This is a genomic window from Enterobacter sp. 168J2 (assembly GCF_034107265.1).
GTDB classification, from domain to species: domain Bacteria; phylum Pseudomonadota; class Gammaproteobacteria; order Enterobacterales; family Enterobacteriaceae; genus Enterobacter; species Enterobacter nematophilus.
Genome location: NZ_JAWNEB010000003.1, coordinates 343,567 through 387,099, shown reverse-complemented (window position 1 = coordinate 387,099; position 43,533 = coordinate 343,567). Strand labels below are relative to the sequence as shown.

Below are 43,533 nucleotides of genomic sequence, written 5' to 3'. Positions count from 1 at the left end.
TTCTATAACAGTAGCTTTTTTTGTATTATCACCAGAACGATAATAAATATCCCCATTATAACTAGAATAATTTGTTAGAAGTGGAACTGTAATAACTATTACACCATATCCATAAAAATCATTATAGTCTATTAAACTCACAACTTGTGACTTTAGAGGTTCGCTTAAAGTCGATTTTTTTAATTCATCACAGAAACGCCTGTAATACTCCTCCATTGATATGCCAAGCCTTGCAGCCTCTCTTTTTACGCCAACAACACTTCGCTCACCAACAACGTGTGCATCGATATCATCAAGCTCTTTTACTCTACTTGTATCACTTGACTTATCTGTCACACCAATCAATAACTTACCAATCACGCCATTTTTATTACCCTTTCCAATATTAGCAATGGCACATATTGTTGAGAATATTTTATCATGAATACTATTATCAAGATCTCGATTCCCACCTAGCATTAACAAACCCTGTTTCAGTTCATAGTTTGCAAGTTCGATTTCAGATCTTCGCAAAATATCTTCTATATCAATAGTATTATGAGAGTTATATATATGACTACTATCAGTATTATCGATAAAATTATCTTTAATTAATCCAATAATAGAATTAATATTCTTCCTCCTTTCATCCCCGCCAGTAGCAGACCTTTTCGTATCCAAACGAGTGACTACGTTATTAAGATTATCCCTAACACCTTTATAGTTATTTATCTTTTTATTTTCTTTAATAAGTAGTTCGTGAAATGCAATAAATAGCACAGCAAATATAGCTGGGAAGGCATTTGTAGTACGTTTTGTAAAAATTAAATCCCTGAGCTTAACTTCTCCATCACTATTACAAACCTTTGTTATTTCTTGAATGCAAAACTTAAACTCCTCTGCGAATTTATCTTCACCATAAACATTAATAGCAGACCCGATACGACCATATTCATTTTCTTCATTATTATAAATTTGATCAAGTGCATCTTTGGAACGGTCAATTAATTTACCACCAACAATACATGCTGCTATATCTGCAATGCACTGCTCATCCATACTGTCACGAAGGTCTGTTGAACGTAAGATTCCATGCTTTACCCAAAAAACATCTTCTGATTGAACTTGATAACCATGTTTTGTTAGCGGTAAATCTATACTAATAGATGGCATTTTCTCTAAAAGCAATATATCGTCAGACACATCACCTCTAAGAGAACACGCTATATCCCTAACCATGTTTGAAAATTTATTTTGTATACCCGCCTGGCGTCTTTCTTGATCGCTAAGCCTATGACCATATGTATTAATTCTATCAAAAACATCGTTAATTTCGTTCTCAGTTGCATTGCGCATAATAGACATAGCTAGCGAATAATCCAATAACTGAGTAACTTCGCGCTGACTTAACATATTATCAGTTTTTACTGCTGTAAATTTACCTTCGTCAGCCCGGTTTTTCGCGGTCGGAAAAGCTTCAAGATTAAAGCGTTTCCCATCGAGTGATTCATATCCTGTCTCGATGAAAGACATTATTGCATGCAACCTTTGTAGACCATCTATTATTTCATATGTGCCAAGGTCATTTTCCCTTTCGGCAAGAAGAACTGCTGGGATTGGGTATTTCTTTTGTATGGACTCAATTAATTTTTGTTTTTCTAATGCAGTCCAAACTAATTTTCTTTGATAACGTCTATTAACAAAAATCTTACCTTCCGTAAACCAAGAATAAATGGTTTGTATAGAAGTCGTTTGAGGTAATAGTTCAGCCATAAAACAAATCCTTCTTCTCAGTGTAAAATTCAATAAAATCAATACATAAAAGTTAAGTTACCATCAAAAACGCTCGTAGCAACAAAATTATATCAATTCTGAGAAAATTCACTCGTGATTAGTATCAGCGCGCGCTCGTAGCCCCGCCACGCCTGCCCGCTTTATGTAGCGGTTTTCATGCGCCTGCATGACATAAGCAAAAGCCCGCCATTCCTGGCGGGCCTCAGCTAAAACGATCCTCAAACGATCATGCGGATTCATGCGGCATAGACATGCACCACAGCGAATTTAATCAAACAGGAAATAATTCGCGTCAAATTCATCACTGCGCTGCTCTACCATGGTGACTTCCATCAAAAACCCCAGGCCGTCATATAGCGAAACGGGAAATTCCAGCTCAAGCCAGAAGCAGTCCTCATAGGTGCGACCTAACCAAAAACCTCCGCCGCACTCCTTTGGACGTTGAAAGAAGACCCAGCCGCCAGGGGTAAACCGTTCCAACACCTGGCCCCGATAGATAATCTGGTGATTACTGTCTTTTTTACCCATGGCTAACGCCTCGCTACTCTCGTTGTTCAACCTTGCTTACGTCAGAATCAAGTTCTTACGTCAGCAACGTTCCTTAGTGCAGCCAGCTGTCGTCTTCCCAAACCTGCTGCATAATTTCCATTACCCGCTTTTTGTCTTCATCAAGCTTTAAGCCACTCAGCTCAACGCCGTTTGCCGACCCTTTACGGATGCGGATAGCTGTCTTTGGATAGATAGGCTGCAGGTTGCGGTAAAGCTCGGACTCCAGAGCGTCTAGGGTTGCTTGGCTAATCTTCTGCTCTTTATCGATCATTATCTCAATTCGCATAGGGACCCCTAACTGGAAATATCCATTGATCGGCTGTATTCATGGCTACGAATTTTCGCCATCAGCTCATCGGTCAACTCAGAAGCCCACTGAAGAGCCAGCTGCTTTTCGGCATCATCACACTCACTAGCCGCTACAAGCTTGATAAAAAAATCAATGCGCTGGAGCTTCAACGACTCCAAAAGGTAATCCTGCATTTTCCCTCCTATCACCACTACTGGATACACATAACTGTATGTATATCCACTGTTTATACATACAGTATACGAGGGGTTTCTATTTGTAAAACCCTTTTTTTAGTTTCAATCAGACAGGTCTGATGGGGGGGGGCAAGAAACACAAACAGTTAAAAAACAAGTTTCCATGCGGCTTGGCCAAGTTGCCACAACCATTTAAAAATTTCCTTGAGCACTGATGAAGCACTTGCTGCAGCGGCTAAAGCTGAGAAGAACGTTGCCCATAACATCCGTTTTTGAATTGAGGTTGTCTCTTGATACTTCGTAGCATCATCTATGTAACGCTTACGAGTCATAAGCGCCCGCCCCTCTGGCATAAAACGAAATTCATCGACTTTCTTTAGTTCACCACTTTCAGCGAATGCATTAAGCCAAAGGCTCATTTCACGTTTCATTCTTTCTTTATCGCCATGAGAAAACCATAACCGGCTATGCACTCTCTCCATGACAGCAATGATATTTACCCCCAGCGGATCACCATTCTGAAGATGCAACTCAATCACTGCATTCAGAACATCCATACTGTCCCTTACAGACTGTTTCTGCTTTCTGTATTGGTATTTTTCACGCGCATTCGCCTTATTATCGCGATCTGCTTTCCACTGAAACTTCCATACTTCCCAGAAATTAAGCTGCCGTAAATTTTTAAATTCAGCCTGATGTGCATGATAAAAATAGATACCTGAAAATGATTCCGCCGTGAGTTCATCTGGATCGAGTTCTACCTTGCCATCAAACTCTCCATTAACATCCATCCGATAGCGGGCATGGACCTTCTGTCCGTCATAGCTTTCAAAAACGCACTCATTACCTGTCGCTGGGTCAACAATATAAACCGCGTACATATCATAGTTAATTGCTGTGTCGTAATTCAGGCTAATCCGCGCGGGGGATTGCTTTTCGTTAAAACGGTTAAGGTAATTCCTTACATTCATGAGTTTATTCCAATAGATCAAATCACCAGGGCCATTTTAGCGGATTAGCTAAGGTTAAGCAGGGATATGTAACACATACTTCAATACCACTGCCGCCATTTATCATCTTCCTGCAGGCGCTGGTTGCGGTAGAAAATACGCAGCCCGGCCCCGGACGGAATGCTGCCGCCACGCAAAAGCAGATCCACCTCTGTTTCACTCGCTTCAAACCCTCTGGACCTCAACTCAGCGTCGAGCTGCTGACGCTGCTGATCGTTAATTTCCTGTTTGTCCCCTTTCCGCCGCTTCGGTTTTACCAGCCTCAGCCTGGCTGTCAGCTCCCGACGTTCCTTCGCACTCAGATCGTGAAGGTCCAATTGTTCCTCTGTCTCTCCGGTTTCAGGTAATCCCCCCCCTGATTGGTTCAAAATTTCAACAGGGGGACAGTTATTGCCACGAGTCCAAGGGGCGCTAGCGCCCTGGTCGGCTGTCGCCTCCTGAAGGTCAACGGCTTTCCGAACCATTTTCCACTTCACTGCATGAGTGCAGATCCGGCCCTCAATGATCGGGGACCAGATGCCATAAATACGAACACCATGATCGCCGTAGGCGCTCGGCTCCTCGTTGAGCTCGTAGGCAGTCCTGACAAGGTGATGTTTACGGGGAACCAGGACGCCGCCCTGCTTCATGATGTAGGTGGCAAAACAGCCAGCATCAGCTGCGGCCAGCACAGCATCCAGACGCGGGTTTTCCAGTACCGGCGCGCCTGCCTTCTTGTCACCCTGCACCCTGGCAGCCTGTCCGGCCAAAAGGCGCAGCTCGCGGTACGCCTGGCGGCCAGGGATACCAAAGAAGCGGAATTGCTGGACACGGTGCAGCGAAGCCCAGGCGTTTACGTTCTCAGCGTTATCGCGCAATGATCTGCCCGTTTCTTTACTGATTTCCTGGGCCAGCCCGCGCCCGTCGATGTTTTTACTGATGTATTTGGCGATATAGCTGGTCGGCGTGCCCTTGCGCGGGTTGATAAGCTCAGACTTGAAGCGCGGCCCGGTATTGGTGCCCAGCTCCTCCCGATCCTCACGAATGGCGAATTTACGCAGCAGCGCGGTGATGGATTTGCGGTCTTTTTTGCGCATGAAGCACAGCAGGTGCCAGTGCACGGTGCCGTCATGGTGTGGTTCAGCAACGCGGACGCCATACCAGCGCAGCCCGGCTTTGTGCATCGCCTTACGGAAGGCGGCGAACATATTCACCAGGTAATCACTGCTCTGCCGGACCGTGGCACTGGTCCATTTCGGGTTTGGCCTGCCATTGTTAAGCGTGGCGTGAAAGCGTGACGGGCAGGTGATGGTATAGAACACGGCGCATTCGCCACGCATTTCCGCGATCAGCTCCAGCCCCTTAACGCAGGCCATCATTTCGTTGCGCCGGTGCGCCGGATTGCTGCTGCTGGCGTTTACCACTTCTTCCATATCCAGCGTGTCACCTTCGGCGTTAACCAGCTCATGCGAGCGGAAAAACTCCAGAGATTTGCGGCGCTGTTCGCGTTTGTGGATCACGGCCTCATAGCTGACATACGGGGAGGCCTTTTTGTTAACCAGGCAGACGGCGCGCAGCTGTTCTTCCCGCCATTCACAGCGCATCTGCCACAGCTTGCGATACCACCAGTCCGCGCAAAGCATACGGGCAAGCGAGCCCGGGATAAGCTCGTATGGGACCGGCTTACGACGATGCTTTTTGCGGCGCAGCTGCTCGAAAGCAGGCGGGATAACATCAAGGCGCATGGCCTCAGCGGCCACCCTTTCCCATGATCGGCGTATCTCTTCCGGCGTAACGTCTTCATCCGTAAACAGCTCTCCGCAGGCAGCCCCCAGACACATGCTCATGTGTGCCGCCACCAGGGTAGATAACCGCTTGACCTGCTCCTGGTTCATTTCTGGCAGGACCAGCAGGCCCTCCAGCCCGTCGTGGCTCGCCATAAAACGGAATGACGCAGAAACCTGGCTGGTACGCACGCGCTCAAGGCGTTCAAGGCACGGCCTGATTGTTTCACGCAGATAGCGGGAATATGCCTTCGGCTTGCCCAGGCCCTCGAAATATTTAATCCGTTCAAGCAGCGGCTTACTGATATGCGCCGGTTGGGCGCTCACGTCAGCAACGATGACCAGATCGGGATTAAATTGCTGCTGTTCGCGGGCCATTTTGGCGCGGCTTATCAGCTGGTCCTGCTCCATTTCCCGCTGAACAGGATCACGGGATTCATTGTAGAAATAGCGTTCCCAGACCTCATTACTCAGGGCCTCGCGGCGCAGCTGCTCCTGCTCGTTATCCGCAGCATAGAGAGTGATCAGGTTTGAAAGCGCAGAAACCGGCGCAACTTCCACCGGGTCCATGTAGGGGTTTAGTGCTTTTTTCGGGCCGTTCCATGGGAAAGCCCCAGCGGCCACGGTCGGGCCGCCTTTGTCTTTTATTAATTCAGACATCAGTGACTGGCTCCGAAGCTCACACCGCGCCTCGGGTGTAATGCTTCCCTTTCAGCTCAACGATTTCCTGACATGTTACGCAGCACTGCACGCCCGGAAGGGCACGGCGGCGCGCTGGAGGGATCGGTGCATCGCACTCGATGCAAAGCACACGGGAAATGCCCGGCGCCCTGTTGCGCGCGGTATGAATGTGGCGCTGCAGCTGTTCTTCAACGCGCTGCTGTACGAGGTCCATAGAGTCAGCCATTAGTGCAGCTCCTGTGATTCGTTTTCGTAGCGGGTTGCTTCGCGGCGCAGCAGTTCAGCCGCTTCAATACCGTTTAACCCTTTGTTGGTTATATGGGTTGCCAGCGCCTCAAGACGGATTGAAACTGCGAGTGCGCGTCCTTTGCGCTCCTCACGTTTGGCAATATCAATCACCGCCATAAGCTGGTCGGTTTCTGGTACAAACATTTTTGGTAATTCGTTCTGCATTGTTCTTTCTCCTGAATTTGGGCAAAAGAATGCCCGGCGGGTTTACGCCATTAATTTCTGTTGTGGGTTAATTCGGCATGGTTAGCCGTTTGGGAAATAAGCTCACCACTGCACGAAAATGATTCATTGCTTTAACCAGTTCCCGCTTTTCGTCAGTAGTCAGATCACTAATATTGACGCCGTGACGTTCTGCCGGAATTTTTGCCATAAAGAATATGGCTGCCAGTGCGCGTTCATTTTGCTTATGGTTTATATCGCGGCGGTCGCGCATATCTTTAATAAACCTTTCAAGCTCTGGCTCGATATTCAGACCAAACACATTTGCCCTTAATTCCGCTATTCGGTTCAGCCCTTCCATACGTTGACCCGGGCTTAATGGAACAGTCGCCGCAGCGCCTTCAATAGCCATGGTTTCCCCCGTTTGGTAGTGGTCAGCCCTGCCAGCAGTTCATCTTGAGAGCGGGACGGGTGCCAGCGCTTGCCATCTTTCCCAATAATCCAGCCATGGCCGCAGTGCATACCCTGGCTTTGTTTAACTAAAAGCGATGCGAATGACGGTTCTTTAGTCAGCATAATCACCTCAGATGATGCCGAACGAAGCGCCAAGGCCCGTTACGGTGTCCACCGCACTTGCCATCGCGGGGTTGGCCTGCAGGCGGGCCTGCATGGAAACGGCAGCCAGTGCCATCAGGCGAGTCACTGAGTTAATGCTGCTGATCACATCTCGGCGTCCGGCAGTGGTTTTCACATCGCCAGTAACAGCACCGGCAGCAACGCGCCCTATCTCAGCGGTGGCGCTCATGACGTAGTGCGGCAGCTTCTCTTTTGCCACTTCGTTCATCGGTACGCATGGCAGGCAGTGAATCTGTGCCAGGAAGCCGTCAACCAGGGTGGAGTCCTCAGTGAGATCGGTAAGCAGCCAGATTTCAGGCGGTGTGAGCTGATGCGGCTGGTCCGGGTTCAGCTTGTTGCGCAGCGTCTGGACATTCATTCCCGCGCGTTCTGCCAGCTTCGCCATGTTGTGACGCAGTGCGAAAGCCCGGCAGGCCTCTTCAAAGTGTGGATGTTTGGAAATCTTATAATCAAACATGTGAGCCTCTTAGAAAGTTCTCATAATTGAACTTACTGACCAACAACAACGCGGAAGTTGGAATGACCAAGGGACTCACGAACCTGATCGGTTTTGTACATCAGGTACCGCAGGCTTACACGACCCTTATTTTTTTCTTTCTTAACCATGTATTTAGCAAGCTGACCATGGTGAATTTTTTGATAAACAGAGCCGCGGGAAATGCCTTCCCATTCGGCGAATTCCGCAGGCGTAGCCATCTCTTTTGGTACACGAATTGAAATATCTGTGCTCATAGTGCAGTATCTCTCAGTTAAGGTTTGGTTTATGTCGTTTTATCTTGTTTTATGTGATTCAATATTTGAACAAACGAGATACTACGATCCAATATTTGATACGTCAATAGGATTAAAAAATGATACAGGTGAAGGCTGGCGAGAATACAGGAGGTAGAGAGGCTATCCATAGGTTGATGGCTGCCTATGATTTCAAGTCCAGACAGCAGCTATGCGATCACCTAGGCGCATCTAAAAGCACCATGGCAAACAGATACTTAAGAGACAGCTTCCCTGCAGAATGGGTGATTCAATGCGCCCTTGAAACAGGAGTTTCTTTACTCTGGCTAACTACAGGACAAGGCGAACCAGGAACAAAAATTGATGATAAAAAAAGTATCAATTTCGTGAACTCCAGCAAGGTAAAACCTCTTTCTGAGCTTGTATCGCCAGAGATCGACAAAGCTAGCCTTATAGGAGGTTCGTTGGTTGAAGCCGGGAAGGCCATCATTGATAGCAGCCTACTTCCCCCTGACTCAAGCGAGCTGCTTCTTGTAAATACTAATGGCGATTCATATTTAGTTGACCGTAACCAGACACCACCAGTGAATGGGATGTGGTTGGTCGATATCGACGGGATAAAAAGCATTGTTAAGCTAACTCGTCTTCCGGGAAACAGATTAGTTGTGCATCAAGATGATTCTTCGTTTGAGTGCAGCCTGGATGATATCGAGGTTGTTGGCCGCGCATTGAAAATCATCAAGAGCCTTTGATATGACCATCAGAAAACAGCCGAACGGAAAATGGTTGTGCGAGTGTTACCCTAACGGGCGTGACGGCAAGCGTGTCCGCAAGCAATTTGCGACAAAGGGCGAGGCTGTAGCATTTGAAAACTTCACCATGGATGAAGTGAACAAAAAGCCGTGGCTGGGAGAAAAGGAAGATCGGCGGCGTTTGTCTGAACTGATTGAGCAATGGCACTCCCTTTACGGCCAGACGCTCGCAGACCCTAAGCGCCTAATGGCTAAACTGAATATTATCTGCAATGGGCTGGGCGATCCCGTCGCTTCCGAACTGACAGCCGGTGACTTTACAAAATATCGTGAAGCACGTTTAAAAGGTGAAGTGCGGAATGAAGATGGCGCGCTTATGTCACCAGTTAAGCCCCGAACGGTAAACCTTGAGCAACGCAACCTGTCATCAGTCTTTGGTACGCTGAAAAAACTAGGCCACTGGTCAGCCCCCAACCCGCTCGCCGGGCTGCCAACTTTTAAAATAGCAGAAGGTGAACTGGCGTTTCTGGCCCTAGAAGAAATCAAACGTCTGCTTGATGCGTGCGCTGACTCTCAAAGTTCCAGCCTGCTGATGATTGCAAAAATCTGCCTGGCAACCGGGGCACGCTGGAGTGAAGCTGAAAACCTGCAGGGACACCAGTTAACTAAATACCGGATTACCTATACCAAGACAAAAGGTAAAAGAAACCGAACTGTCCCCATATCTCAGGAACTGTATAACGAACTTCCCCAAAACAGAGGGAAGTTATTTACTCCATGCAGGAAAGCTTTTGAACGTGCTGTAAAGCGAGCCGGTATTCATTTGCCAGAGGGCCAATGCACCCACGTCCTGCGTCACACATTCGCCAGCCACTTTATGATGAATGGCGGAAATATCCTTGTCCTACGCGATATCTTGGGCCATGCCGATATAAAAATGACCATGATTTACGCGCATTTCGCACCAGAGCATTTGGAGGATGCAGTTACAAAAAACCCATTATCCAACCTGAAATTATGACTAAATAGAAAAAGGAAATATAATGCTTTCAGAACATGATTTAAATATAGAGATACAAAATGGAAGGGTATTCGATCCAGCTTCTGTAGCAAAAAATGCCTACAAAGTTCAATCCTCAAGCATTGATCTTTCGGTCAAAAAAATCCATATACCTGACTGTAAAAACAATAATAAAACCAGAAAAAGTCACCTTCTTCAACCGGGTGAAACTGTAATTCTTGAGTTAAACGAAAATTTTAAACTTGCCAATGACTTAGGTGGTATTGTTTTCCCCAGAAATACCCTTTCTAAGAACGGGATTGTGATGACGAATCCTGGGCATATTGACCCTGGTTATAAAGGTATAATATCAGTTTATTTAGTCAATATGTCTAAAGAACCTTTCCAAATAAGTGAAAATTCTGCAGTAGCAAAAATGCTTCTCTTCAAAACAACTACATTGACTGCGGGGTATCAAGGTAAAATAGTTACAAAATTAGATGATGAGCAGTTGGATAGAATGGGTAAGGACTTTGCAGGATTAGAGTCGAGAATCCCTTCAGAAATTACAAAAATACTTAGAAAGTGGACATTCGGCTTGCTCACAATTGTTGCAGTCATGATTTCAGTGATAAGTATCGCCATCCCTCTTCTTTTTCAAACAATTTCTAATAGCTTCGATAAAACAAAAGACTTACAAGTGATCATTTCGCAACAGGAAAAAGAAATTAATAACCTAAAAACTTTAACATCAAGGTTTAACGATCAAATTTCACGATTACCGGGAGCAAATGATACAATTCATAAAGACCAAAATCAGCAAGGGAATAATAAATGATAAAAATATCTGAATTATCAATTAATTGCCTATCCCATCCATCATTCGAAGATGGGGTGTTTGATGATTTTTTAGCTAAACAAGGTATGCAATGGGTACGCAGAGGACAAGGGAGTAACTCTGAGCATCTTGTTGAAGCGGCCGGTAGACTTTGCTACATGTCGTTTGGAGAGAGTAAACAATCTCCTAGGGACACAAACCAATATATATTTAATTTGATATCCCAAGGGCATGAAAGTGTATTAGAACATCTTAATTGGACATTTTTAATATCAGGTGTTTCGAGAGCATTTACTCATCAGTTAGTTAGGCACAGAGTAGGATTTTCATATAGTCAATTATCACAGCAATATCATGATGAGTCTGAGGCAGAATTCGTTGTTCCGATTGAAGTAAAAAATGATGCAGCTTTATTTCAGTCATGGTGTGAACATATTGAAAGTAGTCTAGAATTTTATAAAAGATCGCTAAAGGCCATAGAAGAAAGCGAACTGTATGATAGTCGAAAAGAGAAAATGCGTGCTCTTAGAAGTGCATCACGCTCAATTTTACCGAATGCAACAGAGACTAAAATAATCGTTACCGCTAATGCTCGGGCACTACGTCATTTCTTTGAAATGCGAGGTGCAATAGAAGGAGATTACGAAATGAGAACTGTATCTGAAAAATTATATAACATTGTTAATAATGACGCTCCAGCACTATTCCAAGATTTTGAAAAAATCGCTGGCGAAACCGATCAAGTAAAAATAATGAAGAAACATAAACTCTGATACTACTATCACGACAGTGACGAGAAAAGATCTCCAACAGAATGGCGGCAAGATGGCGACAGAAAACTAAAAACGCATAAAATGAGATTATACCAAGTAAAAACAACCTGCTGATTTTATTAACAAATCATTGTTTTTTCTATAGTAAAAATGGTATGTAGAAATTTCGGACGCGGGTTCAACTCCCGCCAGCTCCACCAAAATTCTCCATCGGTGATTACCAGAGTCATCCGATGAAGTCCTAAGAGCCCGCACGGCGCAAGCCCTGCGGGCTTTTTTGTGCCTTCGATTTGTCCTGCGAAGTCTGAAGAGAACTAATTAAATCCGAACCTTTTAGGCCCATTGATAGGCCCAACGAAAAGCTCTATTGTTTTCGTTGGGCCTAAACGCATGGAGACTCCCCATGGCAAGAAAAACCAAGCCGTTAACCGATACGGAAATCAAAGCCGCCAAACCTAAAGATGCCGATTACCAGCTGTATGATGGTGACGGGCTTACTCTGTTAATCAAGTCCAGTGGTAGTAAGCTCTGGCAGTTCCGTTATTATCGACCTCTGACAAAGCAGCGAACCAAGCAGAGCTTCGGTGCCTACCCTGCCGTCTCACTTTCTGATGCACGTAAACTCAGAGCCGAATCTCGAGTTTTATTGGCAAAAGATATTGATCCTCAGGAACATCAGAAAGAACAGGTGAGGAATTCTCAAGAGGCCAAAACCAACACCTTCTTGGTAGTTGCCGAGCGTTGGTGGAATGTAAAGAAAGCCAGCATAACAGAGGACTATGCCGACGATATCTGGCGCTCGCTTGAGAGAGATGTTTTCCCGGCAATCGGTGATATCAGTGTCACTGAGATTAAGGCTCATACTCTGGTTAAAGCAGTACAGCCGGTTCAGGCCAGAGGTGCATTAGAGACTGTTCGCCGCCTTTGTCAGCGTATTAACGAAGTCATGATTTATGCGCAGAACACAGGCCTGATTGATGCTGTTCCTAGTGTAAACATCGGAAAAGCTTTTGAGAAACCGCAAAAGAAAAACATGCCAAGCATCCGGCCGGATCAACTTCCGCAGCTAATGCAGACCATGCGTACGGCAAGTATCAGCATGTCCACAAGATGCCTGTTCATGTGGCAACTTCTCACCATCACCCGCCCTGCCGAAGCTGCTGAGGCTCGATGGGATGAGATCGATTTCAATGCTAGCGAATGGAAAATTCCTGCAGCTCGAATGAAGATGAACCGGGACCATACGGTTCCACTTTCCGATGAGGCTCTTTCTATTCTGGAAATGATGAAGTCACTCAGTGGTGGCCGAGAGTTTATCTTTCCCAGTCGCATCAAACCAACCCAGCCAATGAACAGCCAAACAGTTAATGCCGCACTTAAGCGTGCTGGATTAGGAGGCGTACTCGTATCACACGGTTTACGCTCTATCGCTAGTACGGCACTCAATGAGGAAGGATTCCCGCCTGATGTCATTGAAGCAGCACTGGCTCATGTAGACAAAAATGAAGTACGTCGCGCTTACAACCGCAGCGACTATCTTGAGCAACGACGCCCGATGATGCAGTGGTGGGCTGACTTTGTGAAAGTTGCAGATAATGGAAGTATGATTGAAGGTGGGACAAGGGGAATGCGGTTGGTTGGGTGACTTATGTGAACCAAGATAGCCCAAGCATTTGGGCTCCTCTAGATAAAAATCCATATTTCCGTCTAATATGTGACAAGTGAGCATGGCCCTAAAGGGCAGTTGTGATTGAAAAATGAACTCAGCATAGTGATATGATACCTTTTCTATTTCATTTTTTGTTCAATGGCATATGTGATTTTGTATCAACCAACGATAGAAAAAATATTCAGCACATAAACGATGAGATGACACGACAACTTGAACCTCATGAAGCGCGCATTTCCCCGACAGATTCGGTGTACTTTAGAAGCTAGTATCGCCATCTATACAGTGACCTTTATTTATCTTTGGAGCATAAGGACGTGAAGTATTCCATTTTAATTCGCCCCTTTTTGTCAATTTGCAAAGGCATCTGGACCCGAATACAACGTCCGTTAGCAGAGCGGAAGGCTCTGATGCACCCAGAACAAGAAAAACATTCACTCTACAGTGTCATGGAAGTAACACTGGTACATCTTGGCGTAGAACCTTCAGCATTACAGCCGAACTGGAAGCGTTGGGTTTTACTACTGGAGAGTAAGATTGTAGCCACGGAAACATTTGCAATGCCTCACGTTAAGGAGTGGCTTAATGTCGCTGAGGTTCAGGAACACCTCAAAAACCTTGCAGTACAAAAATTAACTGGAAACATAAATCCCTTTGAGAGTGAGCAGGTATTAATTGAAAGCTACGTAGCTAAAACAGGGGAAACTGAAAACAGAGCAAAAGATATTATATATCAAGCTGTCACGGCCATTACGGAAGGCACGCTCAGCGGACTTAAAGATCCGGAGTTGGGCAACTTGATGAGAATGCAATCTCAAACAATGCATGAACGTTTCGAAGAATTAAAACAACGGCTTTTTCCAGAACAAATGTTCTCGGTTCAGCAACTTTGCTCTGTTAATGAACAATGGTTGAAGGAGACACTGTCAAATAAAATCCGCTCAAAAACAAGACTTGGGCAAGTGCTATGTCCGGGTGCCTCAGGGTTCGTACTTACACGCACTGCGCTCATGAAGCAATTTTCCGACGAACTATCAACCTTACCTGAGGGCGGAGTAATCGTCGTAACGGGAGCAGAGGGTAATGGTAAGTCATGGCTGGTAGCACAATACTGGCTGTCCGTTTCTGTAAAGCCACTTACAGCGTTTATTAGGGCCGAAGACATAGAGGAACCTTGTAATGATATCTCTGCTGTCGTCGTTAACGCCCTGTGTCATAGTTGTCAGGGAGATCTATCACTTCACACCAAATTCTGGCAGGAACAATTCAGGACTTGGTCCGATAGCACAAAACGCCCCGCATGTGGATTTATTGTCATACTTGACGGTATAAACCAACGTCCAGCGATCCGCTGGGCACATTTCATCGACAGGCTGAGTGAATTTCTTCAGGGTCTGGGTGGCAAGCTGATCGTGACGTCCAGAAAGCATTATTTTACTCAAAATGTTGAATCCAGACTGGCAACACCCATTATAAAAAGGCCAGTCCCGGAATGGTCGGCAGAAGAACGAGACTCAATACTCGCTTTACGCCATATCAGCATTGCAGGAAGAAAACTTAGTGAGAGCGTAGCAACCAGCCTGCTTAATCCACGCATGCTTGGAATTGCATTAGAACTATTTAGTGCAGAACAATTGCATGATTTAGCAGAGCTAAGTGTATCGTTGATGTTGTTTGAGCACATTAAAGTCAGCCAACGAGAAAGCTATGAACTCTCTGCAGAGCTATTCAGTAATAAGCTGCGCTCGTTCGGACAGGAAGTGCTTGAGCGGATCGAAATCAAAGACAATGAAGATATTGATATTTTCAATGCTGAACTTAACAGTGTTTTTGAGGGAGGGTTGCAGGCGGTTATTGACGGGCGTTTTTTTACCCCCTTGCCTGAAGACACAACGCGCTATCGTATTCATCCTGAAGGACTTAGCCTAGCTCTTGGGATGGCTATCCTTGATATTGTCAATAAAGCAGCCAGAAATCATAAAGATCTTGATGAGGTAATGGCCTCCGTCGTCGAGCCCATCATCGCGCTTGATAAGACGTCGGATACTCTCTTTGCAGCCCTCACCATTGCCAGCCTGGAAAGGCAGTATCCTGTTGCAAGCGGCGTTGCCATACTAGTTAGTTTTGCCGGACTGCAAAATCCCGACGCGCTACTTACCCCTGCATTTATGGCTCTAGCGCGACGTCGGCCTGAAATATTCATCAATGCCTGTGAACATCATGCACTACGTGATATCAATCTCCCACAGCATTATTGGATTGAAGATGCGCTCCTGCACGCCTCCCGACACACCTCATCTGCGGAAAAAATTCTGACAGCAGCTAATAACTGGCTTGTATGGAGTCCAACTCTAATCCCTCGATGGTCAGTGGGGGTCGTTCAGCGTGATGCTGACATACAGGCTGAAAGTGAAAAACGACAAAAAGAAAGTGAGCATAAAATTGTCCTATTGTCAGCTGAAGAAAAAGAAATATTCAGAACATTAGTCTTAAAAGACACAGATAGTTTATCGGCACTGCATTCACTAGCAATGAAGCTTTTTGCAGGAAAGGCTTTAATGCCGCATATTAATGCGTTAGTTAAATGGAATTTTGCTTCTAATATAAATCAGGATTATGGCGCTCCCTGGCAGACATTCCGCGACTTGATCGCGTTTAACTCAATTGACTGGCAAAACGTCCGTTCCCACTTGCGGGAACAATGGACGTTTTTTGTACATAACAAAAGTTCATGTACAGGTAAATGGACAGCTATTAATCTTTTGATGGCGACAGGTAATTCTGACGATGCGCAACTCGCCGAGATGCTTGCACATCAGTTACGTGACAATAGTTCGGACATCAAAGGTTGGCATATCAATGAATCATGGTGTGAAGCTGACCCCTGTAACCCGGCTAATCCAGAATCCAGCAATGTCAGCCAAACGGCAGATAAACACAGCAAATTGGATGTAAGCAAGCTCTTCAATTCCTTCGGCATCGGTTATCAAGAAACATTCTTTACGGGGGCAACCACCTCTCTTGCCCGTTACCAACCTCAGATAGCTATCGATAATCACCTCAAACTTGTTGAAGATATTCTGTGCCGAAGCGGCCTCCCACTACGACAGGGTATTTTTGCCCTCTTACCGCATAGGGCATTAATAACTCCTGATATCGCAAGAAAACTCGTTAGACGAGTGACCAGCAGCACCAGAGACGACCGGTCAGCATGGTCATCTCTAGACGAGGAATCGGAACTGATGCAGCAGTTCCAATTGATTCTGGCTTTTCATCAATTGAGTGCTAATGAACAAATCTCCGTTTTAAGGACACTCCGCTATGGAGATAAACTTATTATGTCGCTCAGTGACAGCTTAAAAACACTGGACTGGCAGGATACTGAAAAGAACGTACTTGCGGCGTTAGCTAATGGCGATACGGATGAGCAGCTAACATCGTTACTGTTTCATCCTAAGACTGGCCCGTTACCTGCGAGCCTAGTAAATGCCCTTCCGCAACTGCTCAGTAGTACATCGCAAAGCGTCCGACATCTTACGCTGAAGATGCTGATAAACGTGAATGACCCGATTGCGTTACGTTGCGGTGCCGAGATCGTGATGTCTGAATCAATCACATCATCACATCAGTACGAGCAGTGGCACTTCTCAGCCTTGCTGCTCAAGGCAATTAATCAAAACATCATCAGTTGGGAAGAAGGGAAAACGCACTTAACCTATTTCCATATTGCTCAATTGGCAGGCATTTATAACGGAGAAATTGCTAGAGATGCTGCGCAGTATTTTGACGTACTCTTGAATAATGCCTTTCAGCAGACAGTTGATGTGGGGACCCTGCAGCTTAAACTGTTTCTGAGGTCGACAGATGATAGGGCTTATACATTTCACCATCTTAGTGAGGTTGCCGTTCCTAAGCGAGAGGATGGTGAGGACATGAGATCACTAATGGCACTTCAGGAGATGGATAACTTCGAAAAGCAACAGCAACGTATTCAACATAATTATCATGACATCAAAGACATACTTACCAAATTAAATCTATCTGATCTGACTAACCATTATTATCCTGACGACATTGCAGCTCTGGTGAGGGCTGAACCTGAGCGTTCACTTGCATGGGCAAACCTATTCCTTGAAAACAAAAATGTGGATGTTCTCCACCAGGTCAGACATATAGGACTAACACTTGCACAGGCCATCTCGGCTCAGCATCCAGAAGTGTCAGTTCGTCTTTTTGAACGCCTTGAGCACGTTGTTCCTTTCTGTCGCGTTGTGTTTACCGAGGCCGAACTTGATCTTTGTGCTGTTGCGGTCTGGTCTTCGTTCGACAGCCCTGAGATTGAGGCATTGCGCTGGCGTCGATTAGCTCTAGCGGAAAATAACAATCGGCTTGCCCATGAAGTTTGGGCAGCCCTGTTCTGTCAGCAGAGTGAAAAATTACTGCAATACACTCGGAAGTGTTGTAAATCATCCTGGCCTGTGCTCAAAGCCAGGGGCATCATGATGGCGGGGTATTTAGGTCAGAATGAACTTTCGGACAACACGCTTAAGGCAAATACGTGTTCGGGTCTTCTCCAAAAATCCTTCAAAAGCGCCAGTGACTCCTATCAGCGTCATTTATGGACGCTTCACTGGTTCAAATTGATGCAGCAGGCGTCCACCGCAGAATCTTTCTGGTGTAATTCAGTTATATTTTTGCAAGTCGTCGACGAAAGATTTTTGACAATCGGGCATGAACATACTGATAGCAGTGATATTTTTCTGCAATACTGGCCTATTGTTTTGTCGAAGCTGAATTCCCGTTTCCAGAAGCCTAGCAATAAACGAATGGAGAATTTGTTTGGAGGAAAAGCACCGTGGCCAGGTTTTCTTACATGCCCAAATTTAAGCCGTCGGCATGATGAGGAGGACACCGTACACGGGCTTTAACATCCATGACAAAAGGTCTGTTTTAATGGCGAATTTTATGTTTTTTTAGGGTGCCGTGCACACTCAGTTCGGGATAAATTCTAGGGGTGTAGTATGCCTTTATACTGAGTATGCCATGATATAGCTATGCTCGGAGTTACCCTTTCAAAGGGGCGAAATAATCGAGTTCGATAAAGCCCCTTTTATACAAACATTGAGCTAGGTTCATTTATTGGCTGGGCCCAGCATAGCGAAAAAACTAAGACAACACTTACTTGCTCTTAAGAGCGATGAACGAACTAATAATTGCCCATAGTTTTTGAACCATGACATAAATTTTCACTAAGGTGAGGCGTGGCAATCTTTGACATAGAAAAAGACGAATTACTTCGACTCTCTGATACTCAGCTAAATAGCGCGCCTAATACCGCTATACTTTTGCCAGCCCATGTTTAGGCTTAATTCTCAGTTGCGTTTAATACTCAAATTGAAATTTTGATGTCAGCAGCAACTTCCTACTAGAAATCGGAAATGTCGTTTGTCCTCAATCCGAGCCACTTTTCGAGATATCTAAGCAGAGTTCTCAGAGCCTCTTCATGCTCAGGGAACTGGGCGGGATTAATCGCATCACACTTAGCCTTCGCCACATCAATGCCAATAAAGTCGTCAATTGTCTCTTTATTGAAACTGTTGTGCTGAGTGGAGACGCGATCACCGTAAGTATGGGTCGTACCTCGGCTCATCAGGCGTGTGACCATAGTTGCAAAGCCTTGGTTGGTTTGAATGGCTTTCCTCACCCACTCTCGAGGTTCGTCCATTGAATCTGTATAGTTTTTCCAGCGATAGAGCAGTGATATGAGATCCGGTTCAGCAATCAGCGCATCGCCGTCTGCTGCGCGGCTCCTTATTAACCGCAACCATTCAGCTTTCATTGCCCCAACGGTGTTGAGATCTAACGCTGGCTCGAAGGCTCTACTCTCGCCCTCATCCCGATCGTTGGGATCGCTAAGATGGATCAGGATTGAAGCAACGGATAGTGCTTCAGTTTTACGGAGTGCTTCAAGAGCCAAACTGCCTCGAACATCTTCAGGAATCCCCTTCAGGTACCAATTTGTCGCTCGCCACGCTGCCATATATGACGAATTGAAAGTGCCAATGTTCGTGCCTGCTAATTTTTCAGCGATTCTGAACATTCCAGGGAGTAGAACAGCTGCGTTCTCGGACGGTAATCGATCGACGGATTCGTCGAGCCTCGCAACGAGCGAATTCAGCAGCCCGTCAGCTTCGACGGCTGCGATTGCAGCAAGGAGCTCGTCCTCTGTCGCTGTTGCATCGAGAAAATCAACGAAACGGCGCTCAGACATTTCTCCAACCGACGTTTGAAGTTCAAAGTAACGTGGGAAGTAGCGCGAAGTACATACTCTTTTCTCCATCAACCACCGGCGATGGAAACCGTCTGCATGGTTCGTCCCCCCATATGCCCATTCAAGGGGAGGAAATAAGTCTTTAAGCGCATCACGAATGATATTACGGCGCTCTTCTGAGACGATCTCAAGAAGTTCCTTAGCTGCTGTTTGGTCCACCTCCCGACGGCCATCACGGAAGAAGCGCCCTTCCTGGAGAACCAATCCTCTCTCACGGAACAGTGCATCGTGGAGGTCTGGTTCGAAGACCCGGAGTGTTTCCAGAAGCAAGAAATCTACAATGTTCACCTCGAATACGTTGCCGACCACATGCAGTGGCATGTGTACAGCAATAGACGAGATGAGACGACGTGCATCACGCATGTTGCGAAGCAGGGGCTGGATGCAGCCAATGCAAGCGTTACCCCAGCGTCTCTGAGAGAACCCGTTGGCCTCAGTCGCGTATGGGCCCGCTATTTCAGAGAGTTCTTCCTCGAACATACGATGCACGAAAGATGTCGGTACGGCTGGTAAATCAAAGTTAGCCTGCACGATCTTTTCAAGGAAGGCTCGACCGTCGTTGTCGGCAACCGGATCTAGCGCTCGCTCTACGATACTGGGCTGGAACAGGAGCACAAAAACAATATTCGGTAGATTAGCATTCGCCTTTACCTGCCGAAGCAGCATCCTAATCTGCTCAGGCTCGAGCCGGTCAATGTCGTCGACGAAGACAACCAGCGGCCGGTCAAGTTCGCGAAGACGAACCTCAAGTGCTCTGCGTACCTTGTCGAGAGACTCGCCGCTATGGTCACGCCCGAGATACGATAGTACGCGTCCGAGAAGAGGTACTCCGACCGAGAGAAAGGCAAGAACAGCCGCAACCTTTGCAACTGTCGGAAGGTCATATCCAATAGCCGACGCGATCGCTATAACCGAAGCATTTGTTAGCACCGTCGAGATTAGAAGGCCTGAACTCCCAGCCTCTTTAAGAGGCTTACTGACCCCGGTAAGGATCGCTCCGTAGCGTCGCAGTGCTTCGGCACGATCGAGTGCAGCCTTCGAATGCTCGCCTCCCAATCGATCTGCTATCTGGCCAAATAGCGCGCGGGCGATTGCATCGCCGTCTCCCCATTGCCATGGGTTAAAGTCGAGCCAGTCCGCTCCACTGCTCTTGGCATCGAGCCGTTCGGTGATAAGGTTTTTCAGTGATGATTTGCCGAAGCCCCATCCCCCACGAATAGCGAACACTCGGCCTTCGCGCAAACTAAGCTCCGAAAGAACATCGGCTATACGAGCCGCGAATCCGGACCTTCTAAGGCGATCTTCGGATGCTGTCCGAATCGGCGCTTCAGCCCCAATCCCTCCGTCCGGCTGTTCGTTCCTTACCATATCAGCATTAGGCTTCGCGCGACGGCGAGCACGCCATGCCGCCAGACGGAACAACAGCTTACTCATCGCACACCATCTCCCAAAATGCATGTATCAATCGACCTATTGTTAGAAGCTTCACTGGTTCACAGACAGAGCAAGTTAAAGCCCGTGCGAGCCTTGTCTGCACAAGTTCAACTTATTACGTTAGCAAACTGAAGGGGACCTGCTGCAAACGCAAACCAGTATAGCGGTTCTGTCTACTCAACATGAAGCCGCAGATAAAAGGTGTACTGATTAGGCAATAGAATTTCACTGACAGTAAAATTCTATTGCCAAATACCGAAAGGAATGCTTTACTTATCACAGGTCAGGCGTTCCGCCTGAGCTGTGTTCTTTAAAATGATTGTTCTCATCGTAACAGCGAAGGTCTAGCGTAATTGCCTGCTTATCAGGCCGCTCCTTCATCCGGTGTTGGAGATTTTGACGGGCAGACTAGCGTCATCGGTCAGTCTGAAGCACGTTCGTCATGATGGTGATTTGTAGCCAGTCGCGATACGCGACTACTAGGCAACTGCACTATCGGAATTAACGGGGCTTCATCGTCGCGAAGACTGGTGTTGGGCTTGCGCATCGGGTTGGCTCCTTTCGGCCATCGCCTTGTTACGGGGCTTCGGCGTTTTGCCGATTCAAAGGAGAGCAACATGAATCACGATACTTTAAAGAACACCATCGCAACGCTTGAAAAGCTGCGCGATGCTCACTGCAGCCAACTCGATGCTGGCGCTCTGGCAGAGCTGGAAGATGTATTGCGTCAGTTACGCATACATCTTGACAGCCCGGTAAGAAGCGGGTTCCGGTTTGACGATATCGTCTTCCGGGCACTGCGTATTATTGACGTTGTAGTTCGTTTGATCACAAACATTGATGATTGGATGAAATAATGCAACAGAGCCAAGACGCAGCAGGCCCAATATTTATTTGCGGAGTTAATTATGAATATCGGACAGGCTATCAAGTTATGCCGAACCAGAAGGGGAATATCACAGACGGATTTAGCTCTGAAGGCAGAATGTTCTGTTTCTTATCTTTCCATGCTCGAAAACAATAAGCGAGATCCGACGCTTTCAACCCTTAACAGCATTGCTTCTGCTCTCAACATTCCTGTCAGCATTATTTTCTTTATTGCAGCAGAGGCCGGTGATCTTAACGGTATTGATAAAGGACTCCAGGGAGAACTTGCGCGTACTGCGTTGGAGCTGCTTAATGATTCACACTCCGTCTGACTCCCCCTTCTATAGCAAACGACGCATCAGCAGTATGACAGCGCTATCAAAAGCGCTGAACATCTCTCATATCGAACTACTTAATCTAGCCAATCGTGCGGACCATATGTACCGTCTCGCCAGCACGATCACTAAGCCTGACGGAAGTACGCGCCAGACTTGGGATGCATATGCACCTCTAAAAAAAGTACAACGCAATATCAGGCGCAATATTCTTGATTACGTTGTTTATCCAGCATATTTGACAGGTAGTCTGAAAGGTTGTGATTATAAAACCAATGCAACTTTACACGCTGGTTCTACGATTGTTATTAATGAAGATATCACGCGTTTTTTCCCGTCAACTTCAGACACAATAGTGCATAACATATGGCAACATTTCTTTGGCTTCGATAATGAAGTAGCTGAATGTTTAACCAAGCTGACGACCCGACAAGGGGAGCTACCTCAGGGTGCCATCACTAGTTCATTTCTGGCTAACTTGGCGTTTTGGAAACATGAACCGGCACTGCAAGCCAGTTTACGAGCAAGAGGAATAATTTATTCCCGATACGTTGATGATATCGCCGTCTCGTCAGTAAACTTTCTTGATAAACCAACTAAAACGAATGTGATAGCCTCGATTTATGGCATGCTTTCCAGGCACGGTTACCAGCCTAAACGAGCTAAACATGAAATCAGAACATCTGGGCAACGGATGGAGGTTACCAAGCTTTCGGTGAATTCAAAACCTGGTCTCTCTTCCGCCAAGCAAAGTCAGATACGATCGGCAGTCCATCATTTGGAGCAAGCCATTCTTAGGGGCGAAATTCTCGAGTTCGATAAGGGCCCTTATGCACAAACATTGGGACTAGTTCATTTATTGGCCAGATTCCATCCTGGCAAAGCAAAAAAACTTAAACAGCGCTTGCTTGCTCTTAAGAGTTCGGGGCGCATGAATATGTATACATAGTGTAAGAACCAGGGCAAAAAATTTTTACTAAGGTGAATGCGTGGCAATCTTTGACATTGAAAAGGATGAATTACTTCGGCTCTCCGATACTCAGCTAGAAGAGCTGATAGCTCGGCTAGCAGAAGCTGAAGTGGCAATACATGGTCATAGCCCTGCATGTGTAAATTGGTCTGGCTCAATTACAGCCCCTGACGGAGGAATTGATATCCATGTTCAGGTTCCAGTTGATCAACTGAAACCAGGCTTTCTTATAAGGCCTAATACGGTCTTTCAGGCAAAGAAACATAAAATGCCAAAGGCTACAATTGAGAAGGAAATGGGCACCGGCAACGCGCTTTCACCCATAATCTCTGAACAAGCCAGAAAGCAAGGTAGCTACATCATTGTCAGCCTGGGTGATGATTGCTCGCCGTCAGGAAAGGCGGATCGTCTCAAAGCGATGAGGGATGCAGTAAAAGATGATCCTAACAAAAGCAATCTTCATCTCGATTTCTACGACCGTTCCAAACTCATTCAATGGCTACGCCAACATTCATCAGTCATGCTGTGGGTAAAAGGGAAGCTTGGGCAAGGGTATTCCGGTTGGCAACCCTATGGAGCCTGGAGCAATCCACCCCAAGGTGTTACAGACACTTTAATCTCAGCCCCAGGTGTAACCATTACTTTACCGTCGGGAAAGGGGCAAAAACTTAAAATTGATGAAGCAATTAGCCCAATGCGAGCCCTTATTCGTTCGACGAATAAGGCAGTTCGTATTACAGGATTGTCTGGTGTCGGGAAAACTCGGATCGTTCAGGCGCTCTTTGATGAAACTGTTGGAACAGATGCGCTTGACCGGACAGTAGCTATTTATGTTGATACTGGCTCTGAGCCAGTACCGTCGGCTACAGCAATGCTTGATAAGCTTATCGCTGAGGACCGACGAGCAATTATGATCCTTGATAATTGTCCATCAGAACTCCATGCTTCGCTTGCCAGCAAGGTATCAGCCACAGGAAAAGAAGTAAGCCTCATCACAATCGAGTACGACATTAGGGATGACAAACCACAGACAACCGAGGTCATCCATATTGAGACAGATGGTCCAGAGGTGGCAGAGCAACTTCTTATCCGTCGCTTTCCTTCTATTGGTCAGAATAATGCCCGTCGTATTGCTGAGTTTGCAGATGGGAATGCAAGAGTTGCTTTGGCTATAGCTGAGAGAGGGGAGGAAGGCGAGAGTTTGGCTCTACTTTCTGATGCGCAGTTATTTAATCGCTTGTTTGAACAGCGTAATCATCCTGATGGTAATTTACGGGAGCAAGCTGAAATATTGTCACTGGTATATTCATTCTCGGTATCTAGTACAGATGCTGCTACCGACGAACTGGAAATATTAGGGGCGCTCTTTGGGTATTCCAGAACCCAGTTATTTAAAGCCGTTACGAAGCTGATGGAACGTCATATCGTTCAGAAAAGATCTCACTGGAGAGCTATCTTACCTCATGCCATTGCTAACAGATTGGCAGCATCCGCACTCGACAGTATTCCCGTCGATCAACTTAGGGCGACTTTTGAAGCTCCGGGTTGTGAGCGTTTATTAATGTCTTTTTCGCATCGCTTGGGGTTGTTGCATGACCATCTTGTTGCGAAAGAAATTGTAGAAGCCTGGCTTCAGCCTGAAGGAATGCTAGGAAGAATAGCCGAGTTAAATGATATTTCGTTACGAATACTTGGGTATATCGGACCGGTTGCACCTGAAGCATTGCTCAACAGAATTGAGGCCGTACTCTCATCATCTGATTTCAAAGGTATGGAACCGGGCTACAATCCGCAGCGACGTAGTATTCTGCGTCTTTTACAAATGATGGCATACGAACCGAACGCCTTTGAACGATGCGCCAGGCTTCTTATTCAAATGGCAGAGGACGAAGCCGATAATAATGACCTGGACTCTGCTCGAAACATGGTCCCAAGGTTTTTCCAGGCGTATCTGTCTGGTACTCATGCATCACTAAGCCAGCGTATTGCTTTAATGAACGAATGCATTGCATCAAACATTATTACGCGTAGATCTTTGGCCTTCAAGATGCTGTCAACCGCCCTGGATGGCCCACCGTGGTCAGGGTTTGGGGTTGGTGAGTTTGGAGCTCGACCAAGAGACTATGGATACGAACCCAACTATGATGAACTTGTCGAATGGCGCAGCGCCTTTATTGACGTAATTATCCATTTAGCGGCATCCGGAGCTCCTGAGCTTGAAAGGCCTGCAAGATCAATCCTGGCTGACAAATTCAGGGGAATTTGGTTTCAAGAAGCAATGCGAGACAAACTCGTCGATGCTGCCCGTACATTAAATGCTTTAAGTCCTTGGGGGGAAGGTTGGAAAGCCGTTCGTTCAACGGTCTATTATGACTATACCAAGCGTAGCGATGGAGATGATGTTGAGCAGTTGCCGGATAGTCTTGCTGCCTTAGAGAAGGAGCTGGAGCCCATTGCGTTAATTCCAACAATAAAGACATACGTGTTGAGTATAAATGATGATTATTGGGCACTGGATGCGGATTTTGATCATAAGGACTCCGATAAATATACCGCAGCCGGAAAACGACTTGAAGCTAAAGCACTTCAATTGGGACAGGACTTTGCCTTATCAAATCATGTTCTTGAGGAGTTAGGAGCAGATCTGTTCTCCATCGGTGGAATGCCTTATCGCGCTGTCTTTGGTCGAGGACTTGCTCGAGGGGCACATGATCTAAGTATTGGCTGGCAGCGACTTGTTGAACAAATTGAAAAACAGCCAGATGCTAACAAAGACTTTGGAGTTATTGGGGGATTCATCGAAGAAGTTGACTCTGTCGATCCATCATTAGCACAGAAGTTTCTCGACCAATGTGCGCAGCATCCTGAACTTCGACAGGTATTGGTTGGCTTGCATCCTTGGGGGAAATTTACAGTAAATGATTTGGATCGCTGCATGAAGCATTTGGAAGATCCAGACATTCGCCCTTTCATGTATGAGTCGATTTTATGGCGAGAACAATACGCCAATTTGCCGAGAATTCGTCTTCTCGAGCTTGCTGAGCAACTCCTGAGTAAAGCAAGCGGAGATAATGTAATTTTGCATGCGCTCTCCATGAGACTGCATGGTAAAGACAAATCGACAGATATGCTTGGCGCAGACTTTCGGTTGATTGGTCTTGCTGCTGCAATCCAGCGGGTTAAAAACAGCGACAGAGGCCAAAGAGGGACAATTGATTTTTACATGGAACGAGTTATCGATGCCGCATTGCGTTTCGATGGTAATGAGGCCAAAAAAATTGAGTGGTTGGACGCAATTTTCAATGTCATTGATGAACACTATGGATATTTTTTGGGATTCGAGAAGACTATAGCAACAACTGTTGCGTTAATGCCTGAATCATTTCTCAATTGCATTTTTGAATGCACCGAGGAACAGCAGCAGAGAAGACAGTTCTTTATTCGACGTGGCGGTTTACGCCGTTCTCCTCTTGCTGATGTAAGTACTAGCGTCTTGATTGAATGGTGCCGTGCCAGAAATGATCCCAACGTTTGGGCTGCCATTGCGGCTGGTGTAACTCTCTGGTCAAAGGATGATGAACAGAATGTACTAACCCTACACGAAGCTGCTATAGAACTGTTAGAGGCCTCTCCTGAGCCATTAACTGTGCTGGAGTCTTTTGCTGAGCGGATCACTCCATCATCCTGGACTGGTAGCTTGGCCAACTTAATGCAAGCTAGAGCAAGCGCCATCGGTGCGCTAAGTAAACATGAACGTCCAGATCTCGCCGAGGCTGTCAAAATAGTTTGTGAAAAAATGAGTCTGTGGGTCGTTCGCCAAAAAGAGCGTGAACAACGGGAAGATAGTGAACGGGAACAACGATTTGAATAAGGGCTGGTTGAAGGCTAATTCAAAAATAATAGTAAGCTATCTCATATATAAATGAAATCAACAATGGAATTATTCAATGACCTTCCTTCACAATATAAATAAAAATAAATATGAAATTATTGCGGTACTACTCATGGTTAGCATCGGACTGATCAATTTAGGATGGTTGAGTTTGAAGAGAATTCCAGAAACGCCGCCAGGATATTATGAAAATATCGTTATTGAACATACCCGATTACTCACAAAGCTGCGAAGTGAATATCAAAATCAGCGAACTGAAATGAGGGATGAATTGATGTCCAAAAAGCATACTTTCTTAGAAGCTGCGCAAATAGCACTAAAGTTGAACATTGCAGAATCTAGATATTTGGATTTTTGGTTAGCAGAAAAACCAATTATCATTGGTATGTTAAAGCCATTTGAATAGAAAAAATATCTTAGTTGGTATTTAAATCTTCCCCCAGAAACTCAAAAGTTAGTTAAGAACATAGCAGATAATTTGCACTCGATTTATCCAAAACTTGCTGAATGTAATCAAAATGCAATTAATGATTACATGGCATTGGTTTCGGGACTTACCGCACCATCTGAGGATAAATTATCTGATGCGCTGGTTGCACAAACCCGGGTAATAATGCGTAATATCTCTCAAAATAAAAATTCTTTATCAGAAGAATGCGATAGTGCGATGGTGTCATACTTCTCTTCGGTACAGTTGCTATCCAGAACATATAGTACGCTTGCGGATACTTATCAAGTTTATTCAGAAAGAAATGAAATAATTCGTAAAATACTTAGCACGGTATTTTCGTTTTTTTTGTTCGTAGTTTGTTATAAGTGCCGGGAAAATTTAATAAAAAAGGCAGCACAGTCATTGGGAGGATGAATTTTCTGCAAAGACCACTTTGGTGACTCCAATTAGGTAAGAGATAGTAAGGGATTTAATCTCAAACTCTTGATATCCAGGCATTCAACAAAGCACTACTGTTGGACAAACTTTCCATAAAGTGCAGCGCCAATGCTTGCTTTGCGCGTTAAGCAAACATTAACGCACTCTTCTGACCAACTAACACCATACCTCTGAGATGAGATAATGAGTTAGACTCCACGGAGACAGATCCTAAGAACATTCTGGCGCAGTAATATCAGAAAGATCATACTAGTATCCTGAACATTCTTACTGCTCTAGATTATCTCCATTTCATGTCTCACTACATAAGAAACATGAAGTTTAGATGTTTCATGGCCTCTTTATTTTTTTCAAAACCGCTTCAGAAAATGCAAACTCCAAAATGCTATCCTTCTTTATCCAGCCTTTTATTGTTCTCTCCAGGTTATTGCAATCCAAATTAGAAGCCTTATTTTGCGGCTCATTCTCAAGGAACAATACTAATTCTCGCCGAATGCCTTCAATCGCTTTTGGCACTGACGCCCATTTATCCAAAGGCATTTTTGAATGTAAAAGTCGTATTATTTCAACTAAAAATACGCCGGTATATTCTGAATCTCGTTCAAGTAATGCCTGATACCAGATATCACATAAATTCTTATCGGTTATTTTCATCGCTAAAAAGTCCTGCAAACGTCTGACGAGTTCGAATCGCATGCATTACATCACTCAGCGTTGACTGCATGGCTGAATGAACAAAATTGCCCATTGAAATGCGGTTTACCCCGGCCCGTTTCAGCCTGTCGAACGACGGAAGTTCGGGCATACACATGACGTTCAGCGGCAGACCCGTTGCCTCTGCAATAAGGCTGATGTCTTTCTCTGACGTCAGACAGGGAACAAAAAGGCCATCAGCACCAGCAGCTTTATAGCGCTGACCCCGTAATATCGTCTCCTGCAATGCGTCTTCATGCCCGAGCAGATAAGTATCAGTCCGAATGTTCAGGAACAGACTACAATTTTCGCTTCTCAGCGCATTGCATATTGTTTTCAGATTACGGGAAAAATCAGAGACATCGTCAAGCTGGCGCCCCCCATTAATGACTCTGCTGTCTTCAAGGTTAACGCCCGATACGCCTGTCTGAGCAAGGCTTCTGAGATGGGCGACTATCTCTTCGGCTGAATCACCATATCCTGCTTCCATGTCAACGCTCAATGGCAGGCTGCTGACAGCCCGGATACGGGTGACCACATAAAATAATTCATTAAACGGCATTCCCTGCCCGTCTTCATATCCCAGCATGGACGCTATTGCTGCGCTGGACGTTCCCAGTGCCTGATAGCCTGCTTCTTGCGCTGCGACAGCGCTGGCGGCGTCCCAAACGTTGGCGATCAGCAGGGGCTCATGCTGATTGTGGAGTTCTGCAAAATTCATATTCATTTCCTCTCGACAGATTGAAAATGAATCTAAGCATTCAGTAAGAACGTCACAACCGAAATTCAGACGACCATTTTTTAGCAAGCGTAGTCTGGATTCGCAGACCGGTCAGATCTGTTGTAAACCAGACGCGCCAACCTGCATTTTGAGCTTATTAATGAACCAGCGTCCGGCCGGACCCGGAGGATGTTCTTCTAAATGCACGGCCTGCATGGCAAAACCCGGTCCGACGTCAGGCTGCATCTGCAAATTCAACGCGACCAGCTTACCCGTCGCAAGGTCCTCCTCAACCACTGGCAGCGGCATATAACCCCAACCAAGCCCTGCGCGCAGGAAGGCGTGCTTAGCGCCCATATCGGCCAAATGCCAGGTTTTTGACGACATCACGCCAAAGCTCCGGCCCACGGTAAGCGACGAACGATCGGCCAGCACCAGCTGAACGTGTTCCGCTAAAAGCGAGCGGAGGATCGGCCCTGGCAGGTTAGCCAGCGGATGTTCAGGTGAGACAACGGCCACGGCCGGCACGCTGAGAAGAAATTCTGAGGTGCATCCAGCCGGAATATGCGGCAGCGAGCCGATAATCGCCACCCGACAGTGGCCGTCCAGCAGAGGCTGGAGCACCGCCCCTAACGCTTCCACATACAAACGCAGCGGCGTGTCGGGAAAGACTTGATGAAACGCCTGCACCGCAGCGGTGAGCTGCGCAACGGGAAACATCACATCGACGGAGACCGCCAGTTCAGGCTCCAGGCCTTCGGCTAAGGTGCGCGCCTTAGCCTTGAAGGCGTCCATTCCGGCAGCGGCAAGGCGCGCCGCTTCCAGCATCGCGACGCCCGCCTCCGTCAGTTTCGGATAGCGTCCGGAGCGATCGAATAATGGGAATCCGACCTGCGCCTCAAGATTGGCCAGCGTCGCGCTGACAACCGACTGCGCGCGCCGCAGTTTACGCCCCGCGGCCGAAAAACTTCCCTCATCAACGGCGGCAATAAATGTGCGCAGTTGATCAACAGACATACCGTCCAGCATGTATCGCTCCGGAAGATGGAATCCATCTAATTATATAGGCTATTCAGATAGGTCGAAGATTACTATTCTCTACGCATGTTCACTACTCTTCCTGAAGGAAATTAAGCATGAAAACAACAACTGTAGGTATTATCGGCGCTGGTGCACTCGGGCAAGCCTTTGCGAAACAGCTGGTAAATGCGGGCATGAACGTTATTCTGAGCAACAGCCGCGGGCCGGAAAGCCTGTCTGACGTGGTTGAAGAGTTGGGCCGCGGGGCTCGCGCCGGCACCGCACAGCAGGCCGCTGAAGCCGACATCGTTTTTGTCAGCACTAACTGGGACAAAACCGAAGCCGCGTTAAGCGGAATTACATGGAATGGACGCATCCTGATTGATGCCACGAACCCGGTACTTTTGCCAGGCTATAAGCTGGCAGAACTGGGCGGAAAAAACTCAAGCCAGTTCGTAACCCAGTGGGCGCCGGGGGCTCGCGTCGTCAAAGCCTTCAATACCCTTCTTGCAGGAGTGCTGGCTCAGGATCCGGCGCAAGCGGGTGGCCGTCGTGTCGTCTTTATCTCCGGAGACGATGCAGATGCGAAGGCGGAAGTGAAAGCGTTAGCCGGGCTGCTGGGCTTCGCAAGCATTGATTTAGGCAGTCTTGAGATCGGCGGGACGCTCCAACAATTCCCCGGAGGGCCTCTTCCGGCGGTAAATCTGGTGCAACTGGCATAACAAAAGGCAACGATAACGATGACTCAGCGAACTTCCGCAGAGACGTTTGAAGAATACCTTCCCGGCAAGCTGCTCCGGGAGCATCGGGCACAATCTTCCCGGGATGTATTCGTTCAAATTCTGGCCCGCAGACAAGTCCAGGAAAACGTCATTATTCCGGCGGTTCCGGAGCCCTTTATCGTCTGGATCCTCTCTGGTCAAGCCGTTGTTGAGGAGCGCTCCCCCGGCGAGGCGTGGTTAGCAAACCGCGTTACCGCAGGCGATTTCTTTCTCACGACGGCGCCCTCTCCCACTGAAATGCGGTGGCAAGCCGAGCCAGATATACCGTTCATCGTCATGCATGTGTATATCGGCGTGGCCATGATGCAGGAGTGTGAACTGCGGGAAGTCTCCGGCGCGCGCGACGAAACGCTATCCGCCCTGCTGGAACAGATACGCCAGGAGCTGTATCTGCAAACGCCCCCAAGCGGCCCCTTTATCCAGGGAATTGCCCAGGCGCTGGCGGTCCACCTGGTTCGCACCTACGGCACGCACACGAAACGACACCGTGGTGGGCTGCAGGCATTTAAACTGCACCGGGTCTTCACAGCAATGCGAGAAGGGTTGGCCCAGCCGTTTGACCTGGCACGGCTGGCTAAGCTGACCGATCTCAGCGAATACCATTTTAGCCGCGCCTTCAAACAGACGACCGGGCTTTCGCCTTCCCACTATTTTATCCGGCTACGCATGGAGGAAGCGCGCCGCATGCTGTCGGAAACCAATGATTCCATTATCAATATTGCCCTGAACGTGGGATACACCAGCCCCAGCCACTTTGCTGCCGTCTTCCTCAGGCATAACGGCGTGACGCCCTCGCACTATCGCAGCGATATCGTTCGCAGCAAAAGTCCGACAGTTTGAGCAAAAGCCCGCGCGAAGCCACCGCCTGAAACATCCATTATTGACCCGTACTTCAGACGTTCTTTCTGAAGCGTTGAAATTAACTCTCACGAGGATCAGTTATGGAACTTAAAGATAAAGTCGCTCTCATCACCGGTGCTTCAAGCGGGATTGGTGCCGCCACGGCAAAAAAATTAGCGAAACAGGGCGTCAGGGTCGGTCTCGCCGCCCGCCGCCTGGATCGCCTGCAGGCGCTGGTCTCTGAAATTGAGGCTGACGGCGGTGAAGCCATGGCGCTGGTTATGGACGTCACTGACCCGGCCTCGGTTAATGAAGGGGTCGCGACACTGCACAAACGCTATGGCCACATTGATATCGCCTTCAATAACGCCGGGCTGATGCCGATCTCGGATATTGCCAGCCTCAAAGTCGATGAATGGCACCAAATGGTAGACGTGAACGTAAAAGGCCTGTTTAACACCGTAGCGGCCGTGCTGCCGATTATGCAGTCGCAGCGGTCTGGTCACATCATCAATACCTCGTCGATCGCCGGGCGCAAAACGTACCCCGGGCTTGGGGTGTACTGTGCAACGAAGCACGCCGTTGCCGCCTTCTCGGATATTTTGCGTATGGAGCTGGCGCCGCAGTTCAACATTCGCGTCACCTCACTCCAGCCGGGAGCCGTAGAAAGTGAATTATTCGAGCATATCAGTGACGACAATTATCGCGCGCAGATGGAACAGCTGAAGGAGAAGATGACGTTCCTGAAAGCCGACGATATCGCCGACTCGATTGTTTACGTGCTGCAGGCACCGGAACATGTGGACGTGGCAGAGCTGTTTATTATGCCGACCGAGCAGCCCTGGTAAGAAAGTAAAGCGGGTCAGGCAATGCCTGACCCGCTAATTTTCATCCGCGACGTTAGTTCGCAGATGCCGTCGGTCTGATCGTGATTTCTGTTGTATCGACACTCTCAGGCGCCTCGATGATGTGGCGCACGGCGCGGGCAATATCAGCAGGTTTGAGGGCAATAGCACGATACGCGTCCATCGCCGCCATGGTTTCCGGGTGCGTAATGGTCGAGGCCAGTTCGCTTTCCACTACCCCAGGGTTAACGCAGGTCACGCGGATGTTCGAACTTTCCTGACGTAAACCATCCGAAATCGCCCGTACGGCGAATTTAGTCGCACAGTAGACGGCAGCCGTGGGCACAACGGACAAGGCACCAATCGAGCCGATATTAATGATTTGTCCCGAGCCCTGGGCTTCCATAATCGGCAGAACGGCGCCTATTCCCCACAGCACGCCCTTGATATTGACGTCAATGGTGCGCTCCCACTCATCCTGCTTGCCTGCCGAAAGCGGAGAAAGGGGCATGATGCCCGCGTTGTTAATCAGCACGTCAATGCGGCCCCATTTTTCACGCGCTGCCTGCACGAAGTCAGCCATCGACTGGCGGCTGGTAACGTCTAAGACTGCGGCCTCTGCTTCCCCCCCTGCACTGCGGATTTCAGCAGCCAGGGCGTTGATGCGATCCAGCCTGCGAGCGCCCAGGAAAACCTTCGCGCCTGCCTTGCCCAGCTCCCTGGCAATACCTTCTCCGATACCGCTTGATGCACCGGTAATTAAAATAACTTTGTTCATGTTTTGCTCCTTCAGTTGAGTTCAACGTGATAATAGATACTCATCATTGTTTCTTGTATCCTGCCTTTACTGGACTCACTGGTTAGCAATGTTAAACAATGAAAATCGATCTCAATCTATTACCCGTTTTTCTGGCGGTCGCCGAGGAGCGCAGCTTCAGCGCTGCCGCCGTGCGGCTGGGCATAACCCGCTCCGCTGTCAGTCAGGGGATTAGGCGCCTTGAAGATGGTTTTCAAACCCTGCTGGTGATGCGCACCACGCGCTCGGTAAGCCTCACTGAAGCAGGTGAACGGCTGCGTAAATCGTTGCAGGGCCCCATCGCCAATATTGAAGCGGCCTTTGAAGACGTGGCGTCGGACATCACACCGCGCGGCCAGCTCAGAATCGCGGTCACCTCAATCGCGGAAGCGTTTCTCTCTGGCCCGCTGCTCGCGTCGTTTGCGGCTGCGCATCCTGCGGTATCGCTTGATATCTTCGTGTCGGATGAGGAGTTCGATATCGTGGCGGCGGGCTATGACGCCGGGGTAAGGCTGGGTGAAGTTATCGAAAAAGACATGATCGCCGTTCCCCTTACGGGCCAGCAGCGTGAGAGGGTGGTGGCTTCGCCGTCCTATCTGGCGGCTCACGGCGTACCTGAGCACCCCCGCGAACTGGTTACTCACCGGTGTATCGGCTGGCGCCCTGCCCCGGACGTTGCCCCCTATCGTTGGGAATTTGTGGAGGCGGGCGTTCCCTTCGATGTGGCGATTGAACCGCAGATCACCACAAACGATCTGCGCCTCATGCTCAGCCTGGCACTGGCCGGCGGCGGCATAACCCTGGCCACGGAGGATACATTCACACCGTATATTGAATCGGGGCAGCTTGTTGCCCTGCTTGATACGTTTCTTCCCTCTTTTCCCGGCTTTTATCTCTATTTCCCCCAGCGTCACAATATGGCACCCAAGCTAAGAGCCCTGATCGAGCACGTCCGCCAGTGGCGACAGCCAGCGGCAGCGCAAACTGTTCAACGCTAACAGGGCGCAGACCCTTTCATGCAGATTTTCCTTACCCTGCCGCCGCCCTTTGATAAACATCAACGACACCGCCCTCCTCCCATGGAAAAGTAAAACGGACACACTTCACTCAGGGGATATGTCGTGCCGGGGATGGCTTAACGATGTATCCCGTACGCTGGACAAGACATCACACAAGGATGGAGCCTTAAAAAATGTACAGACCCATGGTCGTTATTTTCTTTATTCTGCTGACCCTTGCGGCCCTCGTTGAGATGGGGTTTTTATCCTTCGGGTGATCCTCAAGCCAGGGGGCGCTCGCCAGCAGACTTTGATCTCATTACAGTTTTTTCCTAAAGCCACCCCGCTTCGTCTGTGCCATGCTGAATCACGCTCATAACCGATAACGTTAAATGAGGATATTATGAAAAAAACAATTATCGCATTATCTGCCGTTCTGCTGGCTTCCCCAGTATTTGCTGCGACCACACATGCAACTGACGATACCGTCGCTGCGGCGAACGCAAACGCCAACGAAGCGAAGCAAAAACTGCACGAAGAGCAGAACAAAGGCGAAGAGCTGAAGCTGAAACAGCAGCATGCTGCGGAAGGCAAGAGCGAAAGCTTTGGCAGCAAAGTCAGCGAAGATTCCCAGAAAGCCTGGCATAAAACCAAAGAAGGCACCGAGAAAGGGTGGGATGCCACTAAAGAAGGCGCTGAGAAAGGCTGGAACAAAACCAAAGAAGGTGCCAGCGAGCTGGAAAAGAAAGTCACTGAATAACCGACACACTCACCTCAGGGCCGCGCTAGCGGCCCTTTTTATTGCTTCGAACAGAGGGTATTAATGCAAACGTCCGGTTGCCCATCCCCGTGGTCATATTTTTTCGACCTCAGTATCAGGTTAATGAATGAACCGCATTGAAAATAAAGCAGGTTATTATATTTCCGTTCGCAGTAGCAGAATTCCAACGCCCTATAAGAATATATTTTAAATTACCATTAATATAATATATCCTACATCAAAAATGTTACCCTAACTTAAACGACGTTTAAGTAGGTTTAAATAATAACATTTTTAATTACGTCAACAAACGTCACTACCAATTATTGAATTACATCTAAAGCATAAATAAAAAACGTAAATTTAAAACAAAAAAACCCAATAAAACAACAGCATAATAAAAGAAATACATAACCCCCATCAATAAATTAATGCCCTCTTTACGACTTACCCCTTTATTTACGAAAGCTTAATTTGCACATTCACCGTTTTCTGGCTATATCATTTTTATATCCTCAAAACCAAATCCTCTATTAATTACAGGGTTTTATAAGGCACAAAATACGCATAGCAAACATTCTTTTTGATAAGTAATTACATTCGCTCTGATGTTGCCACTCTGAATCCTGGCGGGCATCGTTCGCTCTAAAAAAGACGGTGAGTGCTGTTTAATAAACAGTAACTCCGCCGGGGGCGCCCTTTACCTTCTCCAGAGATGGCTCGTCTTGCTCGTCGTTCACGATAACTCTGCTGGAGTAATACCTAAATGAGCCAAATCTCTGTTATATCAAAACTCACTGGCGTGGAAACGACTACGGAAGGCACACAGGTTACGCTGAGCCATTCCTCTATCGTTGAGCTTCATGTAGAGCGAGCCGATGTCTCCCACTTCGCGCGAAGCGGTAACGATCTGGTGGTGACGCTGCACTCAGGGGAAGTGATCACCCTTAAAAATTTTTACGTCACCGATGCGCAGGGCGTGAGCCAGCTGGTGCTCCAGGAGAGTGACGGTGCGTTATGGTGGATTGAAGATCCAACCGGGGCCGCCACGTACGAGTCCATCGCGTCTACGGACGCGTTGCTGGCCGCATCCGGGAGTGATGCCGGTGGTGCCGCCATCTGGCCATGGGCGCTGGGCGGCATTGTCGCGGCTGGCGCCATCGCTGCGGTAGCGAGCTCCAGTGGCGGCGGCGGTGGGGATGACGACGACGATGGAGATAACAGCAGCCCTCCTCCCGGCACGCCGGTCGATCCGTCCAACCCGGATACAACACCGCCGAATGCACCATCCAGCCTTCAGTTCTCGTCGGACGGTAAAAGCGTCACCGGTACCGCCGAGCCCGGCAGTACCATCACGCTGAAAGACGCGAACGGCAACGTCATTGGCACCGGGAAAACCGGCAGTGACGGCAACTTTACCGTGTCTCTCGGCACTCCGCTGACCAACGGCGAACAGGTGACCGCCACCGCGACGGATGCGGCCGGGAATACCAGCCAGGGCACAACGATTACGGCGCCGGATCTCACCGCACCCGATGCTCCGACGATCGGCAGCGTGACGGACGATGTCGCCCCACTAACGGGGTCGGTCACTAACGGCGGCAGCACCAACGATCCACGCCCGCAGCTCAGCGGCACCGCGGAGGCGGGGTCCACCGTGACCATCTATGACGGCGGAGTCGCGATCGGTACGGCGCTCGTCGCCAGCAACGGCACCTGGACATTCACGCCGTCAGCTGACCTGACTGAAAGCACCCACCAGATTACCGTGCGGGCAACCGACGCCGCCGGTAACCTCGGACCGGCCTCCCCGGTATTTACCCTCACCGTGGATCTGACCCCGCCGACCACGCCAACCGCGATTGTGCTGACCGACGACACGGGTGCGATCAGAGGGACCATAACCGCAGGCACGCCTACCGACGCTTCAAAGCCAATCCTGGCGGGAACGGGCGAGCCAGGTGGCACAATCACTATCTACGATAACGGTGTGGTGGTTGGCACCACGACGGTGCTGCCGAACGGCACCTGGAGCGTCACGCCGAACGGCCCGCTCCCGGACGGGACGCACTCGATAACCGTCGTTGAAACCGATGCCGCCGGAAACCAGAGTGCGGCCTCAGAGCCGTTCATCTTCACCGTGGACACCACGCCGCCGCTGGCCCCCGGCGACCTCGTCGTTTCGAACGATGGCGGCACCATCACCGGCACCGCCGAGCCTGGCAGCACGGTAACCATCCGTGAAGGCGACGCTATCCTGGGCACCCCGGTGGCCGACAGCGAGGGCAACTTTAGCCTGACGCTGACCCCGCCTAAGCTCAACGGCGAAGTCCTGACCGCAGTCGCCACCGACGCGGCGGGCAACACGGGGCCAGCAACCTCCGCGGCGGCGCCGGATGTCACCCCGCCGCAGGCTCCGGTTATCGTGTCGGTGATTGACGACGTGCTGAACACAACCGGTCCCGTGGACCAGAATGGGCTGACCAACGACCGGGCGCCAACCCTGAACGGCACGGGCGAACCCGGTTCGACCATCACGATTTTCAACGGCAGCGATATTATCGGCACGGTGGCCGTCCCCTCATCCGGCCTGTGGAGCTTTACGCCGCCCTCACCGCTGGCCGATGGTACGTACGTGCTGACGGCGACGGCAACGGATGCCGCCGGTAACCCGAGCGGACAATCGAACGCGTGGACCATTATCGTCGACGGGACTGCGCCGGAAGCCCCGGTCATTACGCAGGTCGTTGACGATGTTCCCGGACGTACCGGCTCGCTCGACCTCAATGAGACCACCAATGATTCAACCCCGACGCTCAGCGGCACCGCCGCCGCAAATGCCACGGTGACCATCCGCGTGGACGGCGTTGATATTGGTACGACCGTCGCCGATGGCCTCGGCGCGTGGAGCTTTACTCCGGACACCCCCATCGCCGAGGGCCCGCATACTCTGACCGCCGTCGCGACCGACGCGGCGGGCAACGTTAGCGGCGTCTCCAACAGCTGGGGCATCATCATTGACAGCGTTGCCCCGGATGCGCCGGTTATTACCCAGGTAGTGGATGATGTGCCAGAGCGCCTCGGCGCGCTCAATCCTGGCGACAGCACCAACGACACCACGCCGACGATCAACGGCACCGCTGAGCCGGGCTCAACCGTCACCATCCGCCAGGACGGCGTCGATCTCATCACGGTTCCGGTCGACAGCAACGGCACGTGGACCTTTACCCCCGCCACGCCGCTTGGCAACGGGACCTATACCTTTACCGCCGTCACCACCGACGGAGCGGGTAATACCAGCCAGGCATCAGGCAGCTTTACCCTGACCGTCGATACCACGCCGCCAGCGGCGGCCACTATCGCCACCGTGACCGATGACGTCGGCGGCGTTAACGGGCCGCTCACCAGCGGCGACACCACCGACGACACCCAGCCGCTGCTGCAGGGCACCGCGCCGGCAGATGCGGTGATCACCGTCTATGACGGCACCACCCTGCTCGGCACCGCGACCCTCGACGGCAGCGGCGGCTGGAGCTTTACCCCCGTTATTCCGCTCACCGACGGCCAGCATACGCTGACGGTGCATGCCACGGATGCCGCGGGCAATACCACCATCTCAACGCCGTTTGAACTGACGGTGGATACCGTTCCGCCAGCCACGCCGGATATCCCGGCAATCACCGTCAATCCTGACGGCACAGAAACGGCGCTGAATCCGGGAGAAACCACCCGCGACACCACGCCGACCCTGAGCGGCACCGGCAATCCGGGCGACACCGTGACGATCTACAACGGCGGCGTCAAGCTTGATGATGTGCTCGTGGACGGCACCGGCAACTGGACCTGGACGCCCGCCACCCCGCTGCCTAACGGCACCTATGACATTACCCTGACCGTCACCAACATGGACGGCACGGGCAACGAAAGCGCCCCGTCCCAGCCGGTCACCATCACCATTGATACCGATGCGCCAGTCGCACCAGCAGCACCGGTGATTACCGACAGCGTCAGCCAGATAACCGGCCCCGTTCCCGACGGCGGAACCACCAACGATCCGCGCCCGGTCCTCAGCGGCACCGGTACGGCGAATGACGTTATTACCATTACTGACACCGTCAACGGCACTCCTACCGTCGTGGGCACCGTGACGGTAGACAGCAACGGCAACTGGAGCTGGCGTCCTGAAAGTGATATTGGGGAAGGCAGCCACGTCTATACCGCCACCGCCACCGATGAAGCGGGCAACGTCTCTGACCCGTCACCAGCGATTACGATTACCGTGGATACCGTAGCGCCGGATGTCCCGGCGATTGTCGCCGTTGGCGGCGCGCCGGACGATGGCTATATCACTGATGCAACACCAACCGTCGGAGGAACCGGCGCGACTGGCGATACGGTGATCGTCTACAACAACGGCGTCGAGCTGGGGCGCGTGGTTGTGGTTAACGGAGAATGGACCCTTACTCTCCCAACACAAACGGACGGCCCGCTGAACATTACCGTGGCGGGTGTTGACGCAGCGGGTAACGTCAGCGCGCTGAGCCCGGTCTTTACCGTCACGCTCGATACCGTTGCGCCTGAGAGCCCCGCTATTAGCGCCGTCGATAACAGCCTGCTGTCCAACAACGTGCTGTATACGAACGACGGCACGCCGACCCTCACCGGCACCGGTGAACCGGGCACCACCGTTATCGTCTCCGTAGACGGCACGCCATCTGCCGTGCCGGTAACCGTGCAGCCGGATGGCACCTGGAGCTGGACTGCCGACGCGACGCTGGCGGAGGGTCCGCATAGCTTCACCGTCTCTTCCAGCGATCCGGCGGGTAATTCCTCCGGGGATTCAGCGCCGCTGAGCGTGACGGTCGATACCGTCGCACCGGCCGATCCGGGCAACATGAGCCTGCCTGAAACAGGAACACCGCTGACAGGTACCGGCGAAGAGGGAAGTACCATTACCGTGAAAGACAGCGGTGGCGCGGTCATTGGTACCGGCGTTGTCGGCAGCGACGGCAGCTTCTCCATTGCGCTGAGCCCGGCGCAGCTGGATCCAACCACGCTGACCGTGACCGCCACGGACGCCGCAGGCAATCCAAGCGCCGATGTGCCTTTTATCGTCACCGACTCGCCGCTTGAGCTGCCGCAGGTACCCGTCATCACGGCAATCGTCGATGACGTGGACCCGGTCATTGGCGATGTGAAAGGCAAAACCACCAACGACACCACGCCAACGCTTACCGGTACGGCCGAAGCGGGCAGCGTGATTACTATCTATCAGGACGGTAGCGCGACGCCATTGACAACGGTGACCGCCGACGGCAGCGGCAGCTGGAGCTATACGCCAGCCGCGCTTGGCGAAGGGCTGCACACCTTCGAGGTGACCGCGACCCTCAACGGTGCCACCAGCGGCCGCTCTCCGGCGGCCAGCGTCACCGTCGACCTTACCGCCCCGGGCACGCCAACCATTGGCTCGGTCATTGACGACGTGGGTCCTGTCACCGGGCCGCTGACCAGCGGCCAGACCACCAACGACAGCCAGCCGACCCTCTCCGGCACCGGCGCGGTGGGGGATACCATCTCCATCTACAACAACGGCGTGCTGCTGGACAGCGTGGTGGTCGGCAATACCGGCACCTGGAGCTACACCACGCCCGTCCTGCCAGAAGGCAATAACGTTCTGACCATCCGCGAGACCGATCCGGCGGGGAATCAGAGCGGTCCTTCGGCGGACTTCACCCTCGTGGTGGATTCCGTTTCCACCACGCCGGTCATCACCAGCGTAACGGATAATGTGGGCAATGCTGCGACCCCGGTAGCCAGCGGCAGCGAAACGAACGACGCCACGCCAACCCTTTCGGGGACGGCGGACGCGAACAGCGTGGTGACCATTTTCGATGGCGCTACCCAGATTGGCGTGGTTACGGCTGATGGCACCGGCGCGTGGAGCTTTACGCCAGAGACCGCTCTTGTCGAAGGGCCACACGCGTTCACGGTTCAGGCAACCGGTCCGCAGGGTAACCTGAGCCTGGTCTCAGCCCCGTGGAGCGTGGTGGTTGACCTGACGGCGCCGACGGTTCCAACGCTGGATACGGTGAGTGATAACGTCCCTGGCGGCGTCACGGGCAACCTCACCAGCGGGCAGGCGACCAACGACACCACCCCAACGATTAGCGGCACCGGACAGGCAGGCAGCACCATCTACATCATGAATAACGGTACGCAGTTGGGTACGGCGATCGTCGACGGAACCGGTAACTGGTCCTTCACCCCGACCACGCCGCTGGACGACGGCAGCTACTCCCTGCGCGCGTACGCAACGGATGCCGCGGGCAACGCCTCGGCTAACTCGTCGGTCTTCGCCTTCACCGTCGATACCGCAGGACCCGGCGTGCCGGTGGTGACCAGCGTGATTGACGATGTCGCACCGACCACGGGAACGCTCGCGTCGGGTAACAGCACCAACGACGCGCGTCCGACCTTCAACGGCACGGGCGACGTGGGCTCTACGGTGCACGTGATTGTTGATGGCAACGAAATTGGCACCGCCGTGGTCAATGCCCAGGGCATCTGGACCTTCACGCCGGGTACCGATCTGCCCGACGGACCGCACGCCATCACCTTCAACGCCACCGACGCGGCGGGCAACGCGGGCACCGCAACGGCACCGTTTAACCTGACGGTGGATACGGGCGTGCCGTCTGCGCCGGTCATTTCAGCCGCGGCAGATAACGTGGGCAGTATCCAGACCCCGCTCACTTCCGGGCAGAGCACCGACGACACCACGCCAACGCTGAGCGGCACCGCGACGGCCAACGCCACGGTCACTATCTATGAAAACGGTCAGCCGGTCGGCACCGCGCTGGCGGACGGTACTGGCGCATGGAGCTTTACCCCGTCCACGCCGCTGGCCGCGGGCAGCCACACCTGGACCGCCACGGTGACCGATGAGGCAGGGAACATCAGCCCCGCCTCGCCGGGCTTTACGCTGGTTGTCGATAGCACGGCACCCACCGCGCCGGTTATCAGCCAGGCGATTGACGATGTAGGAACCCTTACCGGGCCGCTCACGTCCGGGCAGACGACCGACGACACCGCACCGCGGCTGGTCGGCACCAGCGAACCGTTTGCCACCGTGAATATCTATGAGGGAACCACGCTGGTGGGGACAGGCACCGCTGACGGCAGCGGCAGCTGGAATATCTTACTCAATACCGCGCTGACAGAGGGGGCGCACAGCTTCACCGCGCAGGCCACGGATGCCGCAGGCAACATCAGCGCGTCGTCCGCAAGCTTCAGCCTGACGATTGACACCGCGCCGCCAGCGCTGCCGGTGCTCACCAGCATCCTGGATGACGTCGGCAATGCGGCAACGCCAGTCGCCGACGGTGGAACAACCAACGACGCGCAGCCAACCCTCAGCGGTACGGCAGAAGCCGGTTCGACGGTGAAAATCTTCGATAACGGCGTGCAGATCGGCAGCGTGACGGCCACCGGTGGGGCATGGAGCTTTACGCCTTCTCCGGCGCTGGGCAACGGCCCGCATACGTTGACCTTTACCGCCACCGATACCGCAGGCAATGCCAGCGCGCCAACCGCCGGGTTCACGATTAACGTCGATACCCTTGCCCCGGCAGCGCCAGTCATCAGCTCGGTAATTGATGATGTGGGCAGCGTCATCGGCCCGGTAACCGGCGTCACCCCGACCAACGACACGCGTCCAGCGCTGAGCGGAACCGCCGAAGCGAATGCGACGGTACGGATCTACGATGGCATCACGCTGGTGGGCACCGTCACCGCCGATGCCAACGGCAACTGGACGCTGCCGGAAACCACCACGCTGACGCAGGGCACCCACAACTTCACCGCCACGGCCACCGATGCCGCAGGCAATACCAGCCCGGCATCGGCCGTGACGACGATTATCGTCGATCTTACCGCCCCGACGGCCCCGACCGGGACCTTTAACGCCGACGGTAGCGTATTAAGCGGCAATGCTGAAGCGGGCAGCACCGTCACTATCCGCCTCGCGGACGGCTCGACGGTGACCACCACAGCGGGCAGCAACGGCACGTACAGCTACACCTTCGTTAACAAGCAGACCGAAGGCCAGACGCTGCAAATCACCGCCACCGACGCGGCGGGCAACGTCTCTCTGCCCGGCTCGGCGCTCGCGCCGGTGGTGCCGCTCTCCGCCAGCAATAACGTCGAAGAGCTGGAACTCGGCACCACGGCCACCGTCACCAACAGCCAG

The 43,533-nt window shown here is 50.3% G+C and carries 34 protein-coding genes and 1 pseudogene (1 of these 35 only partly in view); 18 read left to right on the top strand and 17 right to left on the bottom strand.

What is annotated here, in order from left to right; genetic code table 11:
* The 12 genes from USG84_RS12370 to USG84_RS12315 form a co-directional block, all read right to left on the bottom strand.
* The coding region (locus USG84_RS12370) for a DUF262 domain-containing protein (RefSeq protein WP_320738289.1) at window positions 1-1,752 on the bottom strand (1,752 nt) is incomplete at its 3' end.
* Between the two features lie 288 nt (window positions 1,753-2,040).
* Window positions 2,041-2,301 (bottom strand): hypothetical protein, encoded by a 261-nt coding sequence (locus USG84_RS12365; protein WP_151412951.1) that lies wholly within the window; start codon window positions 2,299-2,301, stop codon window positions 2,041-2,043.
* 73 nt (window positions 2,302-2,374) lie between these two features.
* Window positions 2,375-2,608: a DinI family protein gene (locus USG84_RS12360; RefSeq protein ID WP_151412952.1), complete on the bottom strand. Its 234-nt coding sequence runs from the start codon at window positions 2,606-2,608 to the stop codon at window positions 2,375-2,377.
* 8 nt (window positions 2,609-2,616) lie between these two features.
* A complete protein-coding gene (locus tag USG84_RS12355) occupies window positions 2,617-2,805 on the bottom strand; it encodes a hypothetical protein (protein ID WP_032252350.1) in 189 nt (62 codons plus the stop codon).
* A 149-nt stretch (window positions 2,806-2,954) separates the two neighbouring features.
* Window positions 2,955-3,779 (bottom strand): hypothetical protein, encoded by an 825-nt coding sequence (locus USG84_RS12350; protein WP_248113417.1) that lies wholly within the window; start codon window positions 3,777-3,779, stop codon window positions 2,955-2,957.
* A gap of 80 nt (window positions 3,780-3,859) precedes the next feature.
* Complete coding sequence (locus tag USG84_RS12345) at window positions 3,860-6,241, bottom strand: replication endonuclease (protein ID WP_248113415.1); 2,382 nt, start codon at window positions 6,239-6,241, stop codon at window positions 3,860-3,862.
* A 19-nt stretch (window positions 6,242-6,260) separates the two neighbouring features.
* Window positions 6,261-6,488: a TraR/DksA family transcriptional regulator gene (locus USG84_RS12340; protein WP_063249736.1), complete on the bottom strand. Its 228-nt coding sequence runs from the start codon at window positions 6,486-6,488 to the stop codon at window positions 6,261-6,263.
* A complete protein-coding gene (locus USG84_RS12335; RefSeq protein ID WP_029740052.1) occupies window positions 6,488-6,715 on the bottom strand; it encodes a DUF2732 family protein in 228 nt (75 codons plus the stop codon). Before USG84_RS12335 ends, USG84_RS12340 begins: the two co-directional genes overlap by 1 nt.
* A 67-nt stretch (window positions 6,716-6,782) precedes the next feature.
* Entirely contained in the window at window positions 6,783-7,124 is a 342-nt protein-coding gene (locus USG84_RS12330; protein WP_000963476.1) for a DUF5347 family protein, read from the bottom strand.
* A complete protein-coding gene (locus USG84_RS12325; protein ID WP_074143873.1) occupies window positions 7,088-7,288 on the bottom strand; it encodes a phage filamentation protein Fil family protein in 201 nt (66 codons plus the stop codon). Before USG84_RS12325 ends, USG84_RS12330 begins: the two co-directional genes overlap by 37 nt.
* A gap of 7 nt (window positions 7,289-7,295) precedes the next feature.
* Window positions 7,296-7,805: a phage regulatory CII family protein gene (locus USG84_RS12320; RefSeq protein WP_000460863.1), complete on the bottom strand. Its 510-nt coding sequence runs from the start codon at window positions 7,803-7,805 to the stop codon at window positions 7,296-7,298.
* A 32-nt stretch (window positions 7,806-7,837) separates the two neighbouring features.
* Window positions 7,838-8,080, bottom strand: coding sequence for a Rha family transcriptional regulator (locus USG84_RS12315; protein WP_032636666.1), 243 nt, complete (start codon window positions 8,078-8,080; stop codon window positions 7,838-7,840).
* A gap of 119 nt (window positions 8,081-8,199) precedes the next feature.
* Between USG84_RS12315 and USG84_RS12310 the strand changes: the two genes are divergently transcribed.
* From USG84_RS12310 to USG84_RS12285, 6 genes are all read left to right on the top strand, one after another.
* Window positions 8,200-8,832, top strand: a complete 633-nt coding sequence (locus USG84_RS12310; RefSeq protein ID WP_047726625.1) for a phage repressor protein CI — start codon at window positions 8,200-8,202, stop codon at window positions 8,830-8,832.
* Between the two features lies 1 nt (window position 8,833).
* Window positions 8,834-9,853, top strand: a complete 1,020-nt coding sequence (locus USG84_RS12305; protein ID WP_063249731.1) for a site-specific integrase — start codon at window positions 8,834-8,836, stop codon at window positions 9,851-9,853.
* A 22-nt stretch (window positions 9,854-9,875) separates the two neighbouring features.
* The gene (locus tag USG84_RS12300; protein WP_063249729.1) at window positions 9,876-10,670 is read left to right on the top strand and encodes a dCTP deaminase domain-containing protein; all 795 of its coding nucleotides are present in this window, start codon (window positions 9,876-9,878) and stop codon (window positions 10,668-10,670) included.
* A complete protein-coding gene (gene thyX, locus USG84_RS12295; RefSeq protein WP_063249727.1) occupies window positions 10,667-11,443 on the top strand; it encodes an FAD-dependent thymidylate synthase in 777 nt (258 codons plus the stop codon). Before USG84_RS12300 ends, thyX begins: the two co-directional genes overlap by 4 nt.
* A 403-nt stretch (window positions 11,444-11,846) precedes the next feature.
* Window positions 11,847-13,088 (top strand): integrase, encoded by a 1,242-nt coding sequence (locus tag USG84_RS12290; protein ID WP_253543090.1) that lies wholly within the window; start codon window positions 11,847-11,849, stop codon window positions 13,086-13,088.
* A gap of 434 nt (window positions 13,089-13,522) precedes the next feature.
* The gene (locus USG84_RS12285) at window positions 13,523-18,040 is read left to right on the top strand and encodes a hypothetical protein (RefSeq protein WP_320738288.1); all 4,518 of its coding nucleotides are present in this window, start codon (window positions 13,523-13,525) and stop codon (window positions 18,038-18,040) included.
* A 497-nt stretch (window positions 18,041-18,537) separates the two neighbouring features.
* Here USG84_RS12285 and USG84_RS12280 read toward each other — a convergent pair whose 3' ends face one another.
* Window positions 18,538-20,877 (bottom strand): P-loop NTPase fold protein, encoded by a 2,340-nt coding sequence (locus USG84_RS12280; protein ID WP_320738287.1) that lies wholly within the window; start codon window positions 20,875-20,877, stop codon window positions 18,538-18,540.
* A gap of 617 nt (window positions 20,878-21,494) precedes the next feature.
* On the opposite strand from USG84_RS12280, the gene USG84_RS12275 reads away from it, so the two are divergent.
* The 6 genes from USG84_RS12275 to USG84_RS12250 all read left to right on the top strand — a co-directional run bounded on the left by USG84_RS12275 (window position 21,495) and on the right by USG84_RS12250 (window position 27,806).
* Entirely contained in the window at window positions 21,495-21,734 is a 240-nt protein-coding gene (locus tag USG84_RS12275; protein WP_055317743.1) for a hypothetical protein, read from the top strand.
* Between the two features lie 51 nt (window positions 21,735-21,785).
* Window positions 21,786-22,076 (top strand): helix-turn-helix domain-containing protein, encoded by a 291-nt coding sequence (locus USG84_RS12270; protein WP_115459362.1) that lies wholly within the window; start codon window positions 21,786-21,788, stop codon window positions 22,074-22,076.
* A complete protein-coding gene (locus USG84_RS12265) occupies window positions 22,057-23,028 on the top strand; it encodes a reverse transcriptase family protein (RefSeq protein WP_151412868.1) in 972 nt (323 codons plus the stop codon). Before USG84_RS12270 ends, USG84_RS12265 begins: the two co-directional genes overlap by 20 nt.
* Window positions 23,029-23,068: 40 nt before the next feature.
* The gene (locus tag USG84_RS12260) at window positions 23,069-26,920 is read left to right on the top strand and encodes a hypothetical protein (RefSeq protein WP_151412869.1); all 3,852 of its coding nucleotides are present in this window, start codon (window positions 23,069-23,071) and stop codon (window positions 26,918-26,920) included.
* 76 nt (window positions 26,921-26,996) lie between these two features.
* Window positions 26,997-27,347 carry a hypothetical protein gene (locus USG84_RS12255; protein ID WP_320738286.1) on the top strand — a complete coding sequence of 117 codons (351 nt, stop codon included), beginning with the start codon at window positions 26,997-26,999 and terminating at the stop codon, window positions 27,345-27,347.
* A 129-nt stretch (window positions 27,348-27,476) separates the two neighbouring features.
* Window positions 27,477-27,806, top strand: coding sequence for a hypothetical protein (locus USG84_RS12250; protein WP_320738285.1), 330 nt, complete (start codon window positions 27,477-27,479; stop codon window positions 27,804-27,806).
* Window positions 27,807-28,391: 585 nt separating this feature from the next.
* On the opposite strand, the pseudogene USG84_RS12245 reads toward USG84_RS12250, so the two are convergent.
* The 3 genes and pseudogenes from USG84_RS12245 to USG84_RS12235 all read right to left on the bottom strand — a co-directional run.
* A pseudogene (locus tag USG84_RS12245) lies at window positions 28,392-28,484 on the bottom strand (hypothetical protein); the annotation flags it as partial.
* Entirely contained in the window at window positions 28,468-29,244 is a 777-nt protein-coding gene (locus USG84_RS12240; RefSeq protein ID WP_151412872.1) for an isocitrate lyase/PEP mutase family protein, read from the bottom strand. The pseudogene USG84_RS12245 and the gene USG84_RS12240, both read right to left, overlap by 17 nt.
* Before the next feature lie 111 nt (window positions 29,245-29,355).
* Window positions 29,356-30,261, bottom strand: a complete 906-nt coding sequence (locus USG84_RS12235; RefSeq protein ID WP_316330595.1) for a LysR family transcriptional regulator — start codon at window positions 30,259-30,261, stop codon at window positions 29,356-29,358.
* 119 nt (window positions 30,262-30,380) lie between these two features.
* Here USG84_RS12235 and USG84_RS12230 point away from each other — a divergent pair, with 119 nt between their 5' ends.
* From USG84_RS12230 to USG84_RS12220, 3 genes are all read left to right on the top strand, one after another.
* The gene (locus tag USG84_RS12230) at window positions 30,381-30,986 is read left to right on the top strand and encodes an NADPH-dependent F420 reductase (protein ID WP_253543114.1); all 606 of its coding nucleotides are present in this window, start codon (window positions 30,381-30,383) and stop codon (window positions 30,984-30,986) included.
* A gap of 18 nt (window positions 30,987-31,004) precedes the next feature.
* Window positions 31,005-31,886, top strand: a complete 882-nt coding sequence (locus USG84_RS12225; protein WP_151412873.1) for a helix-turn-helix domain-containing protein — start codon at window positions 31,005-31,007, stop codon at window positions 31,884-31,886.
* A 101-nt stretch (window positions 31,887-31,987) separates the two neighbouring features.
* A complete protein-coding gene (locus USG84_RS12220) occupies window positions 31,988-32,734 on the top strand; it encodes an SDR family oxidoreductase (RefSeq protein ID WP_151412874.1) in 747 nt (248 codons plus the stop codon).
* 52 nt (window positions 32,735-32,786) lie between these two features.
* On the opposite strand, the gene USG84_RS12215 is transcribed toward USG84_RS12220, so the two are convergent.
* Window positions 32,787-33,509, bottom strand: a complete 723-nt coding sequence (locus USG84_RS12215; protein WP_061097330.1) for an SDR family oxidoreductase — start codon at window positions 33,507-33,509, stop codon at window positions 32,787-32,789.
* A gap of 98 nt (window positions 33,510-33,607) precedes the next feature.
* Between USG84_RS12215 and USG84_RS12210 the strand changes: the two genes are divergently transcribed.
* From USG84_RS12210 to USG84_RS12200, 3 genes are all read left to right on the top strand, one after another.
* Window positions 33,608-34,525 carry a LysR family transcriptional regulator gene (locus tag USG84_RS12210; protein WP_151412875.1) on the top strand — a complete coding sequence of 306 codons (918 nt, stop codon included), beginning with the start codon at window positions 33,608-33,610 and terminating at the stop codon, window positions 34,523-34,525.
* Window positions 34,526-34,928: 403 nt separating this feature from the next.
* Entirely contained in the window at window positions 34,929-35,285 is a 357-nt protein-coding gene (locus USG84_RS12205) for a hypothetical protein (RefSeq protein WP_028014145.1), read from the top strand.
* Between the two features lie 766 nt (window positions 35,286-36,051).
* Window positions 36,052-43,533: the 5' portion of a BapA/Bap/LapF family large adhesin gene (locus tag USG84_RS12200; protein ID WP_320738284.1), read on the top strand. It continues 2,625 nt past the right edge of the window; only the first 7,482 of its 10,107 coding nucleotides appear in the window; its start codon is at window positions 36,052-36,054; its stop codon lies off the right edge, out of view.

Coding starts and splice junctions, on each gene's coding strand:
- USG84_RS12365 (WP_151412951.1), bottom strand. CDS start 2,301: ATGGGTAAAAAAGACAGTAATCACCAGATTATCTATCGGGGCCAGGTG.
- USG84_RS12360 (WP_151412952.1), bottom strand. CDS start 2,608: ATGCGAATTGAGATAATGATCGATAAAGAGCAGAAGATTAGCCAAGCA.
- USG84_RS12355 (WP_032252350.1), bottom strand. CDS start 2,805: ATGCAGGATTACCTTTTGGAGTCGTTGAAGCTCCAGCGCATTGATTTT.
- USG84_RS12350 (WP_248113417.1), bottom strand. CDS start 3,779: ATGAATGTAAGGAATTACCTTAACCGTTTTAACGAAAAGCAATCCCCC.
- USG84_RS12345 (WP_248113415.1), bottom strand. CDS start 6,241: ATGTCTGAATTAATAAAAGACAAAGGCGGCCCGACCGTGGCCGCTGGG.
- USG84_RS12340 (WP_063249736.1), bottom strand. CDS start 6,488: ATGGCTGACTCTATGGACCTCGTACAGCAGCGCGTTGAAGAACAGCTG.
- USG84_RS12335 (WP_029740052.1), bottom strand. CDS start 6,715: ATGCAGAACGAATTACCAAAAATGTTTGTACCAGAAACCGACCAGCTT.
- USG84_RS12330 (WP_000963476.1), bottom strand. CDS start 7,124: ATGGCTATTGAAGGCGCTGCGGCGACTGTTCCATTAAGCCCGGGTCAA.
- USG84_RS12325 (WP_074143873.1), bottom strand. CDS start 7,288: ATGCTGACTAAAGAACCGTCATTCGCATCGCTTTTAGTTAAACAAAGC.
- USG84_RS12320 (WP_000460863.1), bottom strand. CDS start 7,805: ATGTTTGATTATAAGATTTCCAAACATCCACACTTTGAAGAGGCCTGC.
- USG84_RS12315 (WP_032636666.1), bottom strand. CDS start 8,080: ATGAGCACAGATATTTCAATTCGTGTACCAAAAGAGATGGCTACGCCT.
- USG84_RS12310 (WP_047726625.1), top strand. CDS start 8,200: ATGATACAGGTGAAGGCTGGCGAGAATACAGGAGGTAGAGAGGCTATC.
- USG84_RS12305 (WP_063249731.1), top strand. CDS start 8,834: ATGACCATCAGAAAACAGCCGAACGGAAAATGGTTGTGCGAGTGTTAC.
- USG84_RS12300 (WP_063249729.1), top strand. CDS start 9,876: ATGCTTTCAGAACATGATTTAAATATAGAGATACAAAATGGAAGGGTA.
- thyX (WP_063249727.1), top strand. CDS start 10,667: ATGATAAAAATATCTGAATTATCAATTAATTGCCTATCCCATCCATCA.
- USG84_RS12290 (WP_253543090.1), top strand. CDS start 11,847: ATGGCAAGAAAAACCAAGCCGTTAACCGATACGGAAATCAAAGCCGCC.
- USG84_RS12285 (WP_320738288.1), top strand. CDS start 13,523: ATGCACCCAGAACAAGAAAAACATTCACTCTACAGTGTCATGGAAGTA.
- USG84_RS12280 (WP_320738287.1), bottom strand. CDS start 20,877: ATGAGTAAGCTGTTGTTCCGTCTGGCGGCATGGCGTGCTCGCCGTCGC.
- USG84_RS12275 (WP_055317743.1), top strand. CDS start 21,495: ATGAATCACGATACTTTAAAGAACACCATCGCAACGCTTGAAAAGCTG.
- USG84_RS12270 (WP_115459362.1), top strand. CDS start 21,786: ATGAATATCGGACAGGCTATCAAGTTATGCCGAACCAGAAGGGGAATA.
- USG84_RS12265 (WP_151412868.1), top strand. CDS start 22,057: ATGATTCACACTCCGTCTGACTCCCCCTTCTATAGCAAACGACGCATC.
- USG84_RS12255 (WP_320738286.1), top strand. CDS start 26,997: ATGACCTTCCTTCACAATATAAATAAAAATAAATATGAAATTATTGCG.
- USG84_RS12250 (WP_320738285.1), top strand. CDS start 27,477: ATGGCATTGGTTTCGGGACTTACCGCACCATCTGAGGATAAATTATCT.
- USG84_RS12240 (WP_151412872.1), bottom strand. CDS start 29,244: ATGAATTTTGCAGAACTCCACAATCAGCATGAGCCCCTGCTGATCGCC.
- USG84_RS12235 (WP_316330595.1), bottom strand. CDS start 30,261: ATGTCTGTTGATCAACTGCGCACATTTATTGCCGCCGTTGATGAGGGA.
- USG84_RS12230 (WP_253543114.1), top strand. CDS start 30,381: ATGAAAACAACAACTGTAGGTATTATCGGCGCTGGTGCACTCGGGCAA.
- USG84_RS12225 (WP_151412873.1), top strand. CDS start 31,005: ATGACTCAGCGAACTTCCGCAGAGACGTTTGAAGAATACCTTCCCGGC.
- USG84_RS12220 (WP_151412874.1), top strand. CDS start 31,988: ATGGAACTTAAAGATAAAGTCGCTCTCATCACCGGTGCTTCAAGCGGG.
- USG84_RS12215 (WP_061097330.1), bottom strand. CDS start 33,509: ATGAACAAAGTTATTTTAATTACCGGTGCATCAAGCGGTATCGGAGAA.
- USG84_RS12210 (WP_151412875.1), top strand. CDS start 33,608: ATGAAAATCGATCTCAATCTATTACCCGTTTTTCTGGCGGTCGCCGAG.
- USG84_RS12205 (WP_028014145.1), top strand. CDS start 34,929: ATGAAAAAAACAATTATCGCATTATCTGCCGTTCTGCTGGCTTCCCCA.